The sequence below is a fragment of the Bradyrhizobium sp. USDA 3256 genome (assembly GCF_054058275.1).
In genome coordinates, this window is sequence record NZ_JBSSAE010000002.1 from 2,835,222 (window position 1) to 2,889,017 (window position 53,796).

Annotated in this window: 60 protein-coding genes (1 of these 60 cut by a window edge); 25 read left to right on the forward strand and 35 right to left on the reverse strand. The window is 65.1% G+C overall.

What is annotated here, in order from left to right; genetic code table 11:
* Positions 1–410 carry the 3' portion of an AAA family ATPase gene (locus tag ACVWY5_RS14855; protein ID WP_028352415.1) on the forward strand. Its footprint begins 3,058 nt before the window's first position, so 410 of the gene's 3,468 nt are visible here — the last part of the coding sequence; the start codon falls outside the window, past its left edge; it ends in the stop codon at positions 408–410.
* Positions 411–561: 151 nt separating this feature from the next.
* Here ACVWY5_RS14855 and ACVWY5_RS14860 read toward each other — a convergent pair whose 3' ends face one another.
* From ACVWY5_RS14860 to ACVWY5_RS14885, 6 genes are all read right to left on the reverse strand, one after another.
* Positions 562–1,674, reverse strand: coding sequence for an acyltransferase family protein (locus ACVWY5_RS14860; protein WP_028352416.1), 1,113 nt, complete (start codon positions 1,672–1,674; stop codon positions 562–564).
* Positions 1,675–1,786: 112 nt separating this feature from the next.
* Positions 1,787–3,010, reverse strand: coding sequence for a chromate efflux transporter (gene chrA, locus ACVWY5_RS14865; RefSeq protein WP_028332353.1), 1,224 nt, complete (start codon positions 3,008–3,010; stop codon positions 1,787–1,789).
* A 335-nt stretch (positions 3,011–3,345) separates the two neighbouring features.
* On the reverse strand, positions 3,346–3,867 hold the full coding sequence (locus ACVWY5_RS14870) for an OsmC family protein (RefSeq protein ID WP_028332352.1): 522 nt from the start codon (positions 3,865–3,867) through the stop codon (positions 3,346–3,348).
* 161 nt (positions 3,868–4,028) lie between these two features.
* On the reverse strand, positions 4,029–4,523 hold the full coding sequence (locus ACVWY5_RS14875) for a YciE/YciF ferroxidase family protein (RefSeq protein WP_028332351.1): 495 nt from the start codon (positions 4,521–4,523) through the stop codon (positions 4,029–4,031).
* A 36-nt stretch (positions 4,524–4,559) separates the two neighbouring features.
* The gene (locus ACVWY5_RS14880; protein ID WP_038377181.1) at positions 4,560–4,763 is read right to left on the reverse strand and encodes a hypothetical protein; all 204 of its coding nucleotides are present in this window, start codon (positions 4,761–4,763) and stop codon (positions 4,560–4,562) included.
* Between the two features lie 117 nt (positions 4,764–4,880).
* Positions 4,881–5,780, reverse strand: a complete 900-nt coding sequence (locus ACVWY5_RS14885) for a LysR family transcriptional regulator (protein WP_028332350.1) — start codon at positions 5,778–5,780, stop codon at positions 4,881–4,883.
* Between the two features lie 101 nt (positions 5,781–5,881).
* Here ACVWY5_RS14885 and ACVWY5_RS14890 point away from each other — a divergent pair, with 101 nt between their 5' ends.
* The gene (locus ACVWY5_RS14890) at positions 5,882–6,871 is read left to right on the forward strand and encodes a zinc-dependent alcohol dehydrogenase family protein (RefSeq protein WP_028332349.1); all 990 of its coding nucleotides are present in this window, start codon (positions 5,882–5,884) and stop codon (positions 6,869–6,871) included.
* Positions 6,872–6,886: 15 nt separating this feature from the next.
* Here ACVWY5_RS14890 and ACVWY5_RS14895 read toward each other — a convergent pair whose 3' ends face one another.
* Positions 6,887–8,359, reverse strand: coding sequence for a protein adenylyltransferase SelO (locus ACVWY5_RS14895; protein ID WP_028332348.1), 1,473 nt, complete (start codon positions 8,357–8,359; stop codon positions 6,887–6,889).
* A 200-nt stretch (positions 8,360–8,559) separates the two neighbouring features.
* Here ACVWY5_RS14895 and aspS point away from each other — a divergent pair, with 200 nt between their 5' ends.
* A complete protein-coding gene (aspS, locus tag ACVWY5_RS14900; protein WP_028332347.1) occupies positions 8,560–10,335 on the forward strand; it encodes an aspartate--tRNA ligase in 1,776 nt (591 codons plus the stop codon).
* Positions 10,336–10,447: 112 nt separating this feature from the next.
* Here aspS and ACVWY5_RS14905 read toward each other — a convergent pair whose 3' ends face one another.
* The gene (locus ACVWY5_RS14905) at positions 10,448–12,439 is read right to left on the reverse strand and encodes a hypothetical protein (protein WP_028332346.1); all 1,992 of its coding nucleotides are present in this window, start codon (positions 12,437–12,439) and stop codon (positions 10,448–10,450) included.
* 223 nt (positions 12,440–12,662) lie between these two features.
* On the opposite strand from ACVWY5_RS14905, the gene ACVWY5_RS14910 reads away from it, so the two are divergent.
* The gene (locus ACVWY5_RS14910) at positions 12,663–14,972 is read left to right on the forward strand and encodes an NADP-dependent malic enzyme (protein ID WP_028332345.1); all 2,310 of its coding nucleotides are present in this window, start codon (positions 12,663–12,665) and stop codon (positions 14,970–14,972) included.
* A gap of 156 nt (positions 14,973–15,128) precedes the next feature.
* On the forward strand, positions 15,129–15,581 hold the full coding sequence (locus ACVWY5_RS14915) for a DoxX family protein (protein ID WP_028332344.1): 453 nt from the start codon (positions 15,129–15,131) through the stop codon (positions 15,579–15,581).
* 76 nt (positions 15,582–15,657) lie between these two features.
* Here the strand turns inward: ACVWY5_RS14915 and ACVWY5_RS14920 are convergent, their stop codons facing one another.
* The 4 genes from ACVWY5_RS14920 to ACVWY5_RS14935 all read right to left on the reverse strand — a co-directional run bounded on the left by ACVWY5_RS14920 (position 15,658) and on the right by ACVWY5_RS14935 (position 19,815).
* Positions 15,658–16,215 carry a dihydrofolate reductase gene (locus ACVWY5_RS14920; RefSeq protein ID WP_028332343.1) on the reverse strand — a complete coding sequence of 186 codons (558 nt, stop codon included), beginning with the start codon at positions 16,213–16,215 and terminating at the stop codon, positions 15,658–15,660.
* A gap of 17 nt (positions 16,216–16,232) precedes the next feature.
* A complete protein-coding gene (locus tag ACVWY5_RS14925) occupies positions 16,233–17,231 on the reverse strand; it encodes a polysaccharide deacetylase family protein (RefSeq protein WP_028332342.1) in 999 nt (332 codons plus the stop codon).
* Between the two features lie 171 nt (positions 17,232–17,402).
* Positions 17,403–17,972, reverse strand: a complete 570-nt coding sequence (locus tag ACVWY5_RS14930; RefSeq protein WP_028332341.1) for a glutathione peroxidase — start codon at positions 17,970–17,972, stop codon at positions 17,403–17,405.
* Between the two features lie 127 nt (positions 17,973–18,099).
* Positions 18,100–19,815 (reverse strand): L,D-transpeptidase family protein, encoded by a 1,716-nt coding sequence (locus tag ACVWY5_RS14935; protein WP_051376009.1) that lies wholly within the window; start codon positions 19,813–19,815, stop codon positions 18,100–18,102.
* Between the two features lie 221 nt (positions 19,816–20,036).
* Here ACVWY5_RS14935 and ACVWY5_RS14940 point away from each other — a divergent pair, with 221 nt between their 5' ends.
* The gene (locus tag ACVWY5_RS14940; protein ID WP_028332339.1) at positions 20,037–20,594 is read left to right on the forward strand and encodes a CreA family protein; all 558 of its coding nucleotides are present in this window, start codon (positions 20,037–20,039) and stop codon (positions 20,592–20,594) included.
* 43 nt (positions 20,595–20,637) lie between these two features.
* Here the strand turns inward: ACVWY5_RS14940 and ACVWY5_RS14945 are convergent, their stop codons facing one another.
* The gene (locus ACVWY5_RS14945) at positions 20,638–20,862 is read right to left on the reverse strand and encodes a hypothetical protein (RefSeq protein WP_028332338.1); all 225 of its coding nucleotides are present in this window, start codon (positions 20,860–20,862) and stop codon (positions 20,638–20,640) included.
* Between the two features lie 436 nt (positions 20,863–21,298).
* Here ACVWY5_RS14945 and ACVWY5_RS14950 point away from each other — a divergent pair, with 436 nt between their 5' ends.
* Positions 21,299–21,457: a hypothetical protein gene (locus ACVWY5_RS14950; protein ID WP_167350432.1), complete on the forward strand. Its 159-nt coding sequence runs from the start codon at positions 21,299–21,301 to the stop codon at positions 21,455–21,457.
* Between the two features lie 41 nt (positions 21,458–21,498).
* Positions 21,499–21,906 (forward strand): hypothetical protein, encoded by a 408-nt coding sequence (locus tag ACVWY5_RS14955; protein WP_018271325.1) that lies wholly within the window; start codon positions 21,499–21,501, stop codon positions 21,904–21,906.
* A gap of 51 nt (positions 21,907–21,957) precedes the next feature.
* On the opposite strand, the gene ACVWY5_RS14960 is transcribed toward ACVWY5_RS14955, so the two are convergent.
* The 3 genes from ACVWY5_RS14960 to pdxR are packed head-to-tail and all read right to left on the reverse strand — an operon-like array spanning position 21,958 to position 23,925.
* The gene (locus ACVWY5_RS14960) at positions 21,958–22,203 is read right to left on the reverse strand and encodes a DUF6719 family protein (RefSeq protein WP_038377224.1); all 246 of its coding nucleotides are present in this window, start codon (positions 22,201–22,203) and stop codon (positions 21,958–21,960) included.
* Positions 22,204–22,214: 11 nt separating this feature from the next.
* Positions 22,215–22,364: a hypothetical protein gene (locus ACVWY5_RS14965; RefSeq protein WP_167350431.1), complete on the reverse strand. Its 150-nt coding sequence runs from the start codon at positions 22,362–22,364 to the stop codon at positions 22,215–22,217.
* Positions 22,365–22,410: 46 nt separating this feature from the next.
* Positions 22,411–23,925, reverse strand: coding sequence for a MocR-like pyridoxine biosynthesis transcription factor PdxR (gene pdxR / locus ACVWY5_RS14970; RefSeq protein WP_028332336.1), 1,515 nt, complete (start codon positions 23,923–23,925; stop codon positions 22,411–22,413).
* Between the two features lie 106 nt (positions 23,926–24,031).
* On the opposite strand from pdxR, the gene ACVWY5_RS14975 reads away from it, so the two are divergent.
* Positions 24,032–24,724 (forward strand): pyridoxamine 5'-phosphate oxidase family protein, encoded by a 693-nt coding sequence (locus ACVWY5_RS14975; RefSeq protein WP_370143909.1) that lies wholly within the window; start codon positions 24,032–24,034, stop codon positions 24,722–24,724.
* 54 nt (positions 24,725–24,778) lie between these two features.
* Positions 24,779–26,056: an ArgE/DapE family deacylase gene (locus ACVWY5_RS14980; protein ID WP_028332334.1), complete on the forward strand. Its 1,278-nt coding sequence runs from the start codon at positions 24,779–24,781 to the stop codon at positions 26,054–26,056.
* Positions 26,057–26,251: 195 nt separating this feature from the next.
* Here ACVWY5_RS14980 and ACVWY5_RS14985 read toward each other — a convergent pair whose 3' ends face one another.
* Positions 26,252–27,037 (reverse strand): cobalamin-binding protein, encoded by a 786-nt coding sequence (locus ACVWY5_RS14985; protein WP_028332333.1) that lies wholly within the window; start codon positions 27,035–27,037, stop codon positions 26,252–26,254.
* Between the two features lie 148 nt (positions 27,038–27,185).
* Between ACVWY5_RS14985 and ACVWY5_RS14990 the strand changes: the two genes are divergently transcribed.
* Together ACVWY5_RS14990 and ACVWY5_RS14995 are read left to right on the forward strand one after the other, a co-directional pair.
* Positions 27,186–27,584: a PaaI family thioesterase gene (locus tag ACVWY5_RS14990; protein ID WP_028332332.1), complete on the forward strand. Its 399-nt coding sequence runs from the start codon at positions 27,186–27,188 to the stop codon at positions 27,582–27,584.
* A gap of 139 nt (positions 27,585–27,723) precedes the next feature.
* Positions 27,724–28,347: a GNAT family N-acetyltransferase gene (locus ACVWY5_RS14995; protein ID WP_028332331.1), complete on the forward strand. Its 624-nt coding sequence runs from the start codon at positions 27,724–27,726 to the stop codon at positions 28,345–28,347.
* Positions 28,348–28,482: 135 nt separating this feature from the next.
* Here ACVWY5_RS14995 and ACVWY5_RS15000 read toward each other — a convergent pair whose 3' ends face one another.
* From ACVWY5_RS15000 to ACVWY5_RS15010, 3 genes are all read right to left on the reverse strand, one after another.
* Entirely contained in the window at positions 28,483–28,791 is a 309-nt protein-coding gene (locus ACVWY5_RS15000; protein WP_016843036.1) for a hypothetical protein, read from the reverse strand.
* A gap of 89 nt (positions 28,792–28,880) precedes the next feature.
* Entirely contained in the window at positions 28,881–29,180 is a 300-nt protein-coding gene (locus ACVWY5_RS15005) for a putative quinol monooxygenase (protein ID WP_028332330.1), read from the reverse strand.
* Between the two features lie 107 nt (positions 29,181–29,287).
* Positions 29,288–29,971: a DUF2161 family putative PD-(D/E)XK-type phosphodiesterase gene (locus ACVWY5_RS15010; protein WP_028332329.1), complete on the reverse strand. Its 684-nt coding sequence runs from the start codon at positions 29,969–29,971 to the stop codon at positions 29,288–29,290.
* Positions 29,972–30,104: 133 nt separating this feature from the next.
* On the opposite strand from ACVWY5_RS15010, the gene ACVWY5_RS15015 reads away from it, so the two are divergent.
* Complete coding sequence (locus ACVWY5_RS15015; protein ID WP_038377180.1) at positions 30,105–30,449, forward strand: GrlR family regulatory protein; 345 nt, start codon at positions 30,105–30,107, stop codon at positions 30,447–30,449.
* On the opposite strand, the gene fabG is transcribed toward ACVWY5_RS15015, so the two are convergent.
* Positions 30,446–31,126 (reverse strand): 3-oxoacyl-ACP reductase FabG, encoded by a 681-nt coding sequence (fabG, locus tag ACVWY5_RS15020; RefSeq protein WP_028332327.1) that lies wholly within the window; start codon positions 31,124–31,126, stop codon positions 30,446–30,448. The two genes, ACVWY5_RS15015 and fabG, sit on opposite strands and share 4 nt — an antisense overlap.
* Positions 31,127–31,251: 125 nt before the next feature.
* Here fabG and ACVWY5_RS15025 point away from each other — a divergent pair, with 125 nt between their 5' ends.
* Both ACVWY5_RS15025 and ACVWY5_RS15030 read left to right on the forward strand, forming a co-directional pair.
* Positions 31,252–31,941 (forward strand): SGNH/GDSL hydrolase family protein, encoded by a 690-nt coding sequence (locus ACVWY5_RS15025; protein ID WP_028352417.1) that lies wholly within the window; start codon positions 31,252–31,254, stop codon positions 31,939–31,941.
* A 134-nt stretch (positions 31,942–32,075) separates the two neighbouring features.
* Positions 32,076–32,282 carry a hypothetical protein gene (locus ACVWY5_RS15030; protein WP_035634033.1) on the forward strand — a complete coding sequence of 69 codons (207 nt, stop codon included), beginning with the start codon at positions 32,076–32,078 and terminating at the stop codon, positions 32,280–32,282.
* A 71-nt stretch (positions 32,283–32,353) separates the two neighbouring features.
* Here the strand turns inward: ACVWY5_RS15030 and ACVWY5_RS15035 are convergent, their stop codons facing one another.
* A complete protein-coding gene (locus tag ACVWY5_RS15035) occupies positions 32,354–33,097 on the reverse strand; it encodes a tyrosine-protein phosphatase (protein ID WP_028332325.1) in 744 nt (247 codons plus the stop codon).
* 85 nt (positions 33,098–33,182) lie between these two features.
* Here ACVWY5_RS15035 and ACVWY5_RS15040 point away from each other — a divergent pair, with 85 nt between their 5' ends.
* Positions 33,183–33,494: an MliC family protein gene (locus ACVWY5_RS15040; RefSeq protein ID WP_028332324.1), complete on the forward strand. Its 312-nt coding sequence runs from the start codon at positions 33,183–33,185 to the stop codon at positions 33,492–33,494.
* An 86-nt stretch (positions 33,495–33,580) separates the two neighbouring features.
* Here the strand turns inward: ACVWY5_RS15040 and ACVWY5_RS15045 are convergent, their stop codons facing one another.
* Positions 33,581–33,793: a DUF2735 domain-containing protein gene (locus ACVWY5_RS15045; protein ID WP_028332323.1), complete on the reverse strand. Its 213-nt coding sequence runs from the start codon at positions 33,791–33,793 to the stop codon at positions 33,581–33,583.
* 539 nt (positions 33,794–34,332) lie between these two features.
* Between ACVWY5_RS15045 and ACVWY5_RS15050 the strand changes: the two genes are divergently transcribed.
* The 5 genes from ACVWY5_RS15050 (at position 34,333) to ACVWY5_RS15070 (ending at position 38,026) form a co-directional block, all read left to right on the forward strand.
* Positions 34,333–35,367 carry a glutamine synthetase beta-grasp domain-containing protein gene (locus ACVWY5_RS15050; RefSeq protein ID WP_024581543.1) on the forward strand — a complete coding sequence of 345 codons (1,035 nt, stop codon included), beginning with the start codon at positions 34,333–34,335 and terminating at the stop codon, positions 35,365–35,367.
* A gap of 198 nt (positions 35,368–35,565) precedes the next feature.
* Positions 35,566–36,270: a GrlR family regulatory protein gene (locus tag ACVWY5_RS15055; RefSeq protein ID WP_028332322.1), complete on the forward strand. Its 705-nt coding sequence runs from the start codon at positions 35,566–35,568 to the stop codon at positions 36,268–36,270.
* A 5-nt stretch (positions 36,271–36,275) separates the two neighbouring features.
* Complete coding sequence (locus ACVWY5_RS15060) at positions 36,276–36,962, forward strand: substrate-binding domain-containing protein (RefSeq protein WP_028332321.1); 687 nt, start codon at positions 36,276–36,278, stop codon at positions 36,960–36,962.
* Positions 36,963–36,994: 32 nt separating this feature from the next.
* On the forward strand, positions 36,995–37,813 hold the full coding sequence (locus ACVWY5_RS15065; protein ID WP_051376008.1) for a tetratricopeptide repeat protein: 819 nt from the start codon (positions 36,995–36,997) through the stop codon (positions 37,811–37,813).
* A 63-nt stretch (positions 37,814–37,876) separates the two neighbouring features.
* On the forward strand, positions 37,877–38,026 hold the full coding sequence (locus tag ACVWY5_RS15070) for a hypothetical protein (RefSeq protein WP_092086355.1): 150 nt from the start codon (positions 37,877–37,879) through the stop codon (positions 38,024–38,026).
* Between the two features lie 16 nt (positions 38,027–38,042).
* Here ACVWY5_RS15070 and ACVWY5_RS15075 read toward each other — a convergent pair whose 3' ends face one another.
* The 4 genes from ACVWY5_RS15075 to ACVWY5_RS15090 form a co-directional block, all read right to left on the reverse strand.
* Entirely contained in the window at positions 38,043–38,660 is a 618-nt protein-coding gene (locus ACVWY5_RS15075) for a hypothetical protein (protein WP_028332319.1), read from the reverse strand.
* Between the two features lie 11 nt (positions 38,661–38,671).
* Entirely contained in the window at positions 38,672–39,196 is a 525-nt protein-coding gene (locus ACVWY5_RS15080) for a (2Fe-2S)-binding protein (RefSeq protein ID WP_028332318.1), read from the reverse strand.
* A complete protein-coding gene (locus ACVWY5_RS15085) occupies positions 39,193–41,967 on the reverse strand; it encodes a molybdopterin cofactor-binding domain-containing protein (RefSeq protein WP_028332317.1) in 2,775 nt (924 codons plus the stop codon). Before ACVWY5_RS15085 ends, ACVWY5_RS15080 begins: the two co-directional genes overlap by 4 nt.
* A gap of 130 nt (positions 41,968–42,097) precedes the next feature.
* Entirely contained in the window at positions 42,098–43,189 is a 1,092-nt protein-coding gene (locus tag ACVWY5_RS15090; protein ID WP_028332316.1) for a hypothetical protein, read from the reverse strand.
* Between the two features lie 285 nt (positions 43,190–43,474).
* Between ACVWY5_RS15090 and ACVWY5_RS15095 the strand changes: the two genes are divergently transcribed.
* Complete coding sequence (locus tag ACVWY5_RS15095; RefSeq protein ID WP_028332315.1) at positions 43,475–44,179, forward strand: hypothetical protein; 705 nt, start codon at positions 43,475–43,477, stop codon at positions 44,177–44,179.
* 10 nt (positions 44,180–44,189) lie between these two features.
* Here the strand turns inward: ACVWY5_RS15095 and ACVWY5_RS15100 are convergent, their stop codons facing one another.
* Complete coding sequence (locus tag ACVWY5_RS15100; protein ID WP_016843015.1) at positions 44,190–44,633, reverse strand: DMT family transporter; 444 nt, start codon at positions 44,631–44,633, stop codon at positions 44,190–44,192.
* 159 nt (positions 44,634–44,792) lie between these two features.
* On the opposite strand from ACVWY5_RS15100, the gene ACVWY5_RS15105 reads away from it, so the two are divergent.
* Positions 44,793–46,415 (forward strand): ABC-F family ATP-binding cassette domain-containing protein, encoded by a 1,623-nt coding sequence (locus ACVWY5_RS15105; RefSeq protein WP_028332314.1) that lies wholly within the window; start codon positions 44,793–44,795, stop codon positions 46,413–46,415.
* 57 nt (positions 46,416–46,472) lie between these two features.
* Here the strand turns inward: ACVWY5_RS15105 and ACVWY5_RS15110 are convergent, their stop codons facing one another.
* From ACVWY5_RS15110 to ACVWY5_RS15125, 4 genes are all read right to left on the reverse strand, one after another.
* Positions 46,473–47,009, reverse strand: a complete 537-nt coding sequence (locus ACVWY5_RS15110; RefSeq protein ID WP_028332313.1) for an REP-associated tyrosine transposase — start codon at positions 47,007–47,009, stop codon at positions 46,473–46,475.
* A gap of 108 nt (positions 47,010–47,117) precedes the next feature.
* Positions 47,118–47,750 carry a DapH/DapD/GlmU-related protein gene (locus ACVWY5_RS15115; RefSeq protein ID WP_028332312.1) on the reverse strand — a complete coding sequence of 211 codons (633 nt, stop codon included), beginning with the start codon at positions 47,748–47,750 and terminating at the stop codon, positions 47,118–47,120.
* A gap of 76 nt (positions 47,751–47,826) precedes the next feature.
* On the reverse strand, positions 47,827–48,801 hold the full coding sequence (locus ACVWY5_RS15120) for a glycerophosphodiester phosphodiesterase family protein (RefSeq protein WP_028332311.1): 975 nt from the start codon (positions 48,799–48,801) through the stop codon (positions 47,827–47,829).
* A gap of 65 nt (positions 48,802–48,866) precedes the next feature.
* A complete protein-coding gene (locus ACVWY5_RS15125; RefSeq protein WP_028332310.1) occupies positions 48,867–49,775 on the reverse strand; it encodes a dienelactone hydrolase family protein in 909 nt (302 codons plus the stop codon).
* 111 nt (positions 49,776–49,886) lie between these two features.
* Here ACVWY5_RS15125 and ACVWY5_RS15130 point away from each other — a divergent pair, with 111 nt between their 5' ends.
* Positions 49,887–50,762, forward strand: a complete 876-nt coding sequence (locus ACVWY5_RS15130; protein WP_028332309.1) for an MBL fold metallo-hydrolase — start codon at positions 49,887–49,889, stop codon at positions 50,760–50,762.
* Positions 50,763–50,787: 25 nt separating this feature from the next.
* Here the strand turns inward: ACVWY5_RS15130 and ACVWY5_RS15135 are convergent, their stop codons facing one another.
* From ACVWY5_RS15135 to ACVWY5_RS15145, 3 genes are read right to left on the reverse strand one after another with little or no spacing between them, the layout of a single operon-like run.
* Positions 50,788–50,979 (reverse strand): hypothetical protein, encoded by a 192-nt coding sequence (locus ACVWY5_RS15135; protein ID WP_028332308.1) that lies wholly within the window; start codon positions 50,977–50,979, stop codon positions 50,788–50,790.
* A 50-nt stretch (positions 50,980–51,029) separates the two neighbouring features.
* Positions 51,030–51,332, reverse strand: a complete 303-nt coding sequence (locus ACVWY5_RS15140; RefSeq protein WP_028332307.1) for a PilZ domain-containing protein — start codon at positions 51,330–51,332, stop codon at positions 51,030–51,032.
* 8 nt (positions 51,333–51,340) lie between these two features.
* Positions 51,341–52,450 (reverse strand): DUF2336 domain-containing protein, encoded by a 1,110-nt coding sequence (locus ACVWY5_RS15145; RefSeq protein WP_028332306.1) that lies wholly within the window; start codon positions 52,448–52,450, stop codon positions 51,341–51,343.
* Between the two features lie 312 nt (positions 52,451–52,762).
* Between ACVWY5_RS15145 and ACVWY5_RS15150 the strand changes: the two genes are divergently transcribed.
* Positions 52,763–53,731, forward strand: a complete 969-nt coding sequence (locus ACVWY5_RS15150; RefSeq protein ID WP_028332305.1) for a helix-turn-helix domain-containing protein — start codon at positions 52,763–52,765, stop codon at positions 53,729–53,731.
* Positions 53,732–53,796: the final 65 nt, after the last annotated feature.

Genomic DNA, 53,796 nt, shown 5'->3' on the forward strand with positions numbered 1-53,796 from the left:
CAAGTGCCGGCTTGCCGGATGCTGCCTTGCACGAACTCGACAGCGCATCGGCGATCGGGAGAAGAACGGGAGAGCATTTTTACGAAGCCGAGATCTATCGTCTGCAGGGTGAGATAACGCTCAATGACTCGAAATCATCGTCCGTCGAATCCGCCGAGCGAATGTTCCTCGCCGCGATCGAGCTGGCGCGCAGGCAAAGCGCGCGGTCCTTTGAATTGCGGTCAGCTGTCAGCCTGGCGCGCCTATGGCGACATTCCGGCAAACAGGCGCGAGCGGCTGAGCTGTTGCTACCCGTCGTTCGAACGTTCACGGAAGGTCTGTCTACGCCTGACGTCAAGGAAGCGCTCGAGCTGGCGAATGAACTGGCAATGGAAATGCCCGGAGATCATGAATGGAGCGGGCGGGTCTGAGCATACCGAGGCGCCCCGGGCGCTATCGGCCCGCCTAGCCTGACCGTCGTCACCACGCATCGCAGATGAATGATGGTGTTCGCTTCCGCCCACGGTTCGCGGCGGCGGCAACGTTGGGTGGATGCTGTTCCGGCGATGTGCGCCGGACTGATCAGCGGTTGGCGATGCTCCTGGCCTCGATTGGCGGGGCAACGTCGTCCCGATCAATCCGCGCTTCGTTCGCGTGAATGCGCGACGGCCATCCGTGCCGTGAGGCCAGCATCGTCAGCGTGTCCCTGACTAGATAATGCGCCGGGCCTTCGAGGAAGCGCCAGACGAACCATGCCAGCAGCACCATGCCCGTCACGACCAGCACGGTCGAGAGCGCGTCCGGCGTCGGTGTGATCAAGAGCAGGATGACGTAGCCGAGCTGCAGATGCAGCAGATAGAGCGGATAGGTGATGCCGCCGACGGCCCTGACGAGGCCTGCCGGCAGGGCTACCGACTTGATGCGGGTGGCAGCGAACACGATGCCGAGCGAGACGATGCAGATCACCGTCACGACGCCGGGATCGAAGCTGCCATGGGTGTGGACGCCGAGCCGCTCCAGCTTGTGCACGGCCTGGAACGTCGCCGTGCCTGTCGCCAGCGTCAGCAGGCTGTACAGCCTGGTGTCGCGCCGTCCCCGGTAATGCTCATAGATCAGGAGCCCGACGGCGAAGAAGCCGCTGTCGTCGGCCATGAACAGCTTCTCGAACAGGGGAACGTCGAGGGTCAGCTCGTTGGCGAAGGTGATTGCGATCCACGCCACGATGATCGTGTCGATGCGCCGCGGAAAGATGCCCCAGGCCAGGAACAGCGCGATCCAGGCGTAGAACACGACCTCGATCACCAGCGACCAGTAGGCGTCGTCCATGTAGGGCTGACCGAGCATCGGGGCTGCGATGAACAGGTTTGCCAGCCATTGCCCCCACGTCACGTGGAAGTACGCGTGGCCCAACAGCAGCGTCGCGAGGAAGGTCAGCGTCATGCAGATGACGAAGGTCGGATAGATCCGGCTGAAGCGGGCGATCGCGAAGCCAATCGGCGTGCGGCCTTCGGCGGAATAGGCAATGACGAAGCCAGAGATCGCGAAGAACACGGGGACGCCGAGGAAGCCGTATTGCGCGACCGGGGCGAGGTACGGCATCGCCACCTTTTGCACGCCGTTCGATGCCACGCCCCAGAAGCCGTAATGGTACAGGATCACGGCCCCGACCGCGGCGAGCCGCAGCAGGTCCAGCATGGGAACCCGGGTCGGATCCGGTTGTTTAGAGGCGCTCGGCATATATCCGCTATCGTGGCGGCGAGGCATGAAGGCGTTCTTAATCCGCCCGGCGAAACGACCGCGCGATCGTTCACGATTGCAGGAGCCCCGTGGCGATGCCGGCGGCCGCGCTGAGCACGACCACCACGAGCGGCGGCGCGCGCCATGCCGTGAGCAGGACGAAGCCGGCCAGCGCGATGCCGAAATCGAGCGGACGGTGGACGCTGCTGGTCCACACCGGATTGTAGAGCGCGGCCCCCAGAAGGCCGACGACGGCGGCGTTGACGCCGCGCATCATCGCCTGCGCCGCCGGCCGTTTGCGAAAGCTATCCCAGAACGGCAGTGCCGCGAGCAGGACGAGAATTCCTGGCAGGAAGATACCGACGAGGCCGACGATCGCGCCCGGCAGACCGCCGATCACGGCGCCGAGATAGGCGGCAAAGGTGAATAGCGGGCCCGGCACCGCCTGCGCGGCGCCGTAGCCGGTCAGGAACGCATCGTCGCCGATCCAGCCCGGCGTCACCACGGCTTCGCGCAGCAGCGGCAACACGACGTGGCCTCCGCCGAACACCAGCGCGCCCGAGCGGTAGAAGGCCTCGAACAGGCCGAGGCCGGGCCATGTCCGCGACAGCAGCGGCAGTCCGACCAACAGCGCGACGAACAGGATCAGCGCCGCGACGCCAACGCGGCGCGATACCGGCATCGCGATATGGGTGGCCCCGTTGGCCTCTTGCGCTCGGCAGAACCAAAGCCCGGCGACGGCGCCGAGCACGATGGCGCCGATCTGCGCGATCGACGACGAACTGGCGAGGATGACGAGTGCCGCGACCGTCGCGATCGAGGCGCGTTCGCGGTCGGGGCAGAGCGAGCGCGCCATGCCCCAGACGGCCTGGGCGACGATCGCCACCGCGACCAGCTTGAGGCCGTGCACCAGGCCGGTACCCGCCGGACCGCTCAATCCGCTTGCGCCGAAGGCAAACAGCACGAGCGCGATCGCAGACGGCAAAGTGAACCCGGTCCAGGCCGCCAGCGCCCCCAGGTATCCGGCGCGGATTAGGCCGAGCGAAAAGCCGACCTGGCTGCTCGCCGGGCCCGGCAGGAATTGGCAGAGCGCGACCAGGTCCGCATAGGCCTGCTCGTCAAGCCAGCGGCGGCGGGTGACGAACTCGTCGCGGAAATAGCCGATATGGGCGATCGGGCCGCCGAAGCAGCTGACGCCGAGCTTGAAGAAGATGAGCAGCACCTCGAGCGGCGAGTGCGTCGAGCTCGCGGTGGCGGGCGCTGGGCCTGGCTGCGGGACGTCGGTGTCGTTCAAGCGTCGTCAATTCCCGCAATTTGCGTCCAAGGTCAGGACTCGTCAGCGCGAGCATATCGCCATTCGATGACGTTTGAGCGCGTTATTTCTCGCGGCTCTCACTCGTAGCGGATGTTCTTCGACGGCCGGCGCGCGGCGGGCATCGCCAGCACGACGAGACAGAGCGCGATCATCGCCAATCCCATAAATTCGAATGCAAATGCGTCCACGGGCCATTCTCCCCCATCAGAAACAGTTAGACTTGTTGGGGGAGCGTTGACGCGCTGTTAAGCCTTATGGTTACCGCTGCCGGCCTCGGCGCATGGTGGAGAGTGAGTTAACGCTCACATGGCGCGTTAGGCGGCCACGCTCAACGGTCCGGTGCGCAGCTTCAGATCCACCGGCGTCGGGTTGCGCAGGATGTCCAGCACGGGGCAATGACGGTCGACGGTTTCCTTCAGCCGAGCGATGTCGGCCGCGGAGGCCGGGCTGTCGATGGCGACCTCGGCCTCGATCTGGCGGAAACCGGCTCGCACGTCTGGATCGACGCTGAAGAAGCCGCGCAGATCGATGGCACCCGACAGCTTGACGGACACGCCGTTGAGGGGAATGCCGAGCGCGTCGGCATAGAGCCGATAGGTGATCTCCTGGCATGCGCCGAGCGCGGCGAGGATGTACTCGACCGGGTTCGGTGCTGTGTCCTTGCCGCCCAGCGCCGGCGGCTCGTCGACGCTGACGTAGAATTGCCGCACGGCAACGCGGCTATTGACGCCGTCGCCGAGTTGCGAAGTCGCCTGGAACACGACCTGCGCCTGCGCCGGATCGGCGCCGAGCGCCTGTTGGGTGTCTGCGAAAACCTGCTTGAACCTGAAGCTCATCGTTCGTCTTCCCCATGGCATCGATCATGAGAGGCTGATCGAACGACTCACGCAGGGCAATAGTCGCGGGATAAAAACGACAGCAACTCCGCGAAGCGCGAATTTTTCAGCAGCATTTTTCCCGCGCGCGTAGATGCGTAGGATGAGTAGAGCCTGCGGCGTCACGCGGCGAGGGCGTCCTGGTTGATCTCGCCCTTGGCGAGCGCCGTCAGCAGCGTGTCGACGTGCCGCTCTTCCTCGAGACTGTCGTGCAGCAGCCGCTGATCGTCGCGCAGATTGAGCTGGCCGGCGAGGGCGGCCGCGCTGCCATAGGCGGCGATCTCGTAGTGCTCGAGCTTCTGCGCCGACGCGACGAGGCCGGCATCGCGCAGATTGTCGTCGGGCAGCAGCGAAACCATCTTGGCGGTCTCGTGGATCAGCGCCTGCATGGCCTGGTCGGTGTGCTCAAGCGGATCGGCCCCGTGCATCCGCAGCAGCGACTTCAACCGCTCGCCCTGCACGATGGTCTCGCGGTGATGGCGGCTGAACGCATCCTTGAGCGACGGATGCGAGGCGATCTCTGCCATCCGCGCCAGCGCCACGGCGAGCTGCTCCTCGACGCTTGCGAGTTCCTGAAGCTCGGCGACATACATGTCCTTGAAGCTGGTGATCTTCATCGTGGAATCCTTCTCGTTTCTTCGTTGTTTCGGCGTTCAGGCGGTGTGGCCGCCGGAACCGGAGTCGATCGGCGTCTTCTTGGCGCGTTGTGGCGTCATCTTCGCCGGGTCCGGTTGCCCGGGCACGCCGCGCGGCCCGAGTTGCCGGCGCTGCAGATCGTCCTCGGAGAAGGGCGGCTCGACGCCGTTCGGGTTGCTGCGCTCGATCGCGGTTTTCAGGTCGTCATCGCGCTGGTTCATGCTGGCGCTCCATCATCACGGCGGCACGGAACCTGGATCGGACGAGGCCGCCCGTTCCGCGCTGACCGGCCAACGATGCGCGCGCGAAATCGTTGCAAACAAATCGGGGGCGCGGCGCTACGCCACGAGCTTCGGCAGCGCGGCTGCGAGTGCATCCACCGCGAGCCGGACCTTGAGTGGCAATCGCGGCGTCGGCAGCCACAGCGCGTGGCAATCGTAGGGAAATTCCCCGTTGTCGCCGAGAACGCGGACCAGCGCGCCGGTGTCGAGGCGTTCACGCACCAGCCAGGAGGGCAGCCACGCCAGCCCCATGCCGCTCGCTGCGGCATCCGCGATGGCTTCGAGGTCGTCGAGCCTGAGCCGCCCGGCCGGCCAGACCTCGTGCGGCGCAAGACCGTCGCGCGGGAACAGCCAGGGGCGAACGCGGCCCGAGCGGCGGTAGACGATCGCCTGGTGCCGGCCGAGTTCGTCGAGCGTGCGCGGCCTGCCATGGGCCTTCAGATAGGTGCGCGAGCCGCACACCACCATGCGCTGGAGCGCGATGCGCCGCGCGATCACGCCGGATTGCTCGTTGAGCTCGCCGGTCCTGATCGCAAGGTCGTAACCGCCCTCCATCAGATCGGCGATCGGATCACCGAACGCGAGATCGAGCTCGAGCGCGGGATATTTCTGCGCGAGCTTCAGCAGCGTGGGGACGATGCAGTAGCGGCCGAGCAGCGACGGCATCGTCACCCGCAGCCGCCCGCGCGGCTGCGACGATTGATCGGAGGCGAGCGCGTCGGCGGCCTCGGCCTCGCCGAGCACGATGCGGCAGCGCTCGTAATAGGCTTGCCCTGAATCGGTCAGGCTCTGCCGGCGCGTGGTGCGATGGAGCAGGCGGACGCCGAGCCGTTGTTCGAGGAAGCGCACATGCTTGCCGACCATCGGGGCCGACATCTCGAGCGCATCGGCGGCGGCCGCGAACGAGCCGAGATCGACCGCCCTGACGAAGACGGCCATGCTGGTGAGGCGATCCAATTCAAAACTCCTGGTTTCGATTGTCGGAACTACCGGGTGATTTATCCGGGGATCGCCGCCGGGCATAGCGACATTCCATTCAATTGTTTTGGAGTTCGCCCATGGCCCGTGTCGTCCGCTTTCACCAGCATGGTGGTCCCGAGGTGCTGCGCATCGAGGAGATCGCGATTGCGCCGCCGGCCCGCGGCGAGGTTCAGATCCGCAGCAAGGCGCTGGGGCTCAACCGCGCCGAGGCCTCGCTGCGCCGGGGCAGCTATATCGAGACCGCGACGCTGCCGTCCGGCCTCGGGCTGGAAGTCGCCGGGATTGTCGCGGCGATCGGCGAGGACGTCGAAGGATTTGCGCCGGGCGATGCCGTGAGCATTGTGCCGCCGGTCTCGATGGTGCGCTGGCCTGCCCATGCCGAGCTCGCGACCTTTCCGGCGGAGCTTGTCGTCAAGCATCCACCCGCGCTCGGTTTTGAAACGGCGGCTGCGGTGTGGATGCAGTACCTCACCGCGTTCGGTGCGCTGGTCGATCTTGCAAGGCTCGGGCGAGGCGAGTTCGTCGTCATCACAGCGGCGTCGAGCAGCGTCGGGCTCGCGGCGATCCAGGTCGCCAACCGTGTCGGCGCGGTCCCGATTGCGGTGACGCGGACATCGGCCAAGGCGCAGGCGCTGCGCGAGGCCGGCGCGACGCACGTGATCGCGTCGGCGGAGCAAGATTTGCAATCAAGGCTGGAGCAGATCGCGGGACCGAACGGCGTGCGCGTGGTGCTCGATGCCGTCGGCGGCCCCGCCTTCGTGCCGCTGACGGCATCGATGGCACCCGGCGGCATCCTGATCGAATATGGTGGACTCAGTCCTGAGCCGACGCCGTTTCCGCTCGCCAACGTGCTCGGCAAGAGCCTGACCCTGCGCGGCTACCTCGTGCACGAGATCGTGCGCGATCCCGCGCGGCTTGCCGCGGCGAAGGCGTTCATCCTCGACGGGCTTGCGGACGGCGCCTTGAGGCCGATCATCGCCAGGACGTTTCCGTTCGAGGAGATCGTCGACGCGCACCGGTACCTGGAGTCGAACACGCAGTTGGGCAAGATCGTGGTGACGGTGTGAATGCGCAGGATGGGCTCACGTCCCGCAGAATGTCTGCGTCACGCGCTGCTCGGGGAGTGGCGGATCGGCGTAGGCTGCGAACTGCGGCTGGTCCTCATAGGGCTTGGCCAGCACCGTCAGCAGTTCCTCGAACGGCGCGTAGTCATCCGAGTTCACCGCAGCCGCAATCACCGCCTCGATCCGGTGGTTGCGCGGGATGAAGGCCGGATTGACCGCCTGCATCGCGGCCTTGCGTTCGGCCGGCGCTTGCGGCTCAAGCGCGAGGCGGGCGCGCCAGCGGGCGGCCCATTCGTCGAACGCCGCGGGATCGGTGAACTGCGCGCGGACGTCGGCGGCGTCATCGCTTGCGGCCTCGCCGAGATGGCGGAAGGTCAGCGTGAAGTCGGCCGCGTTCTTGGCCATCGCGTCCAGCAGATCCTGGATCAGCGCCTCGTCACCGTCGCGCGCGGTGAAGAGGCCGACCTTGGCGCGCAGCCCGGTGTTGTAGGCCGCGGTGAACTTTTCAGGGAATTCGCCGAGGATCACCTGCGCCTGCTCGATCGCCTTCTCCTGCTCGTCCGCGAACAGCGGCAGCAGGCATTCGGCGAGCCGGGTCAGATTCCACAACGCGATGCGCGGCTGGTTGGCATAGGCGTAGCGGCCCATCTCGTCGATCGATGAGAACACCTGCGCCGGGTTGTAGGTGTCGAGGAAGGCGCAGGGACCGTAATCGATGGTCTCGCCCGAGATCGAGGTGTTGTCGGTATTCATCACGCCGTGGATGAAGCCGACCAGGAGCCAGCGCGCGACCAGGGCGGCCTGCCGTGCCACGACGCCGGCGAGCAGGGCGTGATAGGGCTGGGCGGCGTCCTTCAGCTCGGGATAGTGCCTGGCGATGACATGGTCGGCGAGCGCGCGCACGCCGTCGGTGTCGCCGCGGGCGGCGAAGAACTGGAAGGTGCCGACGCGGATGTGACTCGCCGCGACGCGGGTCAGCACCGCGCCGGGCAGCGCGGTCTCGCGCATCACGGGCTCGCCGGTGACGACGGCGGCGAGCGAGCGGGTGGTCGGGATGCCCAAAGCGAACATCGCCTCGCTGACGATGTATTCGCGCAAGACCGGACCAAGGGCGGCGCGGCCGTCGCCGCGGCGGGAGAACGGGGTTGGGCCGGATCCCTTGAGCTGGATGTCACGGCGAACGCCCTCCTTGTCGATGACCTCGCCGAGCAGGATGGCGCGGCCGTCGCCGAGCTGCGGAACAAAGTGCCCGAATTGATGGCCGGCATAGGCCATTGCGATCGGGTCGGCGCCGTCAGGCAGCTGCTTTCCGGCAAGGATTTCGGCGCCCTCCGGCGTCGAAAGCAGGTCAGGGTCCAGCCCGAGCTGGACCGCGAGCGGCCGGTTCAGCTTGATCAGCCGGGGGGCGGCGACCGGGGTCGGCGCGACGCGGGCGAAAAAGTTCGCCGGCAGCGCCGAATAGGTGTTCTGGAACGGGAAATGGATGGTCATATCCCGAAGATAGGCTCGCGGGCCGAATAGGCAAACGATTGGCGCCCACCTGGCGCCGGATCGCAGCAAAATCTGCAGTTTCGGGCCAAAAGCGGGCGTTCCCTTGGTTGCCGCCCCGAGCGGGCTCGGGTAAACCCAGCGCCTTCGGATAGGAAGTTTCCTATCGCGATTCTCCTCCGACATCAGTTTTTGGAACGACTATGCATCGCTACCGGTCACACACATGCGGCGCGCTCCGAGAGGGCGATATCGACCAGACGGTCCGGCTTTCGGGTTGGGTTCACCGGGTCCGCGACCATGGCGGCGTGCTGTTCGTCGATCTGCGCGACCATTACGGCATCACCCAATGCGTGGCCGATCCGGACTCGCCGGCATTCGCCGAGGTCGAGAAGTTCCGCTCCGAATGGGTGGTGCGGATCGACGGCAAGGTGCGCCGCCGTCCCGCCGGCACCGACAACCCGGAACTGCCGACCGGCATGGTCGAGGTCTACATCAAGGAGATCGAGGTGCTGGGCCCGGCCGCCGAACTGCCGCTGCCGGTGTTCGGCGAGCAGGAATATCCCGAAGATATCAGGCTGAAATACCGCTTCCTCGACCTGCGTCGCGAGAAGCTGCACCAGAACATCATGACCCGCGGCGCGGTGGTCGATTCCATGCGCAAGCGGATGAAGGAGCAGGGCTTCTTCGAATTCCAGACCCCGATCCTGACGGCGTCCTCGCCGGAAGGCGCGCGCGACTTCCTGGTGCCGTCGCGCATCCATCCTGGCAAGTTCTACGCGCTGCCGCAGGCGCCGCAGCAGTACAAGCAGCTGTTGATGATGTCGGGCTTCGACCGCTACTTCCAGATCGCGCCGTGCTTCCGCGACGAGGACCCGCGCGCCGACCGTCTGCCGGGCGAGTTCTATCAGCTCGACGTCGAGATGAGCTTCGTCACCCAGGACGACGTGTTCGCGGCGATGGAGCCCGTGATCACCGGTGTGTTCGAGGATTTTGCCAAGGGCAAGCCGGTCACGAAGAACTGGCCGCGGATTCCGTTTGCGGAGGCCGTGCGCAAATACGGCTCCGACAAGCCCGATTTGCGCAACAAGATCGTAATGCAGGAAGTCTCCGAGCACTTCCGCGGCTCCGGCTTCAAGGTGTTCGCACGCATGCTGGAGGACCCGAAGAACCAGGTCTGGGCGATCCCCGGCACCGGCGGCGGCAGCCGCGCGTTCTGCGACCGCATGAACTCGTGGGCGCAGGGCGAAGGCCAGCCCGGCCTCGGCTACATCATGTGGCGCGAGGGCGGCGAGGGCGCGGGTCCCCTGGCGAACAACATCGGAGCGGAGCGCACGGCAGCGATCCGCGACCAGCTCGGCCTCAAGGAAGGCGATGCCGCGTTCTTTGTCGCCGGCGATCCCGAGAAATTCTGGAAGTTCGCGGGTCTCGCGCGCACCAAGCTCGGCGAGGAATTGAACCTGATCGACAAGGACCGGTTCGAGCTCGCCTGGATCGTCGACTTCCCGATGTACGAGTATGACGAGGAGAACAAGAAGGTCGACTTCTCGCACAACCCGTTCTCGATGCCGCAGGGCGGCCTCGACGCGCTGACGTCGCAGGACCCGCTGACCATCAAGGCGTTCCAGTACGACATCGCCTGCAACGGCTACGAGATCGCCTCCGGCGGCATCCGCAACCACAAGCCGGAAGCGATGGTGAAGGCGTTCGAGATCGCAGGCTATGGCGAGCAGGAGGTCATCGATCGCTTCGGCGGCATGTACCGTGCGTTCCAGTACGGCGCCCCGCCGCATGGCGGCATGGCGGCAGGCCTCGACCGCATCGTGATGCTGCTCTGCGGCACCAACAATCTGCGCGAGATCTCGCTGTTCCCGATGAACCAGCAGGCCATGGACTTGCTGATGGGCGCGCCGTCGGAAGCAACCCCGAAGCAGCTCAAGGAGCTTCACATCCGCACCAACCTGCCGGCGAAGGGTTAGGCGGGCAGGAGAGGTGCGTAGCCCGGATGGAGCGAAAGCGAAATCCGGGGCGGGTCTCTCCTGCGGCGACGCTGTTCCCGGATTGCGCTTCGCTCCATCCGGGCTACGGGAATCACAACCCCGTCGAGGCCTCGATCCGGAATTGCGCCAGCGCCGATTGCGGATCGGTCTTGAGCAACTGCATCAGCTGAAGCGCCGGCGCTTTCGCGCGCGGAGTGAGCTTGATGACCAGCGTCTGTCCCGGCGTCTCGATGAACTGGCCGATCGCGGTGAGGAGCGCGGTGGCGTCGGGATTGGCTCCGCCGATCTCGGCGCCTTGCGCCTTGATAGCGTCGAGGATGACCTTGCGCGCCTCGTCGCGGCTGATGTTCCGGGTGCGGGCGTACTGGGCGACAGCGAGGTCGATGATGCCGAGGTCGTGAATCGTGAGCTCGATCATGCCGGCTTCGATCTGCGCGGCCGCTCCCATGGCTTCCGCGGCGCTCGCCGAAAAGGTCTCGCGCGGCACGTTGCCAAGCGAGAGCTTTGCCGACGCATTCAGCAGGCCCGCCATGTCGAGCTTGACCGGCTCGAGCACGAACACGCGCGACGTCTCGGTCCAGACAGCGCCGAGATCGGCGTCGACAGCCATCCGGTCGATCCCGGCGGCGACGAACGGTTGCTGCCGCGGATCGGCCGCATCGAGCGGTGCCGCCAGCTTCGCGGTCAGCCGCAGCTTGCTCGGGATCGATCCGACGAACTGACCCCAGTCGAGACTGAAGACGTCGATGTTGACCGGCTTGCCGGTGGCCTTGTAGGGCGACGCGACGCCTTTGACCTCGACGCCTTCGATCAGCGGGAATAGCGCCAGCGCCTGTTCGGCCGACGGCTTCTGCGCGGCGAATTGTGCCGACAGCCGCATGAAGCTGGCGACGTCGAGCGACTTCAGCGCAAAGCGTCCGACCTTGATGGGACCGTTCGGCGCACGGGTATCGAGTCCCTCGACCGCAAGTTCGCCGATCTTGCCGTGTTCGAAGTTGAACCGCATCGAGGCGAGCTTGAGCGGGCCCTGCGGCGTCTCGACCGAGAGCCCATGCATCTCGGCATTTGCAATTCCGATGCCCGAATATAGGCCGGCGATCTTGTCCAGCAGTTCGCGTGCCTGGGCGGCAGACGGCGGCGGACTCCCTTGCGGCGGGATCATTGCCAGCAGCGCCGGCAGTTGCATCCGTGACGGATTGATCCTGGTGTCGTCGACGGTCACGCCCTCGATCCGCATGTTCACGCCGGGCGCAGCGGTAATGACATAAGGACCGGCCGAAAGGTGTCCCTGGATCCGGTACTCCCTGTCATCGTTGGCCTTGCCTGGATCGAATATCGCCGCCATCGCGCCGACGTCGATATCGGTCGCGGCGATGTTGGCGAGCTCGCCGGTCATTTTGATCGGCTTGCCTGCCGTCTGCTGGTTGATCGTGAACACAACCTTGTCGGTTTTGCTGGACGCGATCTTTCCGTCCTTCATGTTTTCAATGGCGATGCCCGAATAGGCGAATTCGCCGCCGGCGCCGTCGCCGGCTTTTGCGGCGGCGCTGAAGGTCATCGTTCCGGTCAGGCTGGGCGCAGCGACCGATGATGCGTTGATGCTCGCGAGCAGTCCGAACGCGGACCGGTACAGCTCGAAGATCGACGACGAGGCTGGAAGCTGGGGCAGGCTGGCGGGGCCGGAATAATCCTTCACCGTGATCCGCGGCGCCTTGTAGGTCAGTGAGGTGATCGTCGGGGTAGGTCCTGCCACGCCGATCTCGACATCGCTGAACTCGACATTGCCGGCGGAGACCCGTGCCGCGTCGGTTTGACCGAGGCCGGTCATCGTGAGACTGGCAATCTTGACGCTGACCGGGGATTGCGTCCCCGACTCGGTGGCGACGTCCGCGATCGTCAGGGTGCGGCTCTTAACGTCGAACGTGATCTTGCCGTGGCTCGCCTTGGTGCCGCTGGCACGGACCTGCTCGAAGGCGGCCTCGACGTCGCGCGTGACCCGGCGCTGGGCATAGAAGTCGAAACCGAAGAAGCCGGCAGCCGCGATCACAACCACGGCGATCAGGCCGAGCAGAATTTTCTTCATTCGGTCAACTCCGGATGATCAAGGGGAAAAAATTGCCAATCCGCGGCCGGAAGGTGCAGCATCCACGAACGGGCCGGCCCGGGCCTGTTGACGGGGACATTATCCGATGTTGCATCCAAGCGGCCGGACATGCTTCACATCCGGCTCGATTTGCCGGACAAATGACTTTCGCCTGAATTAGCACAGAAACAAGAAATTTGGGCCGGAAACGCGGGGAGCACGCATGTCGTCATCGTCTGAAGAACTCCATAACGCCGCGCTCGCCTATCACCGGCTGCCGCGGCCGGGCAAGCTCGAGATCCAGGCGATCAAGCCGCTTGCCAACCAGCGAGACCTGGCGCTGGCCTATTCGCCGGGCGTCGCCGCCGCCTGCACCGAGATTGCCAAGAACCCGGCCGAGGCGGCAACGCTGACTGCCCGCTCCAATCTGGTCGCCGTGGTCTCGAACGGGACCGCGGTGCTCGGTCTCGGCAATATCGGTCCGCTAGCGTCCAAGCCCGTCATGGAAGGCAAGGCGGTGCTGTTCAAGAAATTCGCCGGCATCGACGTGTTCGACATCGAGATCAAGGCCGACACGATCGAGCGCGTGGTCGAGACCGTCGCCGCGCTGGAGCCGACCTTCGGCGGCATCAATCTCGAGGACATCCGCGGACCTGAGTGCTTCGAGATCGAGGCGCAGCTCAAGGAGCGCATGAAGATCCCGGTCTTCCACGACGACCAGCACGGCACCGCGATCATCGTCGCCGCCGCGATCGTCAACGGGCTGTTGTTGAACGGCAAGCAACTCTCTGACGTGAAGATCGTCTGTTCGGGCGCGGGCGCGGCCGCGATCGCAACCCTCAATCTGCTGGTCTCGATGGGGGCGCAGCGCAAGAACATCTGGGTCTGCGACATCGATGGTGTGGTCTATGAGGGCCGCAACACCACGATGGATCGCTGGAAGGCGGTCTATACCCAGAAGACCGACGCACGCGTGCTCGCCGACGTCATTCCGGGCGCGGACATCTTCATCGGCCTGTCGGCGCCGGGTGTGCTGAAGCCCGAAATGGTCAAGCAGATGGGCGACAAGCCGCTGGTGATGGCGCTTGCCAATCCGGTGCCGGAGATCATGCCGGATGAGGCGCGTCTGGCGCGTCCCGACGCAATGATCTGCACCGGACGGTCGGACTTTCCGAACCAGGTCAACAACGTGCTCTGCTTCCCCTTCATCTTCCGCGGCGCGCTCGATGTCGGCGCCACCGCGATCAACGAGGCGATGAAGCATGCCGCCGTGGACGCGATCGCGCAGCTCGCGCGCGATCCGCCGTCGGATGCGGTGGCCCATGGTTTCGAGAGCGGCGAGACCCAGGGGTTCGGCCCCGGTTCGCTGATCCCGAGCCCGTTCGATCCGCGCCTGATCCTGCGCATCGCGCCGGCGGTGGCCAGGGCCGCGATCGAGTCCGGCGTCGCGACCCGGCCGATCACCAATTTCGACGAATACGCCGCCAATCTCGAACGCTTTGCCTTCCGCTCCGGCCTCACCATGAAGCCGGTGTTCGCCAAGGCCAAGACCCAGCCGGTGCGCGTGATCTACGCCGAAGGCGAGGACGAGCGTGTGCTGCGCGCGACGCAGGTGGTGCTCGAGGAAAAGCTGGCGCGGCCGATCCTGGTCGGCCGGCCATCGGTGGTCGAGACCAGGATCAAGCGCTTCGGCCTGTCGATCAAGGCCGGCCGCGATTTCGACCTGATCAATCCCGAGGATGATCCGCGCTACCGTTCCTATGTGCAGTCCTATATCGACGTCGCCGGCCGGCGCGGCGTGACGCCGGAGGCCGCGCGGACCGTGGTTCGCACCAACAATACCGTGATCGCGGCGCTTGCAGTGTCGCGTGGCGAGGCTGACGCGATGCTGTGCGGCGTCGAGGGCCGCTACATGAGCCATCTGCGCCATGTCCGCGAGATCATCGGCTTCCTGCCGGGGGTCAGCGACTATGCTGCGCTGGCGCTGATGATCACCTCCACCGGCGCCCATTTCCTCGCCGATACCCAGGTGCGGCCGAACCCGAGCGCGGAGGAACTCGCCGAAGTGGCATCGCTCGCGGCGATCCACGTCCAGCGCTTCGCCTTCAAGCCGAGGGTCGCCTTCGTGTCACATTCCGACTTCGGCAGCTATGACACGGATTCCTCGCGCAAGATGCGGCGGGCGACCCAGCTCCTGAAGGACAAGCATCCGGAGATCGAGGCCGACGGCGAGATGCAGGGCGACACTGCGCTGTCGGCGGCGGCGCGGCGCCTGGTGCTGCCGCAGTCGCGGCTGGAAGGCGAGGCCAACATCCTGATCATGCCGAACCTCGATGCCGCCAACATCGCCTATCAAATGATCAAATCGCTGGCCAACGCGTTGCCCGTGGGGCCGATCCTGATCGGTCCGGCGCGCCCGGCGCACATCCTCACCCCCGGCGTGACGGCGCGCGGCATCCTCAACATGACGGCGGTGGCCGCGGTCGAAGCCCAAGAGCGCGCCGGCCGCGCGCAGCCGACGCTGTTCGGCTGACGGCCGTTGTTTGAGCACGTTATGTTCGGAAAACCGCAGCGCAGCTTTCCGCATCGTGTTTGAACCGAGATGGATTCGATTTGATCGAGGCAGGTGGAGCGACCATAATCGCTTCGCCTGCTTCGTCCGATTTCTGCCATCCAGTGAGGCCGACCCATGCCAGCGTTCATCACCTTCGGGCGGATCCTGTTCGCCGTGCTGTTCCTCTATTCGGGAGCGAGCAAGCTGTTCGGCATCCAGGCGACGGCGGATCTGCTGGCGGCCAAGGTGACGATCCCGGCCGTGGTCGTGCCCTATACGCAGCAGATCCAAACCTCCGTCGGCATGCCCTTCATGCAGCTGCTGGCGATCACGATCGGTGGCTTCGAGATCGTCGCGGGGCTGATGATCGCGGTGAACGTGCTGGCGCGGTTCTTCGCGATTCTCCTGATCATCTTCGTGTGCTTCGCCACCTTCTACTTCCATGACTTCTGGAATCAGCCGGCGCCCGACAACCTCAGCACGCTGATCGATGCGCTGAAGAACCTGTCGCTGATCGGCGCGCTGTTCATCATCGCCGGCTACGGCCGCGGCCCGCGCCGCGACGACCCGGCCTATGGGGACGTGTAGGACGCGGCAGCGTAGGCATCATGCGTCAGGCTGGCACGTAGCGATGGGTTTCGCTGCGACTACGAACAGCGATCCCTCAACCCATCCGCCGCCACGGCGTCACGCTGACATCCTGCGCGGCATCGATCAGCTGCGGCGCGCCGGCGTGCAGGCCGTGCGCCGAGAGCACCTGCTGCGGGGTGCGGGCGGGAACGCCGGGAAAGCACGGCTCGCCGTCGGGGATGTGCACCTTCGGGGCGACCGAGAGCCAGAACGTGTCGTAGCGGTCCATGAACATGCCGAACACGCCGGGGCCGCCGATGACCGCGACCATGCCCGAGGTCACGCCGGCCTCGCGGCTCGCCGTCTCGAACGGGCAGCCGGCGGGATTCCACAACAGCGCCTTCGGATTATCGGGGTCGGGCGCGGTGGCCGCGACCTTGCTGGTCAGGATCAGCCGCCGCCGCTTCGGCGCGTTCGGCTGCTCTTCCTGGGAGTGACGGCCATGCACGACGAGGTCGGCGCGGTCGAGGGCTGCGGTGAAGAACCGCTTGTCGCCCTCGATCTTGAGATCGTCGGGCATCACGTTCCGCGCATTCGCCAGCCGGCCATCGGCGGAGACGATGACGAAGCCTTCGATGCGCAACGCCGGCACCAGGATTGTCGCCGGCGTTATTGCTGATCGACGGTGGTGACGACGCTGTTCACCGGGCGTGAGCTTACGGTCGGCAGCTTGACGTCCTTGGCGAGCTCCTGCTCGTATTGCGGCAGCACCGTTACCGGGAACTTGGCGCGCATCGCGACCACCTTGTAGCCGCCGGCCTTGAGCTGCGTCAGCAGCGTGGGCAGCGCTTCCGCGGTGTGCTTCTGGAAGTCGTGCATCAGGATGATGCCCTTGCCGAGCTTGTTCAGCTTCTTCATCACGGTGTCGATCACCTGCTGCGGCTTGCTCGCCTTGAAGTCGAAGGAGTCGAGGTCGCAGGAGAAGATCGCGATGTTGCGGTTGCCGAGATAGGTCACCATCTCCGGCGGATGCTGCAGCGCCGGGAAGCGGAAGAACGGCGAGGGTGAGGTCTCGAGCGCCCACTTGACCGCGGCGTAGCCGCGCTCGATCTCGTCCTTCTTCTGATCCTCGGTCAGCTTCTTGTTGTTCAGATTGGCGTGCGACCAGGTGTGGGCGCCGACCGTGTGGCCGGCGGCATAGACCTGCCGCAGGATTTCGGGGTGGTAGGTCGCGTGCTTGCCGATCGGAAAGAAGATGCCCGTGGTGCATTCATCCGCGAGCGCCTTCAGCACTGCCGGCGTGTTGCCCGGCCACGGGCCGTCGTCGAAGGTCAGCACCACCTCATGGTCGCGCAGGAAGTCGAGCTGCTTGAAATGCTCGAAGCCGAAGCCCGGACCGCCGGTGGTGTCGATCTCGACCGTGCGGCCGACGCCCAGCGCGTTCGGATTGTTGCAGGCGGCGCGCGCCGGCTGTGGCGGTTGCTTCGGCGGAACCGGGGCAGCGGTTGCGGTGGCCTGTGCCGGGGCTGCAGGTGCAGGAGCCGCGGCCGCTGGTGCTGCCGGTGCCGAGGTGGCGCCCTTGTTGGGGGGCGACGTCTGCGACCAAGCTGCGCTCGACGCGAGCAACGATACGGTCCCCGCAAAAATCAGACCTGTCGCAATGCGCATGGCGTGTTCCCTGCTGCTCGCGCTCCCGGCGCCGGCATTGCCGCGACCGGGTCGCTTCGCCCCCAACCGATCGTACCCTAGTCGCAGTGGCGACGCCAAGGCAATGAACGTGGCGAGCGCGTGTCCAAAATCCTCGCCGGATCAGTTAATTCCGGGGATTATCGTCATATCTCAGGCGGCCGCCAGTGCCCGTGCGATCCCGGTCTTGATGCGCGTGTCGTCGGGCGCAACCGACTCAGCGAAAACGTCGGCGAGGTAGCCGTCGCGGCCGATCAGGTATTTGTGAAAATTCCAGCGCGGTACGTCCTTCGGCCGAGCCTCCGCCGCCCAGCGGTAGAACGGATGCGCGCTCGTTCCGCGGACGATTGCTTTCGCCGCGATCGGGAAGGTGACGCCATATTGATGCTGCGCGGTCTCGGCGATCTCGGTTGGGCCGCCGGGCTCCTGGCCGCCGAAGTCATTGGAGGGGACGCCAATGATGACGAAGCCGCGATCGCGGAATTCGGTCCAGAGTTGCTGCAGGCCGGCATATTGCGGCGTGAAGCCACAAAGCGAGGCCGTGTTCACGATCATCAACGGACGGCCGGCATAGTCGGCAAGTCTGATATCGCCGCCGCCGAGTGCCGGAAATGAGAAGGCGTAGGCGGTGATCCGGCTCATCGCGAGCTGCTCGGCATGCAGCGGGCGGGATGATGCGGCTGCGGCGATCGCGGTCACAATTAGTGTCCTGCGGTCCATCATGGTCTCGTCCCCGGAACAGATGTTCGTCGGGATCATAATCCGGCGGGGAGGCGCAGGCTTTCAAGAAGGCGTTATTGCCGGAAGCGGGTGGCCGGATGGCGCGAAGCACAATCCGGGATCGATCGCCTCAACGCAGCGGCAGGATGAAGTCGGTGCCTTCGCCGGTCTCGCCCTGGTTCACACCGAGATCGGAGACGATGATCGATCCGCCGGTGCCGAGAGCTTCGCTGATCCGCGCCATCACGTCGGCCGGAATGGAGATGCGGTCGAGCGCCTCGGCCGGGGTGTTGGTCACCGGCTGCGGCTTGGCCTCGGCCACCGCTGCGGCCGCGATCTTGCGGCGATGCGAGGCACGCTCCTCGACGTCGATGCGGGCGACGTTGCGGGTCGGCAGCGTCACCACCGACCAGCGCAGCAGGTTCGGATCGGTCTTGTCGGCTTGTGCGGTGAACACATGGGTGCCGAGCGGCCGGTCGCTTGCCGCGATCGTCACCGGCACCTCGAACAGCGGTGCAAAATTCTGCCGCACGTAGAGCTTGGAATCCTTGCGGCTGATGAACACCGCAATCTGGCCGCCGCGCTTCGGCACGTCGATCCTGGCCGTGCCCGGCAGCCGTGCCGGATCCTTCTTGGCGTCGGGCGCATCAGCTGCGGTCGCCGCCTCGGCGGGTTTGTCAGCGGCCTTCGGTGCATCGGTCTTCGGTGCATCGATCTTGGGCGCCTCGGCAGCACCAGGCATGGCGGCGTCCGCCTTCGGCTCGTCGGCCTTGGCTTCCGCCTTCACCGGATCGCTTGCCGAGACCTCGCTCTTTGGCGTGTCGGTGCCGGCGGTGGTTTCGCCGACCGTGTTGTCATCTGTGGTCGGGTTGCTGTCGTGGCCGGCGGAATTGGTCTCGGCCGGCTTGTCGGCGGCGGCCGTCTCGGGCTTCACTGTCTCGGACTTGTCCGCTGCGATCTTCTCCGCAATGGCGTCGCGCGCCGTGGAAGAGGTCGCATCGGACATCGTCACCGACGCACTCGCTGCCGGCATCGCGCTGCTGGCGTCGGCGGTGTGGGTGTTGTCGCGCAGCGACGCGGCGGCATGGCCGACACTGCTGCGCAAATCGAGACTGGACTGCTTGTCGGCGCCCTTGTCGCTCTTCACGCCGAGCGGCGCATCCATCTTCAGAATGTCGTCGGCAACCGGCTGCTGCGGCGCCACCTTCTGCGTGACCAGCAGCGGGTGCGAGAAACTCTCCGGCGAGATCGTGCCCGGCGTGACGAACACGCGGGCACCCATCCGCGTCCAATTGTACATCTTGACCGCGAACGACATCGGCATGCGGATGCAGCCATGGGACGCCGGATAGCCGGGCAGCACACCGGCGTGCATGGCAATGCCCGACCAGGTGATGCGCTGCATATAGGGCATCGGCGCGCCGCTATAGATGTTGGACTGGTGATACTTCTGCTTCTGGATGACGCTGAAGACGCCCATCGGGGTCGAATGCCCCTTCATGCCTGTCGACACCGGGCTCTCGGCATACAGGCCGTTGGCGTCGTAGATACTGACCCGCTGCTGATCGATCGAGACCGAGATGATCAGGGGACCCTGCGGCTTGCTGCCGGCCTCCTTCTCGATCGCCGGATTCTTCTTGGCTGTGTTGCGCTTCGGCTTTTGCCGGTGCGGCTGTGGCAGCGGCTCGTAGTCGCCGTAGAAGGCGGAGTCGCGGTTCCAGTAATAGAGCGCTGCATCGGCCTGCGTGGAGGCGGCGACGGTGCCGGCGGTCGTCAGAATTGCAAGCTGCCAGAACCGCTCATTCGCGAAATCAAAAATCGAAATCCGCCGTCCACCTGCGCGCATATTCCGAATCCCAGTCCAGACTACCTGTTGGTTGTCGCAGACGCACAACGCGTTCACCAGCGCAAGCGATCTAACCCTTCCGTGAGGGCGGTATTTTCGACGAAAGAGTAACAAAAAAGCCTCACAAGAGGTTAAAGCGCCGCGTTCGATCACCGAACTGTCAGCGCCTTCCTGTGCGGCGTTTGCGCACTACATAGGCGGGACCCACCCCGGAGACCTCAATGACATCGAGAACTGTGAGCTTGTGTGACCTGCGACGGTTGTCTCGCTGGGGATGCGCGGTGCTGCTGATGTTGCTGGCTTTGGGGCAGGCGGGTCCTGCGGTCGCGGCCGACGAGCCGGACCTGATCTTCCGCCGCTCCACCGTGTTCAAATGGGTGAGCCCCAACGACAAGCTCGCGACCTATGGCGTCGACGATCCCGAGGTCGAGGGTGTCGCCTGTCACTTCACGGTGCCGGAGAGGGGCGGCTTCAAGGGCTGGCTTGGCCTTGCCGAGGAAGTCTCCGATATCTCGCTGGCTTGCCGGCAGATCGGGCCGATCCGCTTCAAGACCAAGCTCGGCCAGGGCGACGACATGTTCAGCAAGCGCCGGTCGCTGTTCTTCAAGAAGATGCAGATCGTGCGCGGCTGCGACGCCAAGCGCAATGTGCTGGTCTACATGGTCTATTCGGACCGCCTGATCGAGGGCTCGCCAAAGAACTCGACGTCGTCGGTGCCGATCATGCCGTGGGGCGCGGCCGATGCTGCCGTGCAGAAGTGCGGCGAGTTCATTCAGTAGCTGGAGCAGGGGCTTGGCCCAGGCGGCTGAGGCGGCGGGCGAGCTAGCGCTCGGTTTGCCCGAACTGCTTCGCGCTGATGCCAAGGGCCGGCTTGACCTTCGAGTCGCGGCAGCCGACGAGGCGGACCAGCTTCTGCGGCGCGCACTCATTGTCGCCCATCACATAGGCGCCTTGCTGCGGCATCGCGGCCGTCATCTGTTGCTGGCCGGATTTGCTCGCCGCGGATTCATTGCCAACACCGATGTTGCCATTGCCCACGACTGACATCCTTCGTTGGATCGGGAGGGATCGGGATCACGACAACGTGCCACCGCGAAGATGGTTGCACGGCGCCCAAATATGAGTCGGCCAAACCGTCGCCCGGTTCACGCCGCCCTTGCTGTGCTGCTTCTCCTCTCAGCAGAGGAAAGTTAACAAAGCGCGCTAGCTCGTTCAGTTTGCACGCATAATTGGCCCTCGCTCCGGCAGTGGCCGGGGTCCGGCATTGTCGCGCGAAGTTTTCAACAGCCTATCAGCCACGCTCCTGCCGCTGAAATCATTGGTGTTTTCCGCCGAATGTTTCGTGGACCGCTGGTCGACGAAACAATTCCAGGTCCGACGAAACCATTTTCGGCTTGTTCCGCAGAACTCCGGAAACGGCAGATCGTTATCAGACCGTCACACAACGGCGCCGGATGCCGAGCGGAATAACGGAGACTGTCAGATGCGAACCATGAGCCTGATCCTCGCCTTCGCCTTTGTGATGGCCGGCTCGTCGATGGCAGGCTCGCCGGACAGCGGTTTGCCCGGGATCGGCACCTTCTCCTATAACGGCTCGCCGGTAGTCACCCCGGTCCCGATGGTGATGGCACAGGCCAACTGAGCGCGACGCAAAAAACAGAACTGCCGGTAAAGGCTCTCCCAATGGTGCTCCGTATCTGTTCCGCCGCGATGTTGGCATCGCTTGTCCTAATGGGGCCCTTGGCGGGCGCCGCGCAGGCCCAATCCCAGCTCCCCCTCGAATCGATGCAGATCCGCTCGCTGTACCGCGTGCCTGAACCGCGCGACGAGTTCGTGCGGCAATGCGCGCCCCATATGCTCGGCCGTTGGGCGCATCCCGAGGCCGTGTGCGGCTGCCTGCACGACCACGCCGCCGCGACCGTGGACGATCCCGACCTGCGCCAGGCGCTGCTGCGCGGCATCAGCGAGACCGGCGTGCCGACCATCGAGACCGATTGGGTGCCGCCGTCCAAGCAGGGCGAGATCGGCCCGACCTTCACCAAGATCGCCAAGCCGACCCTGCAATGCATGTTCGAGCCGGTCTCGAACTGAGCTGAGCATCAAAGCAATGAGGACCGCAGCGCCTCGCGACAGCGGGGCGTTTTACTTTTTGGCGAGGCGCGGCACGCAGCTGCGGGTCCGCACCACGCCGTTCTCGCTCAGCCTGGAGCCGACGACCTGCTTGATCTGCCCGGCCGGGCACGAGCCGTCATCGACAAGGACGCGCTGGCCGACCCGCAGATCGACGATGTCGCCCTCACGCATGTAGGACTGCTCTGCAGCGGCGGATTGAGCCATCGCGCCAAGAGCCGCGACGCTGACCAGCGCGACGAATCCCAAGCGCGGCATGGCGGCCTCCTTCACTTGTTCTGGATCTTGAGCCCGTCGGGGCCGACATTGATCTGAAGGCCTTCGGGCTGCTTGTTCGCCTGATAAAGATTGTAGCCGAGCATGCCTGCGATCACGACCAGCGCGGCGATCACGAGATACAGGACGTTGCGATTTGGCATCCGGTATCTCCGTAAGCTCGCACTGACTGAACGCGGGCGACCTTAGTCAGGTGACTGCGATTCTCCTAGAGCGCTGCGGCTTGGCGGATGGCTTGACCGATGTCTTGCGCGTCGCGCGCAGCGCAGCGAGCGTAGTCTTCGCCAGTCGTACCGCCGACGCGACGAGTTGCGGAACCGGATGGCCGGAAAATCCCAGTACGAAGCCGGGCAGTGGCGGCGCGCGATGATAGGTCTCGGCGAGCAGCCAGCCGCCGACGCCGGCATTAGCCTTTGCTTGCGCGGCTATCAGCGGATCGGTCGTGGGATCGAGCCGCGCCACGAGGTGCAGGCCCTGCGAGGGCACGGGAACCGTGAGCTCGCCCTCCGATGCATTGGCAAGCGTCGACGCCAGGACGTCGCGCGCCTCGCGATAGAGTTTGCGCGATTTGCGCAAGTTGGCCGCGAAGGCGCCGGAGTTCAGCATGTCGGCGACCGCGCCTTCCATCAAAGTGGCGGGAAAGCGGTCGAGCGCGGCGCGCGCCGCCGTCACCGGGCCGATCAAGGCTTCGGGCAGGGCGCAATAGCCGATCCGCAATCCGGGAAACAGCGTCTTCGCAAACGTGCCCATGTAGATCACGCGGCGCAGATGATCGATGCCGGCGAGCGACAACAGCGGCGCGCCGTCGTAGCGGAACTCGCTGTCGTAGTCGTCCTCGAACACGAAAGCGCCGGCGTCCCGTGCCCAGTCGAGCAGCTCGAGCCGGCGCGGCATCGCCATTTGCACGCCGAGCGGAAACTGGTGCGAGGGTGTGACATAGGCGGCGCGCGCTTGCGGCGCGGACGCGCGCCCCTTGTCGATGCGCATGCCCGACAGGTCGACCGGCACCGACACCGGACGATAGCCGCAATGCTCGATCGCGCGCCGCGCCGCCGGATAGCCGGGGTCTTCGCACCAGACCTGGTCGCCGGGCTTGAGGATCGCCCCGAGCACGATGCGCAGGGCATGCAGCGTGCCGGACGCCAGCATGATTTGGTCGGGATCGCAGCGCAGCCCGCGCGCCGACAGAAGATGGTCCGATATCGCCGCGCGCAGCTCGCTACTGCCGCGGGGATCGCCGTAATGCAGATGCTCGGACCCGAACGCGCGCAGCCTGCGGCCGGCAAAGGCGCGGAAGCGCTGCAGCGCGCGCTCGTCGATATGCGTGCAGCCGAGCGACAGCGCGTTGTGCTGCGGCGGCTCGATCGCGATCCTTGCGCGGCGGGGCGCGGCGGCCTGCGCCGGAATGCGCGCCGCGACGAAGGTTCCGGAGCCCGTGGTTGCCACCGCAAAGCCGTCGGCGATCAGCCGCTCGTAGGCCGTGGTGACGGCGTTGCGGCGGAAGCCGGTCTGCTTGGCGAGCGCGCGCGACGGCGGCAGCGGCTCGCCCGGCTTGACGAGGCCGCCGACGATCGCTTGGCACAGCGCCTGATAAAGCCGCTGCTGCGAGGCCGCGCCGGGGGTGACGTGCGGGCCGGCGAGGTCGAGCGGCACCTCGGCCTTGCGCGCCGTGGGCTCCCGGGAATTGGTCGGAATTTTTCGCATGGAATTGGCACTATCGCAGACCAAATGAGCCGGTACAACTCTGGACAGATTCCAGATTTCGAAAGGCACCACCGTGACCGAAGGCGCATCCGTTCCGTCCTACCCCATGTCGTCCCGCAACCGGGTGAAGCGGCGCCACGACCGCGGTTTCTACGACCACGTCACCGTGCACAAGATCCTCGACGCCTCGATGCTGTGCCACGTCTCCTACGTGATCGACGGCCAGCCCTATTGCACGCCGACCTTCTTCTGGCGCGAGGGCACCAGGCTCTACTGGCACGGCTCGAGCGCGAGCCGGATGCTGGAGAACCAGTCCGAAGGGCAACGCGTGTGCCTGACGGTCGCCCATCTCGACAGCCTGGTGCTGGCGCGCTGCGGCTTCAACCACTCGGCCGACTATCGCGCGGTGATGGCGTTCGGGTCAGCCTATCTCGTCACCGACCCCGCAGAGAAGGAACGCGCGATCGTCGCGATGGTCGACCGTTTCTTTCCCGAGCGCACCGCGAGCCTGCGTGCCAGCAACAAGCAGGAGATCAAGGCGACCTCGTTCATCGCGATGGAGATCGAGGAGGCCTCGGCAAAAATTCGCGCCAAGGGCGTCGCCGACGATGACGAGGATTACGAGTTGCCGATCTATGCCGAGCGTATTCCGGTGCGCACCGTGCTCGGCGCGCCTGAGCCGTGTCCACGACTGCTCGACGGCGTGACGCGGCCGAAGACGCTCGATGGCTATTCGGAGGGCCGGCTGCTCGAAGATGCATTGCGGGATGCCTATTTTGCGCAATACAAGGCGGAGTGAAATCGGGCTACGGTGCGGCTCCCGCCTGATCTGTTTTCCCGATGGAGCCAAAGCATGACTGCCGAGACGCAACAACGAATCCTTGCCGCCGTTGACGAGGGATTCGATGCGCAGCTTGCGACGACGCAGGCCTTTGTCGCGATCCCCTCGACCCGCGGCGCCGAGGGGCCGTGCCAGGACATGATCGGCGATCTCCTGCGCGAGCGCGGCTACGAGGTCGACGACTGGCACATCAATCTCGACGAACTGAAGGACCTGCGCGGCTTCGGCCCGATCGAGCATGATTTCTCGAAGGCGCGCACGGTGGTCGGCACCTACCGTCCGGCCACCAATGCTGGCAAATCGCTGATCCTGCAGGGCCACTGCGACGTCGTGCCGACCGGTCCGCTCGAGATGTGGGAGACGCCGCCGTTCTCGCCCGTCATCAAGGACGGCAGGATGTATGGCCGCGGCGCCTGCGACATGAAGTCAGGCACCATCGCCGCGCTCTATGCGCTGGATGCGATCAGGAAGGCCGGCCTGAAGCCGACGGCGCGGATTCACTTCCAGTCCGTCATCGAGGAGGAGAGCACCGGCGTCGGCGCGCTCTCGACCTTGCAGCGCGGCTATCGCGCCGATGCATGCTTCATCCCGGAGCCGACCAACGGCACGATGATCCGCTCGCAGGTCGGCGTGATCTGGTTCCGCCTGAAGGTGCGCGGTTTCCCGGTGCATGTGTTCGAAGCCGGCGCGGGCTCGAACGCGATCATGGCGGCGTATCATCTGGTGCACGCACTGGAGCAGCTCGAGATCGCCTGGAACGAGCGCGCCAAGGCCGACCGCCATTTCAAGGACGTCAATCACCCGATCAATTTCAATCCGGGCATCATCAAGGGCGGCGACTGGGCCTCCAGCGTGCCGGCCTGGTGCGACGTCGACTGCCGCATCGCGGTCTTGCCGGGCTGGTCGATCGCCGAGTGCCAGAAGGAGATTTTGGCTTGCGTGTCGGCGGCGGCGCGCGATCATCGCTTCCTCTCCAACAATCCGCCGCAGGTCGAATGGTCGGGCTTCCTGTCGGAAGGCTACGAGCTGGTGAACTCCGAGGCACCGGAAGCCGCCTTCGCCAAGGCGCACGAAGTCGTCTATGGCGGCGCGGTGGAAGACCGCGCCTTCACCGCGTTGACCGATACGCGCTTCTACGGCCTCAACCACAACATCCCGAGCCTCTGCTTCGGCGCCAGTGGCGCGGCGATGCACGGCTTCAACGAATATGTCGAGCTGGAGTCGCTGCGGAAAGCGACCAAGGCGATGGCGCTGTTCATCGCGGAATGGTGCGGCGTGGAGAAGGCGTAGCCACAGTCTGCGCCCCTCACTCAGTATTGCGCGCGATAGCGCAACAAATCCGGCGTCGTCCCGGTGAAGGCCGGGACCCATACTCCGCAGCGGATGTTGTGATCGGGACTCGTCCTTGCAGCGCTGCAGATCAATCAAGATTTGTGGTTATGGGTTCCGGCTCCGTGCGCAATCGGCCAGGACGACGCTGAAGGCTCAACGCTCTGCCCACAACGCCTTCACGATCGCATCGAGCCCATCGGTCAACGCCGCGGGGCCGGGCTGCAGGATGATGGGCGACTTGATCTCGACGATGCGGTCGTTGCGCACCGCCGGGATGTCGCGCCAGCCCTCACGCTTGCGGATGCGGTCGGGCACGACCTTCTTGCCGCACCAGGACGCCAGGATCACGTCGGGCATCGCCACGCGCACGGCGTCAGGCGTGACGATGCGATCCTTGGCCGCCTGGTGCGCGCGCAGATGCGGCAGCGCATCGGTGCCGCCGGCGATCTCGATCAGTTCGGACACCCAGCCGATGCCGCTGATCAGGGGATCGTCCCATTCCTCGAAATAGACCTTTGGCCGCGGTGCCGGACGCGGCGTTGCGGCGATCGTGGCCAGCCGTTGTTTGAGGTTTTGTGCGAGCCGGTCGGCGCGGTCGGCGGCACCGACCATCGCGCCCAAGGTGCGGATCATCGCGAGGATGCCGGCGACGTCGCGCTGGTTGAAGACGTGGACGGCGACGCCGGCGCGCACGAGATCGCCCACGATGTCGGCCTGCAGATCGGAGAAGGCGAGCACCAGATCGGGGTCGAGCGCGAGGATTTTTGGCATGTCGGCCGAGATAAACGCCGAAACGCGCGGCTTCTCGCGGCGGACCTGCGGTGGCCGCACCGCATAGCCGGAGACGCCGACGAGGCGGTCCTGCTCGCCGAGCAGATAGAGCGTCTCGACCGTCTCTTCGGTCAGGCAGACGATCCGGCGGGGAGGGAAGTCGCGCATATCAGGCGGTATGCAGGCTCGGAGGCATATTGTCACTGATGTCATGACGTCATTCGCGCCATTACCTCAGACGTCATTGCCGGGCCCGCTCGGGCAATCCATCATGCCGATACCAACCTCGAAGAAGGCCACAAAGCAGGGAGTGCCCATGACGCCGCTCGAAAAGATCCAGTCGATGAAGATGCCGTTTGCGGAACTGAAGGGCGTGACCTTCATCGAGGCCGATCAGGACCGGGTGGTCGCGAAAATGGTGGTGCGGCCGGACCTCTGCACCCTCCGCAACACGATCCATGGCGGCGCGGTGATGGCCTTTGCGGACTCGGTCGGCGCCGCCGCGACCGTGATCAACCTGCCTGAGGACGCCAAGGGCACCACGACGCTGGAGAGCAAGACCAACTTCATCGGCGGCGCCAAGGAGGGGACGACCGTGATTGCGACCGCAACACCGGTTCACCGCGGGCGGCGGACCCAGGTGTGGCAGACCAGGCTAGAGACCGAAGACGGCAAGCTGGTCGCGGTGGTGACCCAGACGCAGCTGGTACTATGATGGGGCGATAATGTGATTTTCCAATCACCGCATGCCTTAATTGAATGAATCTCGACACTTGAATTTTATGGTGCGTCGCACAATATAGGGATTGCTAGGGACTCGACGCCTCCTCGAGGGCTACCAAGAGGAGTATGAAATGAACTATGATTCCATTCGTCCGACGCCCGCCAAGGGCACCGTGCGGACGTTGAGCCAGCAGGAAGAGCTTCCTCTGCTGCGCGATCACCTGCTGCGGCTGGATCGCGCCAGCCGTCATGATCGTTTTCATGGCTTCATCGACGACAGTTTCATCCGCCGCTACGCCGAGCGCTGCGCCAATGACGGCACGGTCATCATCGCCTATTTCGAGGACGGCGTGGTCCGCGGCGCGGCCGAGTTGCATCCGCCGGAGCAGTCACCGGATGCCCAGCCCGAGATCGCCTTCAGCGTCGAGCGATCGGCGCGGCGGAAGGGCGTCGGCAGCACCCTGTTCCGCAAGCTGATCGTCGAGGCGCACGCCAAGGGGTACGGCAGCCTGCGCGTCACCACCGGCGCACAGAACGATGCGATGCGGGCGCTCGCCACCAAGTTCGGTGCCCAGTTGACCTTCCGTCACGGGGAGTCGACCGGCAGCATCGACCTGACCGAGCAGCAGCAGCCCGAAGCGGCGCCAGCTGTCGCCGCGGTGACGCCGGTCGAGGCTGCGCGCGCGATCGTCGACATGAACCGCGCCTATTGGCGCATGGTGATGCAGATCTCCGGCTGGGGCCGGGCGGCCTGAGTCGGTAGCGTTTCCAAGCGAAGTGGATCCCGCTTCGCGTGAGGGAAACGCGTCGAACAAGAATCTCGGATCAAACGAAAAGGGCAATCCATTCAACGGATTGCCCTTTTTCTTTCAGCAATTGGATGGTGCGTCTCAGGTGCCGGTGCGCTTGTCGGTCGCAAAGCGGCGGACCACGCGGCGCTCGACCACGACGGAGCGCTGCGCGCCCTGTTCGCCGGCGATGACGCGGGTTGCCGTGCCGGTGCGGGCACTGACGCGCGCGGTCTTCTTCACCTCGGCGAGCACATCGTCATAGGGCAGCCCCATCAGGGCCGACGCGATCTCGGCCTGGGCCTCCACGTCATCGGTGATGCCGATGGCGGCGAAGATTGCTTCTTCCAGCGTCGGCGGATCATGCCGCACGCGCCGGGTGCCATACTTGGTATTCCAGTCTCCGCTCATCGCCGCCTCATCATTGAATCGCGGGAGATACGTAAGGTCCCCAATGTTGCATTGCAATATGAATGTGAGATGGCAATCCAGCCATGCAGCTAGAGTCTCTCAATCTTGTGAGCGTCATAAAGTTCGATGGTGGTCGCCGCGGCCGCGAGAGATTGCAGCAAACGGACGAAATCGCGTGACGCGGGGACCTCGAAATGCGCCGCCAGCGCGGCGCGGTCGGCCCATTGCTCGAAGAACACCAGTCTGAGCGGATTCTCGCAGTCGACATGGACTGCGTGGGAGATGCAGCCGGGCTCGGAACGAGAGCGATGCACGTGCTCGAGGCTCAGCCGCCGTGCCTCGTCGAACGAGTCGGGGCGGGCGGTGACGCTGCCGGTGACGACGATCATGATATCCCCCTCCAATGCGCGATGAAGCCAAGTCATCATCGCGCTTTAGGTTCTTGTTTGAGCGTGATCTTTTCGGAAAACCGCTTCGCACTTTTCCGGATCATGCCCTACGGGGTGGCTTCTGCCCCGGATGCACTCATCTGTTGCTGCGGCCAGCGCTTCAGCGCGGCGCGACCGGCATCGGTCAGCACATAGATGCCGCGCTCGGCGCGATCGAACCAGCCATAGACATTATGCAGCAGGATCTTGCCGGCGTCGGGAATATCCGCGCGGAGGTCGCGCACCCGCCGCGGCCCATCCGAAAGCGCACAGGCGCAGGCCAGCGCCTGCTGCCGGTAGGCGGTCATGATCGGCGCCCGCGTCGATCCGCCCATTGCGGGATCGCCCTTGCGTTTCCGGTGCTCGGCGATCAGCCGTGAACGCTTCTTCGGATTGCGGCGCGGCGCCGCGGTCGGCGGCGGCACCAGCACCTCGACGTCGCCGCGATCGGTGACGCCGAGCATGCCGAAGCCGAGCCGCCGGCAAAGATTGCGATAGCGCGCGTCGCTCTCGCGGCCCTTGCCGCGGGCCGACACCTTTGCCGCGATCCAGACCTCGTCGGCGGCTCCGGCGCGATCGACGGCCTGCAGGATCAGTTCGAGATTGAAGGCGAGCTTGAGTTCACCGATCACGACGACGGGTGGATCATCGCCGCTCAGCGCCACGAGATCGCAGCCACCGATCTCGCCCTTCACCGTGAGGCCGAGCTTTTCCAGGAAGCGTTTGACGGGCAGATAAAGCGCGGTTTCCAACAGGCAGGCTCCTGCGGCATGGGCCGCGACTCGGTGCGCCAGCATAGCGCGGAATTGCGCCCGCCGAGGCGAATGGAATTTGCCCAAGGCACGGCCGAGCGGCTATTGTGGGAACCGGGACCAGGCGCAGCTCATGATCCGGAACGGGCTCTATCACATCACCGTCGAATTTCTCGACGGCGTCTCTGGCGGCAACCAGGGCGTCATGGTGCTGCGCGACGGACAGATGCGCGGCGGCGACTCGTTTTTCTTTGCCTACGGCAGCTACACCGCAGCCGATGGCAAGTGGAAGGGCGAGGTCACCAACGAGGAGCATTCGCCGACCTATGGCGAGCGCCCGGTATGGGAACGCAAGGTGGTCACGATCGGATTTACCGGCACATACACCGACCAGACCGCCGAAGGTGACGGCATGGCGCTCGCCGGCAAGCAGAGCATCCGCTTCAGGTCGACGCTGCGGCTGCTGGTTGCGGACTAAACCCGCCCGTTGACCGGCAGCAGCGCGCCGGTGACGGCGCTCGCGGCATCGCTGGCGAGGAACAGGATCACGTCGGCGAGCTCCTTCGGCGTCACCCATTTGGAGATGTCGGCCTTCGGCATCGCGGCGCGGTTGGCGGCGGTGTCGATGATCGAGGGCAGCACCGCGTTGACCGTGACCTTGCCCTTGAGTTCCGCGGCGAGCGACTCGGTGAGGCGATGCACGCCGGCCTTCGAGGCGGCGTAGGGACCCATGCCGGAGGCGGCCTGCAAGGCACCGAGCGCGCCGATATTGATGATCCGGCCGGCGCCCGATTTGGTGAGATGCGGGATGGCGGCGCGCGAGGTGTTGAGCGCCGTCATCACGTTCATCGCATACATGCGCTGCCAGGTCGCCGGATCGCCGTCGCCGACCGCCTCGAAGGTAAAGCCGCCGGCGATGTTGATCAGCCCGTCGAGCCGGCCGAAATGCGCGGCCGCCTTGTCGATCGCGGCGGTCGCCTGCGCAGTGTCGGTGAGGTCGACACCGCCCAACTCGATATGGTCGGCCGTCGCCGCAAGCGTTGACGCGGCATGATCGATGCCGGCGACGCGCGCGCCGCGCGCCAGCGCCTCCGTGGCGACCACTTTGCCAAGCGCGCCGAGGGCGCCCGTGATGACGATGGCTTTTCCGTGCATGGCGGTCTCCGCATTCGCGAGCAAACGAATGCCCACTATGATCAGGCGGAATTCATTTGCAATGCCGCCAATTTCGCCGCCTACTGCGCGTATTTATCAATTCATTCACCTCAAGGGTGTTTGCGATGCCGACACTCAGACCGTGCGAAACCCATCTCGATGTCGTCAGGTTCGGACACAAGCTGCCGCACTTCGCGGATGCGCTGCGGCATCAGCGCAAGATCAAGCTGGTGGCGCTCGGATCGTCGTCGACCGCGGGCGCCGACAACATCCTGCCGTTCCCGCCGCGGCTCGAGATGCTGCTGCGGCAACGCTTCTTCGGCCGGATGATCGACGTGATCAATCGCGGGATCGGCGGTCAGGAGGCGCCGGAGGAATATTCGCGCATCGAGTCCGACGTGACGGCTGAGGCGCCGGTGCTGGTGATCTGGCAGGTCGGCACCAACGCCGTCTACAAGAGCTACAATCCGGCCGAGGTGCGCGCGACGCTGGAGGCCGGGCTCGACGTGCTCGCAGCGCTTCCGCTTGACGTGGTCGTGATGGATTCCCAGTACACGCAGGCGATCGTCGGCACGGAAGCTGCGCTCAATCTCGCCAACGTGATCATGCCGATGATCGCCGAAGTGACTGCAAGCAAGAAGGTGAATCTGTTTAGCCGGTTCGCGCTGATGAAGCACTGGACCGATGACGGGATTCCACTCGCCGAGCTCGACGATGGCGGGCAGCTTCATACCAGCGAATGGGCGACCAATTGTGTGACCCAGTCGCTGTTCGGCGCGATCGACGACGCATTGAAGCCGGAGGCGATCACGTAAGCCCAACAACGTCGGCCCGACTACGTAAGACTACGGGGTAGGGCCTGTTGGATAAAATTTGCAGTAGTTCTGTAAGTCGTTCGCAGAACCCTTTCCTTAGAAGCGGAACTCCAGCCAAGGTAGGGGTTATGCGAATGGGAAATCTTCCGGATCACGGTTTACCGCTCGTTCAGCTTAAGGAGCAGCGGCGCGATCTCGTGGTGGCGCTGCAAAACCGCAAGGGACCGGTGGGCAGCTGGGAATTGATGCAGATCGCCGCGATCCAGCAGGCGATCTCGGCGTTCGAGGATGTGATTGCCGACCTCGATGCGGAGCTCGAGCTCGAGGCCGCAGCGGCCTGAGCTTTTTTAGTTCAGCCGCTTTTCTTCACGCGAACCGGTGTGCACGTCGCTCGAAAAGTCGGGCGAACTGATCAGGCCTGCAGATAGCGGCCTTCGAGCGCCTGGCGCTCGGCCTGGCCGAGCCCGAGGCCTTCGCGGAAATAACCGTCGAGGCTGCCATAGTCGGCATCGATCGCCTCGAATGCAGCCTCCAGAAATGCCGCGCGCACGGTGCCGAGCACCTGCTTGACGTCGTCAGGCAGCTCAGTGCTGTGGGCCGGGTCGCGCTTGTAGAAGTGATTGGTCAGGAGATAGTCGTCCGCGATCACCTGATCGGACACGCCGAGTGCGTGCAGGATCAGCGCGCAGGCAAAGCCGGTGCGATCCTTGCCGGCGGTGCAGTGGATCACGAGCGGCGCCCGGTCTTCCAGCAGATGAGCAAACAGCGTGCGGTAGCGCGCCGTGTTGTCCTGCACATAGCCCCGGTAGGAGTCCCGCATCACGTCGATCGCATCGGCTTCCGAGAGCTGACGGTTGCTGGCGATCTCGCGCAGCGAAGCCACCACGGTCGGCTCGACCGGGAGTGAATGCACGGTGACGTCGCTCATGCCGCACAGCGCCTCGGCGCGCTCGGCGACGCCGCGGAAATCGAACGCGCTCCTGACCCCGAGCGAGCGCACCACGGCAATGTCCTGCTCGGTGAGGTGTGCAAGATGGTTGGAGCGGAAGATCTGGCGCCAGCGCACCGTCCGCCCGTCGCGCGTCTGGTAGCCGCCAAGGTCGCGAAAATTGCTGGCGCCGGCGAGATTGAGATGACGGGCAGGGGCTTCGGACATCGGGCGGGCCTGTTGCAGCTGATGAGGTCTTGGCGCAGGAATAGCGGCGCAGACAGGTCTATAACCGGCCCGTTGGGGGGAGAATATGACTTATCGCGGGGGCGCCATTGTCATCGGCGCAATTCTTTTCGAGCTCTTTGGTTCCTCGAACGTGTCGGCGCAGTCCGCCTTCCGGAATTATCATTGCGCTGACGGCACGCAGTTCATTGCCGGGTTCTTCAACGGGGATACGCGCGCGCATCTGCAACTCGACGGCAAGGCGGTGACGCTGAAGAAGCGCCTGTCGCTGACTGGCACGCGCTACAAGGGCGGCGGGGTCACGCTCGAGATCAGCCGGGCCGGGCTTGCCAGGCTCCGGCATGCGAGGCGGCCGGCGACGGCCTGCGAGCTGGCATAAAAAAGGGCCGAAACGCTCGCGTTCCGACCCTTGTTATTCTGCTGCTGTCTGACGTTTTTGCGTCGCGCCCCTCGATCGCATCTGCATCAGTGATCGCGGCCTGGCTTGGCGTCGTCGATGGCCGCCTGATGGTACCAGCTCTCGCTGCAGGCCGAGGTCTCGACCTCAGCGGCGAGTTCGAGCGCGGTCCGCGCCTCGCCGTAGCGGCGTCCGCCGAGAGCCGCGCGGCCCCCTGCCGGGAATTGATAGATTGTTGCCGATCCCTGGATCGGTCGTTGGTTTTGGCCCGTGGTGATCATGTCAAAGTCTCCTTTGGCCGGAGCGAGCCTCCATGGTGCGCCCGACTCATTCGCGTGTGGTTACCGTGTTTTCGATATCGGCCCGGGCTGGGCGGGGTGCAAGTGACCAAGAAATAGTCATTGTTTGGTCAATTCGTGGGCAGATTCGGGTTTGCTTCCTGTGAGGCAGGATGCAGCTGACCAACGCTTGAGCCGCGACGATGGTTGCGGGGCACCCGATCGTTCGACACGAACTGTCACATGGCCCTGCCGCCGCATTAAGCGGCAGGCGATGCCGTAGCCGAATTTGCTGCAGAAACGGGCGGTGGAGGGCGCTGGGAGAAGATTTTGACTGACCGCGGCGCATGCCAGCCGCGCTGCTATGTCGCAGAAAAAAATGCGATCTCCGCTGTGGACATCCGCGGCCGGGCGGCCGCCGCAGTGCAGCGACTGGCATTTTAATTGCTTAGTAAGAGCCGGCCGATGGTGGCCGGGTACGCGTGCGGCGGCCGACTGGCTTTCGGTTCCTCACGGTTTTGCATCATCAACAGAGAGGTTCAATGACCAAGTACAAGCTCGAGTATATCTGGCTCGACGGATATACGCCGACGCCGAGCCTGCGCGGTAAGACGCAGATCAAGGAATTCGCGTCGTTCCCGACCCTCGAACAGCTTCCGCTGTGGGGTTTTGACGGTTCGTCCACCCAGCAGGCTGAAGGCCACAGCTCTGACTGCGTGCTGAAGCCGGTCGCCTGCTATCCCGACGCCGCGCGCGAGAACGGCGTGCTGGTGATGTGCGAAGTCATGATGCCCGACGGCAAGACGCCGCATGTCTCGAACAAGCGCGCCACCGTTCTGGATGACGAAGGCGCTTGGTTCGGCTTCGAGCAGGAATACTTCTTCTACAAGGACGGCCGTCCGCTCGGCTTTCCGGAAGAGGGTTATCCGGCGCCGCAGGGCCCGTACTACACCGGCGTCGGCTACAAGAACGTCGGCAGCGTCGCCCGCAAGATCGTCGAAGAGCATCTCAATCTCTGCCTCGCCGCCGGCATCAACCACGAAGGCATCAACGCCGAAGTGGCGAAGGGCCAGTGGGAATTCCAGATCTTCGGCAAGGGCTCCAAGACCGCCGCTGACCAGATGTGGATGGCCCGCTACCTGATGCTGCGCCTCACCGAGAGCTACGGCATCGATATCGAATTCCATTGCAAGCCGCTCGGCGACACCGACTGGAACGGCTCGGGCATGCACGCCAACTTCTCGACCAAGTACATGCGCGAAGTCGGCGGCAAGGAGTACTTCGAGAGCCTGATGAAGGCCTTCGACAAGAACCTGATGGATCACATCGCCGTCTACGGCCCGGACAACGACAAGCGCCTGACCGGCAAGCACGAGACCGCGCCCTGGAACAAGTTCAGCTACGGCGTGGCTGACCGTGGTGCCTCGATCCGCGTGCCGCACTCGTTCGTCAACAACGGCTACAAGGGCTATCTGGAAGACCGCCGCCCGAACTCGCAAGGCGACCCCTACCAGATCGCTTCGCAGATCCTGAAGACGATCTCCGAGGTTCCGACCGGCGCCAAGGCTGCGGCTTAAGTGGCTGCGGGCTAAGCTGCTATCGGACCCGGATGGAGCCATCCGGTACCGCAAATCGGGTCCGCCAGGGCGACAGCCTTGGCGGACCTTCGCTATTTAGCGATACCCTTTGCAGGTGGCGTTCCGCCGAAACCGGTTTCGCTGCGTTATGAACCGCGCTAGATAACGGGTGCATGTTGGCTGCCGGGGACGCGGCGCTTGTTTGAGGGGTTTTACAAGGTCCGGTTCGAACTCGGCGGCGCCGTCGGCCGCAGCGTGATGTATGTCGGCGACGGCAAGATGCTGGGCGGCAACTCGGCGTTCGCCCATATCGGCACCTACGAGAAAGCCGGCGACGAGGTGGCAGTCGAGATCCAGACCGTCCGCCACAATCCCGATCCGAACTACCGCGCGATGGCCGGTACCGATGATGCCACGCTGATTGCCAAAGGCCGGCCGGACGGCGAACTCTATCGCTTCAAGGGCGAGCTGAAGGAGCTGCCCGGCGTGCCGTTCCAGTCGATGATGACGCCGATCACCGGGGAGGACATCCCGATCGCCGGCAGGGTCGGCGAGGGCGGCGTCATCAACGGGCTCTATTCGATCCGCATCCGCGTGCTCGACGGGGTCGACGGCAGCCTCACCGGCGTGATGCTGCTGAACGACGGCCGCATCCTTGGCGGCGATGCCTTCTTCTACTATCTCGGCACCTACACCTCCGAGAAAGGCCGCTGGAAGGGCCAGATCCTCAATCAGGAGCACACTTCGGCGATGGGCGAGCATCCGATCTTTGGCGGCCACGAGGTCGGCATCGGCTTTGCAGGCACCTGCGACGCCGAGGGCGCCGTGTTGGAGGCGACCGCGCTTGCCGGCAAGCGCAGCCTGCGCCTTACGGCCGCGCTCAAGCTGATGCGGCGGGCATAGGCCATATGGGCAATTCGGTTCGCGTTCTTTCGACGCTGGCGCTGAAGGGCGCGGTCGCGCGGCTTGCCGAGGCCTATCAGGTGGCAAGCAGTGTCCGGATCGACGCCGATTTCGCCCCGACGCTGGCATTGCTCGAACGCCTGCGCGGCGGCGAGGGCGCCGACCTCGTGATCCTGACCCGCGAGGGCCTCGATGAAATGATCGGCGAGGGCCGCGTTGCGCGGGAGAGCGCAGTGGATCTTGCGCGCTCCTATGTCGGCGTCGCGGTGAAGGCGGGGGCCGCGCATCCCGACATCGCGACTGAAGCCGCGCTGCGTGCGGCGCTGCTCGGTGCGCGGGCGGTGGCCTATTCGCGGCTCGGCGCCAGCGGCATCCTGTTCGCGCAGCTGATCGAGCGTCTCGGCATTGTGGAGGCGATCAACGCGCGGGCGGTGATCGTTCCGAGCGGATTCACCGCGGAAAAGCTCGTCAGCGGCGACGCCGACCTTGCAATCCAGCAGATCAGCGAGTTGAAGCAGATCGAGGGCATCGAGGTCGTCGGGCCGATTCCGCTGGATTTGCAGGTCCCGGCGGTGTTCTCCGCCGGCCGCATGGCAGCGTCGCAGCGCGCAGCGGCCGCCGATGATCTGCTGCGCTATCTGTCGTCGGCTGACGTCGCGCCGGTGCTGCGCGAGACCGGGCTCGAGCCATGAATTCGCCCGCACCGCGACGCAACCTGCTTGTCATGTTCAAACCACTTCACGCGATTGTCTTTGCTGCGGCGCTGGCCGCGCCCGTGCTTGCCCACGCACAATCGGCCGACCTCGTGCTGTGCGACCGGCTTGCCGCCGATCCCACCGATCCCGACAAGCCGGCCGACGTGAAGGGCGTGCCCGATATCGCGTCGGCCGACATCGCGACCGCGATCAAGTACTGCGCGGTGGCGGCAAGATCGTCGCGCCGGGCGATGTACGAGCTCGGCCGGGCCTATGCCGTCAACCGGCAGACCGCGGAAGCCGCAAGCGCGTGGCGCAAGGCCGCCGACAAGGGCTCGACGTCGGCGATGGTCGAGCTCGGCGTGCTCTACGGCAACGGCACCGGCGTTGCCAAGGACGAAGCGCAGGCGCGCAAATTGTTCGAGCGCGCGGCGCAGGCCGGCAACGCGCGCGGCGTCAGCAACCTTGCGGCGCTCGGCGGCGGGGCGGCGGCTGATCCGGCACGCGCGCGCGAATTGCTTGCCAGGTCCGCCGAGACCAATGCCGAAGCGCAGTACCAGCTCGGCATGATGCTGGCCGAAGGCAAAGGCAGCGCGCAGGACGATGCCGGCGCGCGGGCGCTGTTCGAGAAGGCCGCCGCGCAGAACCATCCGGGCGCGCTGGAGCGGCTGGGCGCCTTCGCGCAGGCCGGTCGCGGCGGGCCGAAGGATAGCGATGCCGCAAAAGCCTATTACGAGCGGGCGGCGGCGCTCGGCGATGAGGATGCCAAGAAGGCGCTGGAGCGGGCCCGCTGTCCCTACGTCATCAAGGACAAGCGCGGCAATCCCGTGACCAATCTGTGCTTCTAAGCAAACTGGAACGCTCGCCGCGGCATGTCGTTGACATGCGAAAGGCATTGGCGAGGCGTTGCGATGATCCGCAAACTAAGTTCCGGCGAGTACCGGCTGTATTCCCGCAAGGTCAATCCGAAGACCGGCAAGCGGCGCAATCTCGGCACCTTCAAGTCGCGCGCTGCGGCGGAGAAGCACGAGCGCGACGTGCAGTATTTCAAGCGCCACTAGTTCGGACGTTGCGCGACTAGGGCGCTGGGCAGGCCGCGCCGGTCTTCACCCAGGCCTCGACCAGCGCGCCGGCCTGCGCCTGCGTGCCGGGTGCCGGTGCGCGGCCGAAGCCGGGATGCCAGGCCCAGCCCACCAGCGTGTCCTTGCCGATATGCTCGATCAGCTCCTCGACCTTGCGGCCGCCATTCCGCGCGGGGTCGCGGATTTGTGCGCAGATCTCGCCGACGGTCTTGCCGGCCCATGCCATCTCGCGCGGCGCAAGGTGCCATTCCGGGTGGCCCGGCACCCGACCGGGATCGAAATTGGCGTGCTGGTGACAGATCGAGCAGCGCATGGCGTCGTTGCCGTGGCCGTCGGCACCGCGCGTCACCGGCGGCTGATGCATGCGGTTGACATCGCCCTGCCGCGGGCTGTCGCCGGCGGGATGGCAGTTGGTGCAGCGCGGATGCGTCAATACCTTGCCGAGCTCGGTGAAGATCGCCGCCGAGCGCTGCTCGACATTCTCGATGCCGGCAAAGCTTTCCGGCGAGGCGAGGGCGTGGCTCGCACTTTCCGACGCCGCGTAGCCTGCGCACAGGCTGCTCGCGAGCGCCGTCAGCACTGCAACGATCCGAAACCGCATTTCCGATGGCATTGCTTGCGCGCTCACTTGCTGGCGGTCAGATAGCGTTTGGAATCGGCGAGGATTACGTCGCGCACCGCCTGGTGATACTTGATGTAGCCGGTGCAGCGGCACAGATGACCGTCGAGCGCATCCGCAATGACGCTCTCGAGCTGGTCCCGCGCCACCGGCGTCTTCGCCAGCCGTTCGAGCAGCACCTGGCCCTCGTTGAGAAAGCCGGCCGTGCAATAGCCGCACTGGAACGCGAAGTGGTCGATGAAGGCGCGCTGCAACGCCGAGAGCTCGCCGTCCCTGGCGTGGCCCTCGACGGTGCGGATCGCCTTGCCGTCGAAATTCGCGGCCGGTACCACGCAGGTCGGGGTGGTGTAGCTGGTGCCGTCGGGATTATCGATGATGACGGCACAGCTCAGGCATTGCGCGGCGCCGCAGCCGAACTTGGTGCCGGTCATCCCGAGCATTTCCCGAAGGAAATCGTTCATCGAGAGGTCGTCGCGGACCTCGATCGGGCCGTGCTTCTGGCCGTTGATGGTGAGGTTGAGCGTCGTCACGCCAGCGCTCCCTTGAGCAGGCTTGTTGTCACCGGCAGAGAGCGGAAGCGGTGGCCGGTCGCATCGTTGATGGCGTTGAGCAGCGCCGGCACGATCGGGATCATCACCACCTCGGCCATGCCCTTCGGCGGCTCGTCCGGCGTCAGTGGCGGCAGCATCTCGATCTCAAGATCGTGCAGCGGCAGATCGGAGCCGCGCGCGATCAGGTACTGGCCGAGATTCCACTGCCCGTTGCCGGGCCCGCCTTCGAACGGCGGCAAAGTTTCCAGCAGCGCGTAGCCGACGCCCATGGCGAACCCGCCATGCGACTGGCCGAGCACCACTTCGGGCACCAGCGCCTGGCCGCATTCGAACACGCTGTAGGCCTTGGCAATGCGCAAGCTGCCGGTCGCGCGCTCGATCTCGACGCGGACCAGCGTGCCGCACATCGAGGTGTAGGCGGTGCCGATCCGGTTGTTGTCGGTCGGCGGGAATTTCACGCTTGTTCGGTCGATCCGCTCGAACTGGCTCCGGCCGCGACGAACAGCGAGCGCGTCGATCTCGGCGCGGTACTGTTCGCCGAACAGCGGGAAGCGCGCGCGCGACCAGGCCCAGCGCGAGAAGCTGTGCGCGATGGCGCCGGTGACGAAGCCGCGCGCATGCGCGGTCGCGGCAAGCTTCGGCAAGGGCAGCGGCGCGAGATCGTCAAGCACCAGCTGGCCATCCTTCCAGTGCGCCTGGTCCCATTGGCGGGCGCGGGGATCGGCCTTGGCGATGTGCCAGAGCTCGAGCGCCGCCGGCCACAGGCCGAAGCGGAAGATGACGCGGGCCGCCTCGGCCGACGAGTGCGTGCCGACATGGGCGCCGATCGACGCGCTGGTCGCCGAGCTGATCGCGGGCACCCAGCGCGGGTTCTTCTCGGCAAGATCCTGGGTCTTCTGATCCATCGTGTAGGGATCGCCCGAGGTGACCAGGCCGAGCGCGTCGTAGCTGTCGACCCGAGAGACCGCGACCTCGCCGGCGACGGCGCCGAGATGGCTCGCGACCCGGTTGGCGAGTGCGGTGCCGACGCCATTGCCCATTTCGACATGGTCGCAGTGGATCGCGATCCGTCCCTCGGGATCGATCTCGACCCGGCCGAGCGAGCAATCCGCGCCCGAGCCGTAATCCTTGGTGACGCAGGCGACGCCGGTGCCGACCAGGCGTCCCTCCAGCGCCTTCTGCTTGAAGTCAGCGCGCTGCCGCCAGATCGGATGCTTCTCGAGCTTGTCGAGGATATCTGATGTGCGCACCGATACGATGTAGGGATTGCCAGTCATGGTCCGGCCGTTCTGCTTCAGCGCATTGTTGCGCCGGAACGCGATCGGATCGACCTTGAGCTCGCTGGCGGCCTCGTCGATCAGGACTTCCAGCGCGGTCATGGTCTGCAGCGTGCCGTAGCCGCGCATCGAGCCTGCGGTGACGCCGCGCGAATGCAGCGCCACGGTGGTGACGTCGACTTTCGGGATGTCGTAGATGCCGATCGCAGCGGTCGCGGCAACGACCGCGACATTGGCCGAGAAGTTGGCGAGCCCGCCGCCGTCGAGCACATGGTCGGCGGCGAACGCAGTGATCTTGCCGCTGGCGCGATCGATGCCGATCCGCGAGCGCATCTTGATCGGGTGGCGTTTGATGCCGCCCTGGAATTGCTGGTAGCGGTCCTGCGCCAGCCGCACCGGCCGGCCCGGGAGGAACATCGCCGCCAGCGCCACGTAAAGCACGAATGGCGTATGGTCGCGGCCGCCGAAGCCGCCGCCGACATGGGCGAACTGCGCGTTGATGTGCGAGGGCCGGAACGGCGGGCGGGCCTTGCCGAGCATGAAGGCGATCGACTCGGTCGCCTCATAGGGCGACTGCACGCCGAGCACGAGTTCGAGATTGCCGTTGTTGTCGCTGTACCAGGCGAGACCGCTCTCCGGCTCGAGGAACATCGGATCGACCGACTGGGTCTCGAACTCGCGGTCGAGCACGAGCTGTGTCGGATCGTCCTTGGCGAGCTGGGCGCGGATCGCTTCGCCATGGGTCGCGGCCTTGGCGTAGTCGGCCTTGGTCTCCTTGGCGAGCGGCAGCCAGACCGGCAGCGCCGCGTTCTGAATGCGGCTCGGCGAAACCCAGCCGGCCTGGATCGGCGAATAGACGTCGGGCGCGTCAGGCGTGGCGCCCGCCACGCGCGTGAAGCGATACGCGCCGTAGTTCGGCAGGATGACCGGCCCGGTCTCGTCGCCGAATTTGACGAAGCCGCCGTCGCGCAACGCGAGGCGCGCGCGGTCGAAGGCGTCGAACTGCTCGAAGATCAACAGCGCGACCGGCTGTCCGAGATAGAGCGGCGTCTTGCCGACCGGGCAGAACAGGTCGCCGGTGTAGAATTCCGGGACCCGCGTGCCGATCCGGTCGAGATCGGCAGCGGTCACGATAACCGACGGCTTTGCCTGATCATCGAGACGGGCGAGGTCCATGCCGGCATAGACATGCGTCGCGTCATCGGCGCGGACCAGGATGGCGTGCGCGGTGGTCGCGGGCCAGCCCGGCATGTCGGCGGCGCGAAAGTCGGACGCGTAGAGTTTTGCGCCGGTGACCTTGGCCACGCCGTCGACACGGCCGGCGCCCTTTTCCGCCGGATTGAAATGGCCGTGACCGGGCAGCGTCTCGCGGGTCGCGAAAGCCGGTTCCTTCGCCAGCGCCAGATGCGACAGGCTGACCGAGATGCCGCCTGCCGACAACCACTTCACGAATTCGCGTCGCGAAGGCCGCATGGTCTGATCTTTCATCGACACCTCGACGACGGCATATCGCGCCGGGGTTTAACAATTGGTGCAATGCACGTGAAAGTATTGCGGCAAAGCGAGCACAACCGCAACGCCGCAATAGGTCGTAGGCGTGGTCTCACTTCAGGTCGGCGATGGTGGCCGGTCCCGGACCCGGCGTGATCAGCGTCGGCCACTGCTTGGAGCCGAACGGCACCAGCGGCGGCAGGAAGGCCGTCATGCCGCGCTTCTTGGTCTCGGCGATGATCGCCTCGCGCGCATCGCCCCCCATCAGCTCATAGTCCATCAGGTGATAGCTGCCGAAAAACAGCGCGCCGACCGAGCGGTCGGCGATGATCCGGGTCAGCGACTCCAGCATGTCCGACGGCGTCGTGGTGAAGGAGATCGTCTCGATCAGCATCAGGCGGCTGTTGATGGCGTCAGGCCCGAAGAACTGGGCCAGCACGCTGAAGATCACGTTGTTCTGCCGCGCCACATAGATCGTGTTGCTCGCGCCGTAGGTCTTGTCCCAGTCGGCGCCGAGCTGGGATTTCCAGTCGGCCATGACTGTCATCCAGTGCGCGACCTGGGTCTGCGCAGCCCAGGCGACGTTCCTGGCGAGCAGCGGCGCCTGCTTCTTGCCGAACGCCTCGAGCGTCGCGAAGGGGATCGCGCCGGCGGTGAGGCATTCATCCATGAAGGCGATGTTGTTCTTGAGGATGGCGCGGTTGTTGTCGCGCCAGTCCGCCTGCATCGGCGTAGCATCGAGCCCGTCGAGCGCCGACTGCATCCGGCTGCGATAGGCCTGCATCGACCCGCGCCACGCCTTGTCGTCGGGATTGTTGACATAGGGGCCGACCACCTCGGCCAGCGCCATCGTGCTGTGGCCGACCGATTTGAGCAGCTGATAGACGATCGGCACCTGCGGCGCTTCGGTCGGCGGCTTGCCCGGCCGGTACAGGATCAGGCGGCCGCCGGCGCCGGAGAACAGGCCGAGGATCACGGGGTGTTTGTCGAGGATGTTCTTCTGGAAGATCCGCGCCGCATCGCCATAGAGCTCGAACATGCCGGTGTTGAGAGCGAGCACATCCTTGGTCGCGACGTCGGCCGGCGTTGATGAGGTCTTGCCGGAGATCGGCCCCATATAGTCGGGCAGCGACTGCGCCAGGGCAGCACCGCCACTGCCGAGCAGCAGCGCCAGCGCGGCGGCCAGGCCAAAGCGATTGATCATGTGATGCTCCTCGAAGCCTCGCCTGTGTCGAGGCCGGGTGCGGCCGCGCGACCATTGGCGGAATGCGCAAATGCTTGGACACAATGAACTGGGAGAGTAGAGAACCGGCAGACCGGATCCCGCATGACGCAGCACGACACGGGCGGCGCCTACAGCTAAGCGACGAATCGGCTGCTGTCCACACCCGGACATTGCGGGCCTGCCTGCGCCAAAAGACGCAATGGTGCGACGTTCGGCTCGGTGCTATGTGGCGAACAGAATCAATTTTATTTTTTGGATTTTTGCGTGCTCAACGGACTTTACAAGGTCGAGTACGGCATCAACGGCGCATTCGGCCGCAGCATCATGTGCATGCATGACGGCAGGATGCTGGGCGGCAATTCGGCCTTTGCCCATCTCGGCACCTATCAGGTGACGGAAGGCGAGATCGCCGCCGAGGTGATCACCGAGCGCCACAATGACGATCCGAACTTCAAGCCGCTGATGGGCGCCGACGTCACCGTCATCAAGGTGCGCGGCAGGAGCGAGGGTTCCACCATCCTGCTCGAGGGCAAGGCCGACGCCATGCCGGACGGCGTGTTCTGGGCGAATTTGGCGCCGCTCGACGACGAGGCCTTGCCGCCACGCGGGGCGGTTGGTCCCGGCGGCATTGTCAACGGACTGTACTCCATCCATCTCCGCGCGCTCGACGGTGTCGACGCCGGGCTTACCGGGGTCATGCTGCTGATGGACGGCCGCATCCTCGGCGGCGATGCGTTCTTCTACTATCTCGGTTCGTATTCGTCCGCGGATGGCCGCTGGCGAGGCGAGATCGTCAACCAGGAGCATACCTCGGCGAAGGGCGAGTACCCGGTGTTCGGCGGTTATGAAGTCGGCATCGGCTTCGCCGGTTCGTGCCGTGCGGATGGTGCCGAGCTCGAAGGAATCGCGCTGGCCGGCAAGCGCAGCCTTCGCCTGTCGGCCGAACTGCGGCTGATGCGCCGGGCGTAACGAGAGCCCGTCAATCCTTGATCAGAAGCACGCCGCCGATGATCAGTGCGATGCCGGCCAGCCGTGAAACCGACACGGGGTGCTGCGCCAGCCCGAACAGGCCAAAATGGTCCATCGCGATGCCCGCGAGCATTTGACCCGCAACCACCAGTGCCAGCAGGGTCGCGGCGCCGAGTGGCGGCAGCAGCAGGATCATCAACAGGATGAAGATGCCGCCGAGGACACCGCCGCTCCAGGCCCACCACGGCACTGCCGTCACCAGCTTCCAGGACGGCACCGGCTCGCGCGTCGCGACCAGCACGACCGCCATCGTCACGAGTCCGCCGAGATAGCTGACGAGCCCGGCCCAGGCCGGCGAGTTGAGGGCAGACCTGAGATTGCCGTTCAGGACCTGCTGAACCGCGACGCAGATGCCGGCGCCAAGCGCGAGGAGATAGAGAAACCAGACTTGCATAAGATGCCCCAAAACCGATCATCGAACCGCTTCATGTCATATTCGATTGGCAATGATCGTGGCATGCACGAAACGCGGCACGAACCTGCGGAATGGGCTTCCACCCGCGTCCCAGATCGAATAAGAGGCCGCAAATCCTCAGTTCCCCAGTATTAGAGCATGATCCGCCTCGATAACGTCTCCAAGCAAGTCGGCCACCAGATCCTCTTCATCGAAGCCTCCGCGGCGCTCCAGAAGGGCGAGAAGATCGGCCTCGTCGGGCCGAACGGCGCCGGCAAGACCACACTGTTCCGGATGATCTCGGGCCGGGAAATCCCGGACGAGGGCCAGGTCTCGCTCGATCGCGGCATTTCGATCGGCTATTTCAGCCAGGATGTCGGCGAGATGTCCGGCCGCAGCGCGGTCGCCGAGGTGATGGATGGGGCAGGGCCCGTCAGCGTGGTCGCGGCCGAGCTCAGGGAACTCGAGGCGGCGATGGCCGACCCCGACAAGGCCGACGAGATGGATGACATCATCGCGCGGTATGGCGAGGTGCAGCATCAATTCGAGGAGCTCGACGGCTATGCGCTCGACGGCCGCGCGCGCGAGGCGCTGGCCGGTCTCGGCTTCAGCCAGGAGATGATGGACGGCGACGTCGGCAAACTTTCCGGCGGCTGGAAGATGCGGGTGGCGCTGGCGCGCATCCTCTTGATGCGTCCGGACGTCATGCTGCTCGACGAGCCGAGCAACCATCTCGATCTCGAAAGCCTGATCTGGCTCGAGCAGTTCCTGAAGGGTTATGAGGGCGCGCTGCTGATGACTTCGCATGACCGCGAGTTCATCAACCGGATCATCAACAAGGTGGTCGAGATCGACGCCGGCCAGCTCACCACCTATTCCGGCAATTACGAGTTCTACGAACAGCAGCGCGCGCTCTCCGACAAGCAGCAGCAGGCGCAGTTCGAGCGGCAGCAGGCGATGCTCGCCAAGGAGATCAAGTTCATCGAGCGCTTCAAGGCGCGCGCCTCGCACGCAGCCCAGGTGCAGAGCCGGGTGAAGAAGCTCGACAAGATCGAGCGGGTCGAGCCGCCGCGGCGGCGACAGACCGTGGCGTTCGAATTCCAGCCGGCGCCGCGCTCGGGCGAGGATGTCGTCAGCCTGAAGAACGTCCACAAGGCCTATGGCAGCAAGCGCATCTATGACGGCCTCGACTTCATGATCCGCCGCAAGGAGCGCTGGTGCGTGATGGGCATCAACGGCGCGGGCAAGTCGACGCTCCTGAAACTGATCGCCGGTTCAACCGAGCCCGATGACGGCGCGGTCGCGATCGGCGGCAGCGTCAAGATGGGCTATTTCGCCCAGCATGCGATGGACCTGCTCGACGGGGAGCGCACCGTGTTCCAGTCGCTGGAGGACGCGTTTCCGCAGGCCGGGCAGGGCAGCCTTCGCGCGCTCGCCGGCTGTTTCGGCTTCTCCGGCGACGACGTCGAGAAGAAGTGCCGGGTGCTCTCGGGCGGCGAGAAGGCGCGGCTGGTGATGGCGAAGATGTTGTTCGATCCGCCGAATTTCCTCGTGCTGGACGAACCGACCAACCATCTCGATCTCGCCACCAAGGAGATGCTGATCAATGCGCTCTGCGAGTTCGAGGGCACGATGCTGTTCGTCTCGCACGACCGGCACTTCCTCGCCGCGCTCTCCAACCGCGTGCTCGAGCTGACCCCTGACGGCATCCACCAATATGGCGGCGGCTACACTGAGTATGTCGCGCGTACCGGCCAGGAAGCGCCGGGACTGCGGAGCTAGCGTTCGCGATTACCCCCGCCCACTTCGTAGCCCGGATGAAGCGAAGCGAAATCCGGGTCAGTCCTTCCGCTCGCCGAAGTCGTCGTTGTCCATAGCCTGGCTACCGCCCCAATCAGCCGGCAATATCCCACCCCGGACATATCGGTGAAGAGACGTGTGTTGCCAGTCGACAGGCGAGGAAACGAGGCGATGTTTGGTCGGATTGTAGTGGACGTAGTCGACGCAACGTTCGAGATCGCGTTCATTACGGATGGTGTGTTCCCAAAACCGTCTCTGCCAAAGCGGGTACTCGCCGCGGTGGTTTACCGAGAGCGGCACGCCGGTGGCAACAACGGCGCGCGTGAAGTGACTCTTGATCTGCCGCCAGCGATCCGGGAAGTCGCTGTCGCCGGGCGGTAGCGTCATGACCGTATGCAGGTGATCTGGCAGGATCACGATGGCATCCAGCGTGAATGGCTTCTTGGCGCGCGTTGCGCGAAAGGCATCGCGCAACAGCCCGACTTGCTCGACCAGTAGCGACGAAGTCCGATCTTCCAATGTGACCGTGAAGAAGAACGTGCCGCCGGGTATGAAGTTACGCCGATATTGTACCATGCGGCTAGCTTACCCCGGATTTCGCTTCGCTCCATCCGGGCTACGAAGTCAAACGGCTCTATCCCGTAGCCCGGATGGAGCGAAGCGAAATCCGGGTTAGTCCTGTGCTCAAGCCCGCCACCGCGCGCAAAACGCCTCGACATCGCCGGACTGGAATTCGGGCAGGCGTTCCCAGATGGTTTCAGCCGGCCAGTTCCACCAGGCGATCTGCGACAGCTCGGCGGCGATCTTGCGGTTGAACCGCTCCTTGATCGGCCGGGCCGGCACGCCGCCGACGATGGTGTAGGGCGCGACATCGCGCGAGACCACGGCGCCGGCCGCCAGCACTGCGCCGTCTCCGACGGTGACGCCGGGCAGCACGATCACGCCGTGGCCGATCCAGACGTCGTTTCCGATCACGACGCGATCCGCGCGTCGGTTCCTGAAGAAGTCATGATCGCGCTCGGCAGAGGCCGTGTAGTATTCGGGGCAGTAGGTGAAGCGATGCTGCGAGGGGCGCTCGAGCGGATGATTGGGCGCGCCGATCCGGACCTGCGCCGCGATCGCGCAGAAGCGGCCGATTACGGCGTCGGCGACGATACAGCCGCTGCCGAGATAGGAGTAGTCGCCAAGCTCGGTGTATTCGATCGCGGTGTCGCCGAGAATCTCGCAGCAACGTCCGACCTTGACCTCGCGCAGCTTGACCGTCGGCTCGATGACGGTTTCGGCAATCTTGGGGCGGGTCAGGCTCGGTGCGTTCATAGCGTTGTCCTCGATGCGACGAGCCGCTTCAGTCGCACAATTTCTATGACGGACAGATGACAGGAGGAGGCCGGATTTAACGCCCGGCGAGGCGGGCGATGGTCTCGATCTCGTTGGTCCAGATCCCGCCGGAATAGCTTTCGGGCAGGCGCCGGAACAGGTCGGCATCGTCGATGCCGGTCGAGAATTCGCCGCCCTGATAGGGGCCGAGCACGAAGACCGCGCTGTTGGCCGCCGCCATTCGGTTGAGGAAGCGGTCCGGCCATCCCCATAGCCAGGGTGCGTAGTTGACCGGCACCAGCACGATGGCGTTGCGGCAGGCATCAGGCACGATGCCGGTCCAGCCATAGCCGATATAGCGGATGAGGCAGCTCTTGAGCGCCGCGCGGGAAATGGTGCGGGTCTCCGGCGAAAGCCGCCGGATCGTCTCGATCGGCTCGTCGCCGCCATAAGCCATGATCAGCTTGCGCCGTTCGGCGGGGAACCGGTTCAAGACCGTTGCGAGCTTCTCGCCCTCGGCGGGATCGCGGCTCTTGACGTTGATCAGGAGCCGGCGACCCGGAAAGGTCTTGAGCACCTCGTCCAGCGACGGCATCAGGCCGATGCCCTTGCCGCGGAACGGAAAGGTTTTGCCGCCATCGGCCGTGTAGCCATGGCCGATATCGAGCATCTTGAGCCGCGCCATCGGCTGCTCGCGGGTGACGCCCTGGCCGTCGGTGCGGCAATCGACGGTCCAGTCGTGAAACACGGCGAACTCGCCGTCGGTCGTCGGATGGACGTCGAGTTCGACGATATCGGCGCCGCGATCGAAGCTCGCCCGCATCGAGCGGATTGTGTTCTCGAGATAGTCATGGGTCGGCGGCAGCATGCGCGCCGCGGTGCAGGTGTCGTTTTTGAGGTCGCGCTCGTCGAAACGCTGCGCCATGCCGCGATGGGCGAGCAGCACCGGCTTGCCGCCGGCATGCGTTGCGAGAAGGCTGGTGTTGTTGAGGTAGATTGCGGCGGCGACGGCAACGATCGTCGCTGCCGCGTATTTCAGTTTCCTGCCCAAGCGACTCGGTTCCTTGCTGGATCGCTGGTCCGGGTAGGGGTGCTTTCTGGTCGATTTGCGGCGGCCTAATCCTTCAAGCCGTCGATTGCGGCAATCGCCCGCACCATCGCGTCGTGGACCGCCGCGCTGTTGGCGGGATTCGACTGGCGGCGGCGGCCGGGATCGTCGAAATCGTGGGTGGCACCCGGATAGACCACGACGTCGATCTTGCTGCCGGCAGCAACGGAGCGACCGGCGACGTCCCGGCAGCGGTCGGGCGATACTTCCTCGTCGTCCGTGCCCAGTAACATCGTGATCGGTGCTGCCGACCTGAGCGTCTGCGCCAGCAGCGCGGCCGGCCCGCAGCCCGGATAGAACACGAGCGCGGCGCGATAGCCCGACGTCGCGCCCTGCCGCTGCATCACGTTCAGCGCGGTGCTGCCGCCGTTCGACCATCCCTGCAGGAAGATGCGATTGCCGCTGATCTCCTTCTGGCTGCGCAGCCAGCTCAGCGCGCCCTCGGCGTCGAGCGGCCGCACGGTCTTCTCATTGACGTCGGTGCGATCAGGATCGTCATGCGTGAAGCGGCCGAAGCCGTGCGCCTTGCCGCGCGGCCCAAAACTGTCCGGCAGCAGCGCGAAATAGCCGTGGTCGGCCCAATACTGTCCCCACATCGCGTGGCGCTTGGACAGGCTGCCGGCATTGCAGGCCGCCGACGGATTGGTCCGCGACACCAGCGTGCAGTCCCTGTTGACGTTGGTCGAATAGGGCCCGCCGCGGCCGTGCAGCAGCACGATCGCGGGGTGCGGGCCCGGCGTTTGCGGCCTGAACAGGTAGCCGACGATCTCGGTCTTGCCGTCGGCGCTCGGAAAGAAAACGGTGTCGGGCGCGGCTGCCGCCGCTGTCGGCAATGTCGTGAGTATCATGAGGACGATCGGAATCGCGCGATGGGTCATTCCTGCAGCATGAGCAGGATTTCGGACGAATTGCGGCATGGCTGTTTCCCGCCAGCAATGCAAAGCCGCATGGCGTGCTGCGCGGTGCTCGGCTTGTGAGGCGAGGTGCCGCCCGCTACGCTTTAAAAAAAAGCCGGGAGCGAAACAACCATGAAGCAGATCAGGATCGGCGACATCAGGATCGACGCGGTGATCGAGCGCGAAGGACCGTGGCGGCGGCCGCAGGATTTCTTCCCGACCTACAACGACGATGTGTTCAAGCATCACCTGAAGACGATGGAGCCGGAGGTCTTCGACGCCGCGCGCGGCATGATGGTGATCACCTATCAGACCTTCGTGGTGCGGACGCCGCGCTACACCATCCTGGTCGATACCTGCACCGGCGAGGACAAGGGACACCCGCCGCCGTTCGACTTCCCGGGCAAGGAGCGCTGGCGCAACGAGCTGTTTGCGCTCGGCATCTCCTATGAGCAGATCGATTATGTGTTCTGCACCCATCTGCACATCGACCACACCGGCTGGAATACGACGCTGCGCGACGGGCGCTGGGTGCCGACCTTCCCGAACGCGAAATACGTCTTCCACAAGGGCGAGTACGCGGCCTGGGAGGCCGAGAACGCCAAGGGTGCCAATCCGCCCGGCACGGTGTTCCGCGACAATTGCCTGCCGATCGTCGAGGCCGGGCAGGCGCTCCTGGTCGACGACGACTACGCGCTCGACGACACCGTGACGCTGACGCCGACCCCCGGCCATTCGCCCTGCCATTGCTGCGTCAACATCTTCTCGAAGGGGCAGCGCGCGGTGGTCGCGGGCGACCTGATGCACCATGCGATCCAGTGCCGCGAACCGGAATGGTCGGCCAAGCCCGATTGGGACCCGAAGCAGTCGGCACTATCGCGGCGGAAGTTTTTTGCGTCCGTTGCCGAGACCGACACGCTGATCCTACCGATCCATTTTCCGGCCCCGACGGTCGGCCTGATCAAGGCGGATGGCGATCGCTTCGACTATCGCTTCAAGCGGGAGTAGGCGCGCGACAGTCGGCAGCTCAAGGTCACCGCGCTGCGCGGGTCCGGCGCGGGACCTGGGTCAGAAACCGTTCCAGATCGGCGCACAGGCGATGCGCCATTTCCTCGTCGATCGCAAACGTCGCGACGGTGCCGGCGCAGTCGATCTCGATGGTCCCGCGCAATGGTGCGGCGGAGACGGTCGATACCGTGATGTTGGTCGCTCTCTGTACGGTCATGTCGTCAACTTCCCTTCGGGCCGGTTGCGGCAATCCTCATCTGGCAATCCTCACCTTGGAATGACGGGGCGTCCCTTTCGCCGTCTCTCTTCGATGAATCTCACGCCGATCTCGGCACCGTCGACGCGAACCAGCTCGCAGCGGCGGAAGGCCAGTCCACGCGAGGACAGCACCAGGAAGAACTCCTGGGCCTTCAGCACATCGAGCGTTCCGTCGACCTCGAGCCGGGCCCCGCTCTGCGAGACGTCGAGCAGGATGCAACTCCGCCGCCACGTGCCGTCGACACCCATGAGATTGACGGGATAGCGCGTCTCGAGCCTGACGCGTTCCGCCCTGCGGTCACCATACGTCATAGCATCACTCACATTGCCTGGGAGCGCTTCGCGGTCAGCTCGCTAAGCGAACCGAACCGGATCGTGCGCTGCGCGTTAGAGAGCGCCAGTCCTCCAAACATGTCCCGTGCGCGCTGCAGCTCGTCAGGCGCAACCGTCAGCCCGGCCTTCCGGCAGCTGACGATGGCAGCCGTTGTGTTCCAGTTCAGTCGCGATGCGCGGCAGGCGATTACGAGTCCGCTGATGTCGGCGGCTTCCATCAGCGGTGCGATCGTCTCGATCGGAACGGTTGCGAGCTGCGCCAGCGCTGCGACGACGTTGCGGACCTCTCGCCTGATCGCGAAACGGTTGACGCTGGAATCGTTCAACTGCCCGGTTCTGTTCAAGGCCAGCACGGTGGCCCGCGCCTCCGCATAGTCGATTGTGGCTGGTGGGGTTGCGGAGGCGCGGGCTGCGCTGGCATCGATCGCAGCGCGGATCGCGTCCTGAATGTCGGGGCGTGCGCGTTTGAGCAGCCGGGCCTGCTGGCGCGGCGTGGATCGCATCACGAGGTCGACGAGAACGCGGTGGGGCAGGTCGCTGCGCGATATCAGCGCGTCGGCGACGTCGTCGTCGCGCTCGGCGGCATCGACCATCATGGCGAGGCCCGCGCTGGTCAGATCAGCGCCGGGATTGCGCGCGAGGACCCGAAGCACGCTGCTGTCGCCTCGCATCAAGAGAATATCCGTGAGCTCCGCATTGACGGCCTTGCGTCCTGCGATGGCGCAGAGGTGTCCCTCGGCCCGCATCCAGGCGATGTCGATCAGGTCGGCATCGGGGAGGCATTCGCATTTGCGCAGGATCGGAGCGGCGACATCGGCGTCGTCATGGTTGGCCAGACGGCGCGCGAGTTCCCGCGGCACCAGGTGCAAATCGGCAAGCGAGCGGCTGAGCGTGGTCAGGGTCCGCAGTTCGACGCTCTCGGTCAGGCGGACCAGGATGCCGTCGAACATCTCGACGTGGTGCGCGCCGAGGCGGTGAGCGTCTTCGAGAAACAGCCCGGCCACCTCCTGCAGCATGCGCGTGCGGAGGTCGGGTGAGCCGGCTTTCAAGACAAGGTCGAGTTTGGCAATAAGATCGGGCGAGGCAATAACTGTCATTGCGGTACCTAAAATGCTCCGCGACGAGGAACGTCATCGTTCCCGATGCCAATTTGCTCCTCGAATCTTTAATAGGGGTATAGAAATTGATGGGGAGGGCCGATCGCGGCGGTGGATATCCCGCTAAAGACTATCGAAATTCGGCAGCCGCGTTACATTGCCGGATTGTCCGGTTCGACGAACGGACCGCATTTTTCCTGATTGAACCTATTGGACGATTCGCGTTTTGTGCATGGAATTTATTGATGAGGCCGGCGCGCAAGGCGCCGCGTCGCGCACATTTTTTCAAGAGCATTTCACGGGAGCGGTCATTTGACGGCGCCATTACCGGTGCCGAGAGTCTTTCGTTTTGACGATGTTGATGCATTCCGGAGTTCGATCCGAAATCTGGATGTTGATTTCACGCCACTTGCGCGGAAGATTTCGGCCGAGCAGGTCATCCTGAGTTTGCCGGGATGCGACCTCAACTACACGCAGTCCTTTCCGCGGATCGTCGACGCACAGCTTGCGCCGCACACCACCGCAGTCGGCTTCACGATGGATGACGGGGTCCCGATCCGCTTCAACGGCGTCGAGCGCGATCGCGCGGTCATTGTGCTCGGTGGCGGCGGCGCGTTCTACTCGTCGGTGGAGGAGACGCCCCGCCAATATGCCTCGGTGATGTTTACGCCGGAGATTGTCGGCCGTGGCTGGCCGCAGGCGGGTCTCCATTTCAGCATTCACGAAATTTCTCAACGCGCGCAGGACCGGCTGCGTGAAGTGGTAAGGCACATCCTGCTCGTGACCTCGCAGCCGACCGATGATGCCCCGTTCGCTAGCGGCGAGTCGATCAAGGAGACGCTGCTTGCCGCGATCGACAACGCCTTCGCCGAGATCGTGCCGGCCAAGTGGACGACGCGGGCCAACACGACGCGCCAGTTCAAGGTCTTCAACGACGCGCGCGCAATTCTTGCAGGCGACGTGGCGCACCCGATTTACAGCGGCGAACTCGCCAGGCAGATCGGCGTGTCGGTGCGCACGCTGCATGACGCCATCCAGCGCTACCGGGGCGTCAGCCTGCATCGCTATTTGCGGTTGCGCCGGCTCTGGCTGGTGCGCCAGCAACTGCTGGCCGGTGCGCCCAGCGTCAAGACGTGCGCGCTGGCCTACGGATTTTGGCACTTAAGCGATTTTTCGCGCAGTTATCGGTCGCAGTTCGGGGAAGCGCCGTCGGAGACGCTGGCCGCCTCGCGCCGTCCGGGCGCCACCCGGGCTGATCCGTCCCGCAGCCACGGTTCGTAACCATCGATCTGAACGGAATCTTAACGGCCGCCGACGAGCCTGTGGGTACGATTTCACCAGAGGCG

Coding starts and splice junctions, on each gene's coding strand:
- ACVWY5_RS14860 (WP_028352416.1), bottom strand. CDS start 1,674: ATGCTGGACCTGCTGCGGCTCGCCGCGGTCGGGGCCGTGATCCTGTAC.
- ACVWY5_RS14870 (WP_028332352.1), bottom strand. CDS start 3,867: ATGAGCTTCAGGTTCAAGCAGGTTTTCGCAGACACCCAACAGGCGCTC.
- ACVWY5_RS14875 (WP_028332351.1), bottom strand. CDS start 4,523: ATGAAGATCACCAGCTTCAAGGACATGTATGTCGCCGAGCTTCAGGAA.
- ACVWY5_RS14880 (WP_038377181.1), bottom strand. CDS start 4,763: ATGAACCAGCGCGATGACGACCTGAAAACCGCGATCGAGCGCAGCAAC.
- ACVWY5_RS14890 (WP_028332349.1), top strand. CDS start 5,882: ATGGCCCGTGTCGTCCGCTTTCACCAGCATGGTGGTCCCGAGGTGCTG.
- ACVWY5_RS14895 (WP_028332348.1), bottom strand. CDS start 8,359: ATGACCATCCATTTCCCGTTCCAGAACACCTATTCGGCGCTGCCGGCG.
- aspS (WP_028332347.1), top strand. CDS start 8,560: ATGCATCGCTACCGGTCACACACATGCGGCGCGCTCCGAGAGGGCGAT.
- ACVWY5_RS14905 (WP_028332346.1), bottom strand. CDS start 12,439: ATGAAGAAAATTCTGCTCGGCCTGATCGCCGTGGTTGTGATCGCGGCT.
- ACVWY5_RS14910 (WP_028332345.1), top strand. CDS start 12,663: ATGTCGTCATCGTCTGAAGAACTCCATAACGCCGCGCTCGCCTATCAC.
- ACVWY5_RS14915 (WP_028332344.1), top strand. CDS start 15,129: ATGCCAGCGTTCATCACCTTCGGGCGGATCCTGTTCGCCGTGCTGTTC.
- ACVWY5_RS14925 (WP_028332342.1), bottom strand. CDS start 17,231: ATGCGCATTGCGACAGGTCTGATTTTTGCGGGGACCGTATCGTTGCTC.
- ACVWY5_RS14930 (WP_028332341.1), bottom strand. CDS start 17,972: ATGATGGACCGCAGGACACTAATTGTGACCGCGATCGCCGCAGCCGCA.
- ACVWY5_RS14935 (WP_051376009.1), bottom strand. CDS start 19,815: ATGCGCGCAGGTGGACGGCGGATTTCGATTTTTGATTTCGCGAATGAG.
- ACVWY5_RS14940 (WP_028332339.1), top strand. CDS start 20,037: ATGACATCGAGAACTGTGAGCTTGTGTGACCTGCGACGGTTGTCTCGC.
- ACVWY5_RS14945 (WP_028332338.1), bottom strand. CDS start 20,862: ATGTCAGTCGTGGGCAATGGCAACATCGGTGTTGGCAATGAATCCGCG.
- ACVWY5_RS14950 (WP_167350432.1), top strand. CDS start 21,299: ATGCGAACCATGAGCCTGATCCTCGCCTTCGCCTTTGTGATGGCCGGC.
- ACVWY5_RS14955 (WP_018271325.1), top strand. CDS start 21,499: ATGGTGCTCCGTATCTGTTCCGCCGCGATGTTGGCATCGCTTGTCCTA.
- ACVWY5_RS14960 (WP_038377224.1), bottom strand. CDS start 22,203: ATGCCGCGCTTGGGATTCGTCGCGCTGGTCAGCGTCGCGGCTCTTGGC.
- ACVWY5_RS14965 (WP_167350431.1), bottom strand. CDS start 22,364: ATGCCAAATCGCAACGTCCTGTATCTCGTGATCGCCGCGCTGGTCGTG.
- pdxR (WP_028332336.1), bottom strand. CDS start 23,925: ATGCGAAAAATTCCGACCAATTCCCGGGAGCCCACGGCGCGCAAGGCC.
- ACVWY5_RS14975 (WP_370143909.1), top strand. CDS start 24,032: ATGTCGTCCCGCAACCGGGTGAAGCGGCGCCACGACCGCGGTTTCTAC.
- ACVWY5_RS14980 (WP_028332334.1), top strand. CDS start 24,779: ATGACTGCCGAGACGCAACAACGAATCCTTGCCGCCGTTGACGAGGGA.
- ACVWY5_RS14985 (WP_028332333.1), bottom strand. CDS start 27,037: ATGCGCGACTTCCCTCCCCGCCGGATCGTCTGCCTGACCGAAGAGACG.
- ACVWY5_RS14990 (WP_028332332.1), top strand. CDS start 27,186: ATGACGCCGCTCGAAAAGATCCAGTCGATGAAGATGCCGTTTGCGGAA.
- ACVWY5_RS14995 (WP_028332331.1), top strand. CDS start 27,724: ATGAACTATGATTCCATTCGTCCGACGCCCGCCAAGGGCACCGTGCGG.
- ACVWY5_RS15000 (WP_016843036.1), bottom strand. CDS start 28,791: ATGAGCGGAGACTGGAATACCAAGTATGGCACCCGGCGCGTGCGGCAT.
- ACVWY5_RS15005 (WP_028332330.1), bottom strand. CDS start 29,180: ATGATCGTCGTCACCGGCAGCGTCACCGCCCGCCCCGACTCGTTCGAC.
- ACVWY5_RS15015 (WP_038377180.1), top strand. CDS start 30,105: ATGATCCGGAACGGGCTCTATCACATCACCGTCGAATTTCTCGACGGC.
- fabG (WP_028332327.1), bottom strand. CDS start 31,126: ATGCACGGAAAAGCCATCGTCATCACGGGCGCCCTCGGCGCGCTTGGC.
- ACVWY5_RS15025 (WP_028352417.1), top strand. CDS start 31,252: ATGCCGACACTCAGACCGTGCGAAACCCATCTCGATGTCGTCAGGTTC.
- ACVWY5_RS15030 (WP_035634033.1), top strand. CDS start 32,076: ATGGGAAATCTTCCGGATCACGGTTTACCGCTCGTTCAGCTTAAGGAG.
- ACVWY5_RS15035 (WP_028332325.1), bottom strand. CDS start 33,097: ATGTCCGAAGCCCCTGCCCGTCATCTCAATCTCGCCGGCGCCAGCAAT.
- ACVWY5_RS15040 (WP_028332324.1), top strand. CDS start 33,183: ATGACTTATCGCGGGGGCGCCATTGTCATCGGCGCAATTCTTTTCGAG.
- ACVWY5_RS15045 (WP_028332323.1), bottom strand. CDS start 33,793: ATGATCACCACGGGCCAAAACCAACGACCGATCCAGGGATCGGCAACA.
- ACVWY5_RS15050 (WP_024581543.1), top strand. CDS start 34,333: ATGACCAAGTACAAGCTCGAGTATATCTGGCTCGACGGATATACGCCG.
- ACVWY5_RS15060 (WP_028332321.1), top strand. CDS start 36,276: ATGGGCAATTCGGTTCGCGTTCTTTCGACGCTGGCGCTGAAGGGCGCG.
- ACVWY5_RS15065 (WP_051376008.1), top strand. CDS start 36,995: ATGTTCAAACCACTTCACGCGATTGTCTTTGCTGCGGCGCTGGCCGCG.
- ACVWY5_RS15070 (WP_092086355.1), top strand. CDS start 37,877: ATGATCCGCAAACTAAGTTCCGGCGAGTACCGGCTGTATTCCCGCAAG.
- ACVWY5_RS15075 (WP_028332319.1), bottom strand. CDS start 38,660: ATGCCATCGGAAATGCGGTTTCGGATCGTTGCAGTGCTGACGGCGCTC.
- ACVWY5_RS15085 (WP_028332317.1), bottom strand. CDS start 41,967: ATGCGGCCTTCGCGACGCGAATTCGTGAAGTGGTTGTCGGCAGGCGGC.
- ACVWY5_RS15090 (WP_028332316.1), bottom strand. CDS start 43,189: ATGATCAATCGCTTTGGCCTGGCCGCCGCGCTGGCGCTGCTGCTCGGC.
- ACVWY5_RS15100 (WP_016843015.1), bottom strand. CDS start 44,633: ATGCAAGTCTGGTTTCTCTATCTCCTCGCGCTTGGCGCCGGCATCTGC.
- ACVWY5_RS15105 (WP_028332314.1), top strand. CDS start 44,793: ATGATCCGCCTCGATAACGTCTCCAAGCAAGTCGGCCACCAGATCCTC.
- ACVWY5_RS15110 (WP_028332313.1), bottom strand. CDS start 47,009: ATGGTACAATATCGGCGTAACTTCATACCCGGCGGCACGTTCTTCTTC.
- ACVWY5_RS15115 (WP_028332312.1), bottom strand. CDS start 47,750: ATGAACGCACCGAGCCTGACCCGCCCCAAGATTGCCGAAACCGTCATC.
- ACVWY5_RS15125 (WP_028332310.1), bottom strand. CDS start 49,775: ATGCCGCAATTCGTCCGAAATCCTGCTCATGCTGCAGGAATGACCCAT.
- ACVWY5_RS15130 (WP_028332309.1), top strand. CDS start 49,887: ATGAAGCAGATCAGGATCGGCGACATCAGGATCGACGCGGTGATCGAG.
- ACVWY5_RS15135 (WP_028332308.1), bottom strand. CDS start 50,979: ATGACCGTACAGAGAGCGACCAACATCACGGTATCGACCGTCTCCGCC.
- ACVWY5_RS15140 (WP_028332307.1), bottom strand. CDS start 51,332: ATGACGTATGGTGACCGCAGGGCGGAACGCGTCAGGCTCGAGACGCGC.
- ACVWY5_RS15145 (WP_028332306.1), bottom strand. CDS start 52,450: ATGACAGTTATTGCCTCGCCCGATCTTATTGCCAAACTCGACCTTGTC.